This is a genomic window from Mycobacterium sp. PO1 (genome assembly GCF_017312405.1).
Lineage (GTDB): Bacteria > Actinomycetota > Actinomycetes > Mycobacteriales > Mycobacteriaceae > Mycobacterium.
In genome coordinates this window covers 1-43,160 of the sequence record NZ_BLTG01000119.1, presented here as the reverse complement: position 1 = coordinate 43,160, position 43,160 = coordinate 1, and the positions used below count along the sequence as shown (strand labels likewise).

Genomic DNA, 43,160 nt, shown 5'->3' with positions numbered 1-43,160 from the left:
CGGTCCGACCCCTACACGTATGTGGCCACGTGGATGGGGTTCGTCTACGTGGCGTTCGTCATCGACGCCTACAGTCGCCGGATCGTGGGCTGGCGGGCGGCCCGGTCAATGACCACCGACCTGGTCCTCGACGCCGTCGAACACGCGTTCTTCACCCGCACCCAGGACGGCACCAGCCTGCGCGGGCTGATCGCACATTCGGACGCGGGCAGCCAGTACACCTCGGTGGCCTTCACCCAACGCCTCATCGATGAAGGTGTGGATCCCTCGGTCGGCTCGGTCGGCGATGCCCTGGACAACGCGTGGGCCGAGACCACCGTCGGATCGTTCAAGAACGAGGTCATCCGCCGCCAGGGCCCGTGGCGGGACGTCAACCAGGTCGAACTGGCCACCGCCGAATGGGTGATGTGGTTCAACACCGAGCGCCCGCACGAGTACCTCGACGACTTCACCCCCGAGGCCGTCGAGAAGCTCCACTACGATCACAAACGCACCCCACCAAAGGCAGGGTGATTCAACGAATGCAGCCTCCGGACTCGCCGGGAGGGGTCACACATTGAGAAGCTGGCGCCGATACAGCGCTTGATCCCTCCGCCGAAGGGCACCCAGCCGTAGGGGTTCGGACGCGCCCCGACGAAACGCTCAGGATCGAACGTGTCTGGGTCGGGGTAAGTCTCCGGGTCACGGTTGATGGCATCGAGCAGCAGGACGATGCGTGTTCCGGCCGCCAGCGTGTAGTCGCCCAATCGATACTTCTCGGCGGTCATCCTGCCGGTAATCGGCGCGGGCGGCCGCAGGCGAAGGGTCTCGTTGATCACCGCCTCGGTGTAATCGGTATGTCCGGCGCCGATCTCGGCGCGTACGCGCCGCTGCACGTCGGGGTGATGCGCCAGCAGGTCCACCAGCCACGCCAGTGTGGTGGCCGTCGTCTCGTGTCCGGCGAGCATGAGCGTGATGACATCAGCGCGGATTTCGTTGTCCGACAGCCGATCGCCATCTTCTCCGCGTGCATCGACCAACATGCTCAGCACGTCGGTGGCGCCACCTCGCTCTGCGGTCTCGCGTCGACGGGCGATGAGTGGCAGCACAATCTGGTCGATCCTGCGATTGACGTCCCTCAGCGTGCCCCAGGAACGCAGTGCGCCGAGCCGGCGTGCCGCGTAGCGAACCGGAGTCTCGGTGGACAGTGCCAAGTCCAGCAGGTCCGCGAACGGCTTTCCGAGCCGTTCGATGTCTTCGGCGGCATGCACCCCGAAGATCACCTGCACGATCACGTCGAGTGTCAGGTCGCGACCGGCATCGAGCATCCGGACGGGTGAATCCGACGGCCAGGACGCCATCGCCGAGTGAGTAGCGGCCTTGATGGCCGGGACGTAGCTCCGCAGGGTGTCTCCGTGCAGCGGCGGGGTGAGCAGCTTGCGCCGCCGCAGATGTTCCGGTTCCTCCAGCACGAACATCGACCGCCGACCGTAGATCGCGGCGGCTGGTCCTACCCCTTCACCACCCAGCAGCACATCGGGTTTGGCGGTGAACACCTGTTTGGCGAGGGCGGGGTCTGCGACGGCGACGACGCGGCCGTAGCCGAGGACCGGCAGCGCGATCACCGGGCCGTAGCTCTGCACCAGTCGGCGTACCAGTGGCTGACCGCCGACGCCGTACGCCGCGGCATAGAGGCCGCCGAACAACGGGTACATCAACGGAGGAGAGGGCAAACTCGGTGGACGCACGAGTGCCACCATGGCATGCCGCCGCCGGCTCACGGTGAAGTTCGGTGCAAGAGGAGTGCGGCGAGATCGAGTGAGCGTGACGGCTTGAGCAAGCCGGCCTGATGGGTGCGCCGCCGGCTCGCGGTGACGTTCACCGCACGCAACGCATGCGGCGAGATCAGGACAGCGTGATGGCCCCGACGCCGCCGGCGTACACAGCGAGCATCAGGACCGTTTCGAAGCCGACGTTGCCCACCCCATGCTTCTGGCGGCGGGGCAGACCCAGAATCAGCGTCGACACCAGCACGATCGACAACAACACCCAGGCCATCTCCGCAGGCCCGACCGCTGAAGAGATTGTGCCGTCGCGGTATACGGCATCCAACACCACCAAGATCAGCAGGTCGTAGGAGCTGCCGCCGAGGCTGTCGCCGACCGCCAACGACAGCGACCCGCGGCGCACAGCGGTGACGGCGACGACCAGTTCGGGCAGCGGAGGCCCAAACACCAGCCTCAGCGGTAGACCAGATCGATGCGACGGAAGGCGCCCAGCTCGTGATCGTCCCGGAAACCGTTGTGGTCGCGCCGGCATCTCTCGTCGGCTTCCTCGGCGTAGCGCACGATGTCGTCGACGAAAAGATCAGGGATCCCCATGGCATCGACAATGTCCGGTTCGACGTCGTGGTCCAGCAGACCGGCCTCGTCGGAGAGCGCGTGCGCCTGGGCGAGCACCTCCCCGCAGATCCGGGCGTACTCACACCACTTCTTGAACGACAGATCGTCGAGATCGATGTCGTCGCGGAACCACGACCGCTCCCGCACCAGGAAGCTGATACCGCGGTGCTTGATGCTGCCGTAGAACACGTCCCCGCTGACCAACTGCACGCGCTGGCCGTGCACGACGCGGTCGGCGTTACCGTCGACGACGTGCTCGGAGTGCGGCACCAGGCCGTCCAGCGCAGAACGACGGGCCTGTTTGAACTCCAGCAGCAGATCGTCGGAGGCGTCGGCGTGGGGCCCCTCGATCATCACGTAATAGCGCACAAGCCCCAGCGACGCTGTGCCCTGGCCGCGTCGCTCGGCGACGTCTTTGACGCGCATCGTCCCAGCGCGTGGCGGCACCACCAGCCCGGATTCGGCGACGTAACGGTCGATCAGTTCCTGGAATTCGTCGCGGCGGCTGGTGATGGGCACCAACTTCTTGCTGGCGCGAAAGCCGGTCTTGTTCTCGTTGTAGTACTTCTTGGTCAGCCACTTGGCCCGGCCGCCGGAGGTGGCGTCGTCGAACAGATCGGCGATGAGCTCCGGCGCGTTGTCGCGGCGGAGGTCGGCAGATTCCTCGGTGTTGTCGGCGGCGTAGACGTTGACCTTGTCGGCGTAGCCACGCACGAACGACCGTGCGATCTTGCGGCGCTTGCCGCTGCCGTAGTCGCCGATCTCCTCGGCCGCGATCAGGAAGCCTGTCGCCCCGCGTTTGAGGTCCCAGGTGAAGGGAGCGTAGAACACCTCGTCGTAGTCATTGATGCCGAAGATCGGGACGTTGTCGGCGTTGGGCATGACGCCGAAGTTCTCCGGATGGACATCGCCGGCGGCCAGCACCGTCGGCATCCACGAATCGTCACCGGCCATGTCCCGGTAGAAGAGCAGTGCGGTGCCGCGGAAGAAGGAGAACCGCGACGACGCGAGCTTGTCGAACTTGCCGAACGCTTCCTCGTTGTGCCGGGCGATGCGCAGCTGGTGGTCCTCGCGGATCGTCTGGCGGACGTGGGTGCGCCGGTCGTTTCCGGTCAGCATGCGCGGCAGAGGCACCATCTGACCCTCGGCCCGCGCCTGCGCGAGGACGCGAAAAGCCTCCATCTGCGAGGCGATGCGCGGCTTACCATCCCGGCTGGACGTGTCCTCGGACCGAGCCGAGACGCGCCCCCCGGCGTCCGTCTCCTCTGCGCCATCGTCGGCGCCGTCGCGCCTGTCTTCGTCGCGACCGTCGGAGTTCCGGTGCGCCGCCGGGCTTGCCAACGCCTCGAGAACCTCAGCCTTGGTGGCTTTGGCCGGCAGATCGAGCCCCAGTGCCTTCGCGGCGTGGTGGAGCTCGTCCCGAGTCGCGGCTTTGTCATCCATGCTGCTAGCGGTCTATCCACTGACCAGCGCATTCAAACCGTGTGGTCGGGGCTGACAGGGCCCACGAGCGCAGGGCCCGAACTCTCAGCAAGTTCATAACCATCGATATTCGAATAGTGATTACTATCTGGATATGGAATCTGATGGGAAAATGCGCAGACTGACCCGCGCGGAGGCGAGGGCGCAGACCAGAGAGCGCCTGCTCGACGCCGCAGCAGAGGTGTTTGCGCGCAAGGGCTACGGCGCGGCGTCAGTGGAACTGATCGCCGAGTCGGCCGGCTTCTCCGTGGGCGCGGTCTACTCGAACTTCTCCGGCAAGGAGCAACTGTTCAGCGAGCTGATGTCTCAGCGCGCCGCCGGGCGGGTCGAGGCCATCGTGGCGGCGATGGGCACTGCCCGCGAGCAGGGCGAAGACCCGCTGGCGGTGCTCGGCCGGATGCTGGTCGCGGCAGCGGACAAGGACATCGAGACCGCCGCGTTGCAGACCGAGTTCTGGTTGCACGCGGTGCGCAACCCGCAGACCATGGACATTCTCGCGCGCGGCACCGACCGGACCCTCGCGATGTTGCGTGACGTCCTCGCGCAACTGCTCGAGGACCACGGGGTCGATCGCAGCGTGACGCCGGAATCGTTCGCCGTCGTGGTGCTCGCTCTGTACCAGGGCTTGGTCCGGCAGCGACGCACCGACCCCGGTCGGGTCTCCGAGGATTTGTTCGGCCAGGCGCTGGCCTGGCAGATCGCCGGGATGCCCAAAGCCACCGACCGCGCGAGCCGGAAGTAGGCGAATCGATGGATCATCTGCAGAACATCTCGATGATTTCGGTCTACGCCATCCCGGCTTTCCTGGTGCTGATGGCCGTCGAGTTTGTCGCCTATCGCCGAGAGAGACGCGACGCCGTCGGTGAGCCGAGACGCGACGCCGTCGATGAGCCGAGACGCGACGCCGTCGGTGAGCCGAGACGCGACGCCGTCGGTGAGCCGAGACGCGACGCCGTCGGTGAGGCGAGAAGCGGCCGAAACAAGGCCGGCGTGTCGGCGCGTGATGTCACGACGAGCCTGTCGATCTATGGTATCGGCCGCGTCGTCAAGCCGCTGGACAAATTCATCGAGCTGCCCGTGGTGGCCGTCGCTGCGGCGCTGACACCGGTGACCCTGTCGGCCTCGCAGTGGTGGGTCTGGGCGCTCGCCCTGGTCCTCGCCGACCTGGCCTACTACGCCAAACATCGGATGTCGCACCGTGTTCGACTGTTCTGGACGGGCCACAGCGTGCATCACTCCAGCCAGTACTTCAATTTGTCGACAGCTGTTCGGCTGCCGTGGCTGATCCCCGGCTCATTCCTGATGTCCGTCGTCTATGTGCCCTTGGCGCTGATCGGCATCCCGGTCTGGATGATCTTTCTGGCGCAGTCGATCGTGTTGCTCTACCAGTTCCCGATCCACACCGAGCGCGTCGACCGATTGCCTCGCCTCGTGGAGTTCGTTTTCAACACCCCATCGCATCACCGGGTCCACCATGGCGCCAACAACCCGTACCTGGACAAGAACTACGGCGGCATTCTCATCGTCTGGGACCGGATCTTCGGCAGCTACGCAGACGAGGTCGAGCCGGTACGGTTCGGTCTGACCACGAACATCGACACGTTCAATCCGGTCAAGGTGAACTATCACGAGTTCGCCGCCATGGTGGGCGACGCGTGGCGGGCCGAGACCTGGCGCGGCCGCGTGGGATACCTGCTGAATCCGCCCGGTTGGTCGGAGAAGACGGCGCCGACGACGAAGCCGACGTCGCGCCCGGGCCCCCATGTGCTGGAGGCGGTGGGCTGAGGTGGCGAACTGGACTGAAGCCTGACGCGACGCCGCGACATCGCCGACAATGGATTACGCAGCGCCGACCAAGGAGCGAAACCCATGTCAGCTGTGCTCGTCACCGGCTTCGGACCGTTCGGCAACACACCGGTCAATCCAGCCCAGTTCGTGACCGAAGCCCTCGACGGTCAGGTGATCGCGGGTATTCCGGTGACCGGACGGATCGTGCCGAATGTGTTCTGGGAGTCGATCACCGCGGCGGTCGCCGCTGTCGATGAGGTGGGCGCCGACCTCATCGTGATGCTCGGCGAATACGGCGGTCGGTCGATGATCACCGTCGAACGCGTGGCGCAGAACATCAACGACAGCGCCCGCTACGGCCTGGCCGACAATGCGGGCCGTGTTCTCGACGGTGAGCCGACGGTGCCCGGCGGCCCGGTCGCCTACCTCGCGACTGCGCCGGTGAAGGCGATGGTGCTGGCGATGCGGCGTGCGGGAGTGCCCGCCGACATCTCTGACGCCGCCGGCACCTTCGGCTGCAACCACCTCATGTACGGCATGCTGCACCACCTTGCGACCAGCGGATCGCCGTCCCGGGCCGCCTGGCTGCATCTGCCCGCGCTGCCCGAAGTCGCAGCGTTGGAAAGCAATCTCGGGATGCCCAGCATTTCGGTCGACACGGCGGTCACCGGCGTCGCCGCGGCCATCGAGGCCGCCGTGACACACACCGTCGACGTCGAGCAGCCCGTGGCGTCCCGACTGCTGGTGTGAGCGCCGTCGCGTTTAATCGTCACACAGCGGGAAACGACTGCAGGGGCTGGTGAGCAAACGACGATTGAGGCAGTCGTGAACTTGGTGAATGTCGCCCTCGTGGTGGGCGCAGGCGTGGTGCTGGTACTGGTGCTGTTCTCGGAGCGGCTGAGCTCGTGGAGCCTGCCGGCGCCGCTGCTGGCGGTCGTGATCGGCGCGGCCATCGGTCCACACGCCCTCGACGCCCTTCCCTTCGACCGGCTCGCCGAATACCGCGATCCGCTGCTGACCGAAGGATCGCGCATCGCGCTCGGGGTGGGGCTGGTTGGTGTGGCGTTACGGCTGCCCCACGGGTATTGGAGACAGAACTGGCGCTGGATCGCCGGCATCATCGGCGCCGGCATGGCGGTGATGTGGTTGACGGCGGCCGGTCTGCTGCTCGCGGTGGGACTGCCGTTGACCCTTGCGCTGCTGGTTGGTGCGATGCTGACCCCGACCGATCCGATCACCACCACGCCGGTCGTCACCGGCGTCAACGCCGAAAAATATGTGCCGGACCGGGTTCGCTTCAACCTCTCCGGCGAGAGTGGCGTCAACGACGGCCTCGGCTTCCTGTTCGTGATGTTGCCGCTGCTGCTGTTGACGGTGCAACCCACGGGGCAGGCGTGGACCCAGTGGCTGCTCGAGGTGGTGCTGTGGAAGGTGCTCGGCGCCGCCGTGCTGGCGGCGCTGGCCGGTTGGGTGTTCGGGAAGGCCTACATCGTCTGCCGGGACCGCGGTTACATCGACGACAGCAGCCTGCTCATCACGGCCATCCCGATCGGGCTGTTCATGCTGGGTCTGCTCAAACTCATCGGAACCGACGGCATCCTCGGGGTGTTCATCACTGCGGCGGTGTTCGGTCAGGTGGTGCAGCAGTCGGCCGAGGAGGTGCAGGACACCGTCGCCGACGCGTTGACGCGGCTGCTGATGATCCCGCTGTTCCTGTTGCTGGGGGTGTTCCTGCCGATGAAGGAGTGGGCGGCGCTGAGTCCGGTACTGCTGCTGGGACTGGTGGCAGCGGTCTTCCTGCGCCGCGTGGCGGCGGTGTGGCTGGTCAGCCCCGTATACCGGAGCCTGCACACCCGCCAGGAGCTCGCATTCATGAGCTGGTTCGGACCTATCGGCGTATCAGCGTTGTACTACGCGATGGACGCCTCCAGTCGATTGGGCGATGAGCGGGTCTTCGTCTACGTCTCGTTTGCGATCGCGGTTTCCGTAGTGCTGCACGGTCTGTCGACCGTGCCGCTGAGCAAGTGGCTGGCCAGCCGCAACGAACGCACTACGGAAAGCGCTGCACCGCAACAGTATTGACCGACGAGATCAGCCCTCCCGACCGGAAGTCACCGGGATGCGGTTCAGGTGCGCGGATTCAACTCGGCGGCGCCGAACGACACGTTGAATCGGTCGCACCAGATGCTGACACTGTCCAGACCGTCGACGTCCGCGTCCGACGGCACCGGATAGTTGGCGCTGCCCCGGTTGCCTTTGAGCGATCCGAGATCGACCCAGCGACCGTCGTCGAAAACCCCCGCGTCGTCCAGGCCCGGCGACACCGCAGCGTCGGTCAGCCACACCTTCAGATCGGGTCCGTCGCTGGTGTCGAGATTCTCGATTCGCACCACCAGTGAGTCGTCCGGCAACCGCAGCAGTTGCACCGTGCCGCTGGTGGGGTGTTCCTGGCTGACCAGATCGCCCTGGGCCACCACCTCGGTGACCGCGGCCCCGGTCGCGGTGACCTGCGGGCCGGGAACCTGCCCGGCGGTGGCAGCGGGCGGGGCCTCGTCGACCGTGGTGCTGGTGAACAATTTCCAGGGCTGAAACCAGTACGCGGCGAATCCGGCGACGATGACCACCACGACGAGGCCGGCGATCGTCGCAGGGTGGCGCAGGAAGCGCCGGCGTGAACGAGGAGGGCGGGACGGTTCGGTCACCGGGTGATTATCGAACGCGGCGGGGGCGTCCGTCACCGATCCTGGGAAAATGCTGTCCACAACCTGGATGGCTGGGGCTGGCGGGGGAGATGATGTTTCCGTGACAGTGGGATTGATCTGCGCGATCGAACCGGAGCGTGCGCACCTGGCCCGCGAGCTGAACCAGGCGCGAAGCGACGTGGTCGCGCACGCTCGTTTCGACGCGGGTCTGCTCGACGGCCACGAGGTGGTCTTGGTCGGGGCGGGTATGGGCAAAGTCAACGCCGCCGTCGTCGCGACCTTGCTGGCCGACCGGTTCGGTTGCCGCGCAATCGCGTTCTCCGGGGTCGCCGGCGGGCTGGACCCAGCGCTGGGGATCGGTGACATCGTGATCGGCGACCGGGCCGTCCAGCATGACGCCGGGGTGATCGAACCCGACGGCCTGACGCACTATCAGGCCGGCCACGTGCCGTTCATCAACCCCACCGACTGCTTCGGCCACGACCTCGACCCCGCGCTGCGTGCGCGGGTCCACGACCGCCTCGAGGGTTATGCGCTTCCTGCGATCTCGCGCCGCGCAGGCGGGCGCGACGAGCCACCCCGCATCACCTACGGCACGGTGCTCACCGGCGACCAGTTCCTGCACGACGAATCCGCCCGTCGACGGCTGCACGCCGAACTCGGCGGCTCCGCGGTGGACATGGAGGGCGCCGCGGTCGCCCAGGTGTGCGAAGGGTTCGGTATCCCCTGGCTGCTCGTCCGGGCCCTGTCCGACCTGGCCGGTCGGGAGTCCCGCTTCGACTTCGCCGCGTTCGTCGACGAGGTCGCCGCGGGTTCGGCCGCCATCCTGCGCCGCCTCCTGCCGGTGCTCTGAGCCGATCGCCGCGACGCCGACGGTGTGCGACACTGAGGCGGCCCAGCGCACCGACCCGCGAATCCCGCAGCACGACGGACGGACTCACACTCCACGATGACCGAATCGACGTCGAGGCCCGGTCCCCACGAGTACGACGACTCGATGCGCGGCGCGGTCCTGATCTGCCTGACCGCCGTACTGGCCGGGGTCGTGATCGGCGTCGTCGGAGGCGCGTTCCGCTGGTGCCTGGACCAGGCTGAGCGGCTGCGTCTCGACATGGTCGACTGGGCACACGGGCTGGCCGGACCCAACTGGTTGATCCCGATCGCCGCCGCGGCTCTCGGAGCGACGCTCGCCTCGCTGATCGTGAAGTGGATGCCGCTGGCCGCCGGCAGCGGCATCCAGCACGTCGAGGCCGTCTACTGGGGTGAGGCGCGCCCACCTCTGATCAAGCTCGTGCCCGCGAAGTTCGTCGGAGGCGTGCTCGGCATCGGCTCGGGGTTGGTGCTGGGGCGTGAGGGACCGACGGTGCACATGGGTGCCGCGGTGGGGGCCGAGGCGGCACGGCGGGCCCGCCTGCCCGCTCCGGAGATCAGGATGATGCAGACCGCCCTCGGCGGTGCCGGCCTGGCGGTCGCGTTCAACGCGCCCATCGGCGGCACGCTGTTCACCCTCGAGGAGGTCACCAAGTCGTTCCGCGTCAAAACGGTGCTGGCGACGTTGTGCGCGGCGGCCACCGCGGTGGGCGTGGTGCGCTGGATGCTGGGGAACCGGCCCGACTTCCTGGTCGAACCGATGGCGACCCCGCAGCTGCGCTGGTTGTGGTTGTTCGCGGTGTTCGGGGTGCTGTGCGGGCTTCTCGGAGCGGCGTACAACCGGCTGGTGCTGTGGTTCCTGGATCGCGTCGGCGCGATCCGCCGGGTGCCCGCGCCGGTCAAGGCGGCCGTCATCGGAGCTCTGGTCGGTCTGGCGATGTTCGTCTATCCGCTGGCCGTCGGCGGCGGTGACACTCTCACCGAGATGATCCTCGGCGGGCAGACTTTCGTGCTGCCGGTGGTGATCGGTTATCTCCTCGTGCGGTTCGTCGCCGGCCCGCTGTCCTACTCCGCCGCCGTGCCCGGCGGTCTGTTCGCGCCTCTGCTGGCGCTCGGCGCGCTGTGGGGGGTGCTGTTCGTCGGCGTCGTCGACGCGGTGTGGCCGCATGACCTGACCGGTCTGCAGATCCCGATGGCGCTGGTCGGCATGGCGGCGTTCTTCGGTGCGACAGTGCGCGCCCCGGTGACCGCCATCGTGCTCGTCATCGAGATGACGGCCACGACGGAGGCGGCGATCCCGATGCTGGCCGGCACCGCGGCTGCGGTGCTGACCGCGTACCTGGTCGGTTCTCCGCCGATCTACGACAGCCTGCGCGAGCGGATGCCACCGGAGGAGCCGCTCACCGAGAAAGCCTGAATTGCCACGGCGGCAACGGCTTCGACGCATCCGGTCCCGCGGCGAGGGCATGCGGTTACGGTTGACGGGTCGAACAGCGCCGATCGGAGGTCGGGCGATGGACGAGTTGCGGCCGGACCGGATCATGGCCATCGGTGGCGGATACACGACCGCCAAGGTGTTGCTGTCCGCGGTGGGGCTGCGGCTGTTCACCGTGCTCGGCGACCAGGCGATGACGGTAGGCGAGATCGCGGAACGCCTCGGCCTGGTGCTGCGTCCCGCCACCGACTTCCTCGACACGCTGGTATCGGTGGAGCTGCTCGACCGCGACGGTGACGGTCCCGCCGCCCGGTATCGGAACACCCCCGAGAGCGCCCACTTCCTCGACGAGAACAGCCCCGCGTATCAGGGTGGGTTGCTCAACATCTGGGAAGAGCGCAACTACCGCTACTGGGCCGACCTGACGGAGGCTCTCAAGACGGGCCGGGCGCAAAGCGAGGTCAAGCACTCGGGTCGGCCGTTCTTCGAGACTCTCTACGCCGACCCGCAACGTCTCGAGACCTTCATCGCCGCCATGGACTCGTCCTCGCGGCGCAATTTCGAGGTGCTGGCTGACCGCTTTCCGTTTCATCGTTACGCGCGGCTGTGCGACGTCGGTGGCGCGGACGCGTTGCTCAGCCGCATCGTGGCCACCGCACACCCGCATCTGCGCTGCGTGAGCTTCGACCTGCCTGCCGTCACCGATATCGCCCGCCGCAAAGTCGCCGACAGTGGCCTGGCGGACAGAATCGACACCGTCGCGGGGAGCTTTTTCACCGACCCGGTGCCTGCTGCCGACGTCATCACGATGGGCATGATCCTGCACGACTGGAACCTCGACCAGAAGCGGGCACTGATTGCCAAAGCCTATGCAGCGCTGTCCGACGACGGGGCCTTCGTCGTCGTCGAATCGCTGATCGATGACGCGCGACGCACCAACACATTCGGCCTGACGATGTCGCTGAACATGCTCATCGAGTTCGGCGATGCGTTCGACTACACAGCCGCCGAATTCCGGCAGTGGTGCACCGCGGCAGGATTTCGGTCGTTTGAGACCATCCCCCTGGACGGGCCGTCGAGCGCCGCGGTCGCCTACAAGACGCGCTAGTTCTCGTCGGGGATGTCGCGGTAGGTCTGGTTGCGTGCGGGGCCCTCGGGGTCTTCGTCCTGGCGATCCAGTTTGTCCTGCTCCTCGCGCTGGCCCTCGGTGGCCTGGGTGGCGTCTTTCGGCGTTTCCGGCGGGTCGTTGATCTGCTCCACGCCTGCAGTGTTGTCAAATCGGGCGCACGTGAAACGTGCCACCCTCACACCTGCAGAACGCGCGCTGTGATAACCAGGCAACACGGGGCAACACGGACGTATAAGAGGCGTTGCTGATCGGCAATACGGCCAGGGAATACCTGAGGGACCACTCCCCGGAAGGTGTCCTGATGTCCTATCTGAGTCCCTCGGACTTCGTCGGCAAGATGATCGATGCCGGCGCAGCCAAAGCCACGATGTCCACCCGAGACACCCTGATCCGCGCGTACATGGCCGGGGCGATCCTGGCGCTGGCCGCCGCGTTCGCCGTGACCATCACGGTGCAGACCGGCAACGCTCTGGTCGGTGCGGTGCTGTTCCCGGTCGGGTTCTGTCTGCTCTATCTACTCGGCTTCGACCTGCTCACCGGCGTCTTCACGCTGGTGCCGCTGGCATTGCTGGACAAGCGCCGCGGCGTCACGGTCCGCTCGATGCTGCGTAACTGGGGTTGGGTTTTCGTGGGCAATTTCCTCGGCGCGATCACCGTGGCCGTCATGATGGCGATCGTCTTCACCTATGGGTTCAGCGTCGACCCGAACGAGGTCGGCCAGCGGATCGGCGAGATCGGCCACAGCCGAACCGTCGGCTACGCCGAACACGGCGCGGCGGGCATGCTCACCCTCTTCATCCGCGGCATTCTGTGCAACTGGATGGTGTCCACCGGGGTCGTCGCGGCCATGATGTCGACGAGTGTGTCGGGCAAGGTGATCGCGATGTGGATGCCCATCATGCTGTTCTTCTACATGGGTTTCGAGCACTCGATCGTCAACATGTTCCTGTTCCCGTCGGGGTTGATGCTCGGTGGTGACTTCTCCATCGGCGACTACCTGATCTGGAACGAAATCCCCACTGTGGTCGGCAATCTGGTGGGCGGTCTGGCCTTCGTCGGTCTGACGCTGTTCGCCACCCACGCCCGGACCGGCAAGCCGAGGCTATTCGTTCCCGACGGCCTCGACGCCACGCCCAAGGAACGCGAAGGAGCGAACGCATGACCCCGATCATGGCCAAGTCGGAAGCTGCTGAACTGATCATCGCAGCTCGTATACGTAAGAAGCTGAGCTGGGCCGACATCGCCGGTGAGATCGATGCGCCGCTGGTGTGGTGCGTCGCGGCCCTGCTGGGCCAGCACCCCATGCCGGCCGGGCAGGCCGAACGGGTCTGTGCCCTGCTGGATCTCGACTCCGCGGTCGCGGAGAGCCTGCAGAGCCAGCCGTCCCGCGGTATCGATCCGGCCCTGCTGGCCGACCCGACCATCTACCGCTTCCAGGAGGCGCTGGCGGTCTACGGCCCGGCGCTCAAGGAGCTCATCCACGAGGAGTTCGGTGACGGCATCATGAGTGCCATCAACTTCAAGGTCGACATCGCCCGTCGCGAACATCCCGACGGAGACCGCGTGGTGGTCACCTTCGACGGCAAGTTCCTGGATTACCGGTGGTGAGGCCGCGATGAGCGAGATTGCCCGCGAGGCGGCCGAATCGTTGTGGACCGGGCTCGGCCGACGCGATTTCGTCCGCGCGGTCGCGGCCCTCAGCGCCGGCGCCGGCGTGGCCGGCGTGGCGTCGGCCTGCTCGTCAGGTGGTTCGACGTCGACACCGTCGGCCACGTCCTCCAGCTTCACCATCCTGCAGCCCGGGCAGGGCGAGCCCAGCGGTGATCACTACCTGCAGTCCACACCGGATCAGGTGTTGTGGGGTTACGTGCCGAATGTGCACACCGCGCCGGCGATGCAGATGGCGTCGGGTGAGACGGTCACCATCGACACCGTCAGTCACGAAGGTGTCCTCGAAGACCAGGGCCGCGACCCGGTCGAGTTCTTCGGCGCTCACGGCGTCGCCGACTCCGACGTGCTCGCTGATGCGATCGGTGTCGCCGCGGACTACACCCGCACACCCCGGAACTTCGACAAGGACGGGCCTCATGTGGTCACCGGACCCGTGTTCGTGGAGGGGGCGCAACCCGGCGACGTGCTCAAGATCGAGATCCTGGAGGCGATCCCGCGGGTCCCCTACGGTGTCGTGTCGAGCCGGCACGGCAAGGGTGCGCTGGCCCGCCAGTCCGACGGTGGCGCGCCGGAAGGGATAGCCCTGAGCGAGGTGATGCCGCCGGTCGGAACCGACGGTCGGTCCAACTCGAATCCGGCGCTCTACGGGAATGTTTCGACCTTCACCACGGTCGTCGACGGCCACGGCGTCATGAAGTACGGCGACGCGCAGGTTCGCTTCCCGCTCAATCCCTTCATGGGGATGATGGGGGTGGCGTTCTCCCAGGATCCCGACCCGACTTCGGCGACCGCGCATTCTGTGCCGCCGACTGTCGGTGGCGGCAACATCGACATCCGACTCCTCGGTGAAGGTGCGACGTTCTACCTGCCGGTGTTCGCCGAAGGCGCGCTGTTCTATGTCGGCGATCCGCACATGGCGATGGGTGACGGCGAGGTCGCCCTCACCGCGATGGAGGGCTCGTTGCGCGGCAGCTACCGGCTGTCGGTCTGCAAGCCGGGCTCCGGTGATGCCCCGTCGGTGGCCTACCGGTACCCGTTCGCCGAGACTGCGGAAGCCTGGGTGCCGATCGGGTTGTCCGATCCTGACGGAGCGTTGAACGGCAACGGCACGGATCTCGACGTGGCCATGCGGCGCGCGGTCGTCAACGCCCTCGACTTCCTGGAAACCGATCGCGGCATGGACCGCCCGACCGCATACGCGTACCTGTCTGCCGCCGCAGACTTCTCGGTGTCACAGGTCGTCGACAAGACTGTCGGCGTCCACGGGCAGGTGTACAAGTCACACTTCGCGTGAAGCCGGACTCTCAGTCGTCGGTCACGGTCAGCACGACGTCGATGTTGCCCCGGGTGGCGTTGGAGTAGGGGCACACCTGGTGGGCTTTCTCGGCCAGCGCCTGGGCGGTGTCGTGGTCGACGTTCGGCAGTGTGATCTCCAGCTCGACGGCCAGTACGAAGCCGCCGGTGTCGTTGCTGCCCAACGACACCCGGGAGCCGACGGTGGAGTCGGAGACATCGGCGCCGTCCTGTCTGGCGACCAGTCGCAGCGCGGAATGGAAGCACGCCGCGTAACCGACGGCGAACAACTGCTCGGGGTTCGTCCCGGTGCCTGCGCCGCCCATCTCCTTCGGGATGCTCAGTGCTACATCGACTTTGCCGTCCGACGTGCGCCCGTGGCCGTCGCGTCCCTCGCCGGTGGCCAGCGCCTCGGCGGTGTACAGGGTTTTCATCAGTGCGCTCCTTCGCTCGGGGGGGTGCTGTTCTGATGGGCGAGAATCGCCGTGGTCAACCGCTTCAGGGCGTCTTTGAGTCCCATCGCGTCCTCCATCGACATGTCGATGGAGGCGAACATCTGCTCCGGGATGCAGACGGCCCGCTCGCGTAGCCGGCTACCGGTAGGGGTCAGCGCGATGTCGACGCGTCGCTCGTCGGCCATCGATCGCTGCCGGGTGATGTAACCCGTGGCTTCGAGACGCTTCAGAAGCGGGGACAGCGTTCCCGAATCCAGGCTCAACCGCTCGCAGAGTTGGCCCACGCTGCTCGGACCGTCCTCCCACAGCGCGAGCATGACCAGGTACTGCGGATAGGTGATGCCGAGGTCGGCGAGCAGAGGCCGGTATGCCGCCGTCATCGTCCGCGACGCGGTGTACAGGGCAAAGCACATCTGGTCGTCGATGCGAAGAGAGGCCACGACCCGTGTTTACCACGATTTGGTTGTGCGCAACCTTACGTAATTGTCAGATACGGACGACCGAGCGGATGGCGATCTCCTCCGTCTCGCACAACCGGCAGGTCAGGCTTCGAACCTTGAGTCGCACGTTGGCCATCCGCAACGCACGCTGGCACATCGGGTACGGGCATCCGCAGGAAAGAGTGACCCAGAAGGTCGCCGGATGGGCGAGTGGGCCGCAGAACCTGTGGCAGCTGCACAGGATTTCCGGGTCGAAGTCCAGGTCAGCCAGCGAAGGCTCGAGCAAAGTGGTCACGGCCCCTAAGGCTAAAGTGAAGGTCGAGACTCATGCGGGAGGCGCGCGCGGCCGATGCGCCCGCGGTCAGCCGCCGATGCGCCCGCGGTGGGCGGCCGATGCGCCCGCGGTGGGCGGCCGATGCGCCCGCGGTGAGCCGCCGATGATGCGCGCGCGGTGGGCCGGCGCCCGTCGAGCGCCGGGCCACACGCTCAGAACGCGCCGATTGCTACAGCCGGATCCAACGTCCCAGGAACCAGAACCCCCACCCGTCGCCGTTCCCGGCGGGCAGCGGATGGACCTGCTGGCCGTTGTAGTTGAACGGCTGGTGGTCCGCACGCCCCTGGTCCATGCCGCGGTTCTGCCATCCACCCTGACCGGGGCTGCCAGAACCACCCGGTCCAGGCGCGCCCTGGCACGCAGGTGTGTTCGGCGCGCCGCACGGCTGCCCGGGGGCCGCGGCGGCGCTGCCGAGTCCGAGTCCCAACAGTCCGGCGAGCGCGAAACCGCCCACCAAGGTCGACGCTTTCGCCGCGAGGCCGGTGACGTTCATGTGTTCTCCTTGTCCGTTGATGTGCGCGGGCGAATCCCCGCGCTGCAGACGGTAGGAAGCCCTGATGGGCCCAGCGTGTGGCGAAGGTGGGTGCCCGCTATGAGTCGGATAACGGCCGGGCAACGGACTGCACAGGAGTTCGCCGGCTGCCTCATCGTGCCGTCGACGTGAGCGGCCGCTGATTCATGAAGCCTGCGCGATCAGCCATGACGCCTGCGCGATCAGCAGCGCGTCCCTCGGGCGAACTCGATGGTCGAGTCGGCGTCACCTGAAGAACGTCGCGGCGCTCAACCCTGGCAGTTCAGCGACACGGTGACCTTCGGTTTGGGCAGGACGGTGAACACGTTGATGTCGTCGTCGTCGAACGGGATGAGTTGGGCCGGACGCCCGGAATTGCGCACACCGGTGACTGTGCAGGCGTCCAGCGGTGCGCTTCCCACGCGGGTGATGCGCACGTCGAACCCCTGGGCTTCCAGTCCGTTGATGGTGGTGGCCGCCGAACCGGGCTGAGCGGTCGCCGGAGTGGCCAAGGCCAGCAGGGCGCCGGCCGGCAGGATCGTGGCGGCGATGAACTTCTTCATGACAGAACTCCTTGCATCGGTGGGCCACTGGCGTGACCACGGGTTATGTGACTGGACCCATGGTCTCGACCGGGCCGGGCCGGTGCTTGGAGGTTGTCTGGAGATTGGATGGAGATCGCGGGACGATGCGCTCGCCCTCAGTTGCCGGAGGCGCTCGCCGTCAGCTGCCGACGACGGCGGTGAACTCGGGGCAGTAGGCGGACACCGCGCTGAGCATCACCTGGGTGGCCTCGGCGCTGGTGAGACTCTCGCCGACCATCGAGTTCACGACCACCGAACGGATCTCGGTCGGTGCGATGCCGTTGGCGTTGCCCTCAGAGACGATGTCGCAGATGTTGTTGCCGGCGGCCACGGCCTCGTCGGGCGTCGCGAACTCGATGCCCAGGCCGGCCAGGGTCGACAGGAACTCGGCGTCGCCGTCGGCGGCCTGCGCGACCGGCGAACCGAACACGACGGTCGTCACCGCGATCGCCGCGGTCGCACTCGACAAACGGGCGAAGCGGGCGTGCATGTGGCCTCCCTGTGCAGTGTCTGTGGGGATGCTATCCGTCGCGCTACCACGAATCCGGGAACGGCGCGCCGCCCAAGTGGCCCACGTCCCCTGACGCGGTGGTGGCAGCCCACGCTATTGCGGTAGCCTTCTGGGCATTCAGGCCGGGCGACGACTTCGTCCGCCGAGCGCTCACGCGTGATCGGCGTCTCCGATAACCTGGAGGCGGTTGGGTGCCAGGTTTAGACGTCAAGCCTCACTAGATCGTCTTGATCACTCGTCACGTCCGGAGCCTGCCCCTCCGGATGCACACCCAGAGATGAGGCTTGCCACGTGCAGCAATTCAGCCAACGCCAAGTCGGCGACGCCGACTCCACCGTCGTCGTCACCGCGACCGGTGCCGTGGACATGTTGACCGCACCGCAGCTCCAGGACGTCATCGACACCGCCGCCGCGAGGAAGCCCGCGGGACTGATTGTCGACATGACCGATGTCGAATTCCTCGCCTCTGCCGGGATGCAGGTTCTGATGGTCACCCACAACCGCCTCGGCGAGAACACCCGATTCGCGGTCGTCGCCGATGGCCCGGCGACCAGCCGACCGCTCAAGATCACCGGGATCGCCGACTACATCGAAGTGTTCTCGTCACTGGATGTCGCCCTGACGAGCTTCTCCGAATAATTCGGCGACCCTGGCAGGTTTGAGTTTCGTTTCGTCGGGGAACGTCCACTTCGGCTGATTGACGGTGTGGAGCGGAGCGCCGACGTGGACAACGTGAAGTTCGATCGAGACACAGTGGGCGTGCGCGTCATGGAGCGCCGAACAGCCTGGCGCGGTTGAGGCGTGGTGGGACGGCGATGACAGTCACCTCCATCCGCAGCAGGACCGCCGACCGGCGCCAGTTCTCGGTCGGTTCGACGGCGCTGCAGGTCGGTTCCCGCACCCGAGGGCGGGGTCGCACCACGCACACCACGGTGTCGGTGTCGGGCGAGATCGACACGGTCAACGCCGCAGAATTCGCCGCGACGGTTCGTGACGCCGCCTGCGGCTGCTCCGGCCTGGTTCTCGACCTCACCGAGGTGGGTTTCATGGCCGTCGACGGGATGTCGGCTCTGCACGCCATCAACGCGCATCTGCTCCGCGGCGGAGTCGAATGGTGCGTCGTGGCCAGCCCGGCGGTCGCCCGCGTGCTCGGGCTGTGTGATCCAGAGGGGCTGATTCCCTCGGCGCACATCGCGTCGCTACGAGGGGCGGAGATCGCCTAGGTCCGTCCTCCCGCGTGGATGTCAGCTAATCGGGGGACGAACTCGTGCGTACCCCGGGGCGGGCGCCGTGACGCGTCGGCGTCAGGTGGAGCGTCCGGCGCTGACGACTGCGGCATGTCGCCTTGTGATTTGGCGCTCAGTTTTTGCGCGAAAGCTAAGAATCTGTGATCCGACGTTTGACAGACCGGCCCATCAGAGGCGAAGCGCGCTATTCTTCCCGCGCTGTTCACGTCGTGTTTCGCCATTGCTAGCGAAATATAACGAGCCGATAACGAAGAAATTTCTAAGCGTGGCCTGAGAAGGGTGGCTATTTCGGGGCCGGACCGCGAATTGGCCCGATTGGCGTGTCGGTTTCGGTGGCTACACTCGGTGCAGGTCGCGCCCGATCCGGGCGTAACGACAGGGAATCTAGGGCCGGCGTTGGGTCAGCCGGTGGAGGTACCACGACACATGGCAAACATTTTGATGCCCAAGGGGCACATGGTGCTCGATGGCAGATCTGCGTCAGGTGTGACTGGCGCGGTGCTGGGGGCTGCTGGGCAGAATCCCGCCGTTCGGGAGCGCGAGATCACAATCGGCCGCGGCCCCATCGGCGATCTCGCCGTGGGAACTGCCGGGGCTCTGGTGACCAACCCCGGTGACGACACCGTGTCGATCCTTGATCCGGCGACGCTGTCCTTCGCCACGCACCTGGTGGCCGGGGAACCGGTCGCCGCGGTCGCATCCGAAGCCCAGGCATTCGTGGCGACGACGTCGGAGGATGAGGACCGGTTGTCGGTGATCGACCTCTCCACCGGCACCGTCACGGCCACGTTCCCACTCGCCGGCCCGGCAACCGCACTCGCCGTCGGCCCGGACGGCCAGCGTGTGTACGCCGGCCAGGACGACGAAGGACGTGTCGCGGTCGCGGTGATCGATACCGGCGCCGAGCGTGTCAGCACCATCGAGCTCGGCAGCGGTCCGGGCGCCGGCATCGACGCGCTGCGTGTCGATCCCACCGGCAAGCGGTTGGTCGCCGGCGTCACCGACGAGCGTGGCAGCCAGCTGATCATCGTCGACGCCGAGACGGCACGGGTGCGCCGGGTCGTGCCGGTCGGTTCGCCGATCCGCGACATCGCCCACGTCGGCAGCGCGGTCTACGTGTTGACCTCCGACCGCGCGGTGGGAGGTGCCGTGCAGGTCATCGACCTGTCCACCTACACCGTCACCGACACGGTGACGCTGGGCGGAGCCCCCACTCAGCTGGCCATGAGCCCCGACCTGGCGCGCGCCTACATCGTCGACTACGACCGCGTGACGGTCCTGTGCACGCTGCGCCTCGAGATCGTCGAGTCGTTGACGCTCGCCGGGCGGCCGTCCTGCGTGGCGTTGGCCGCCGACGGTTCTCGGCTCTATGCGGCTGATTACGCCGGCGGGGTGAGCGTCTTCGCGGTGTCCTCGACCATCGAGGAGCTGTACACGCAGTTCGTGGCGACCGACCCGATCATCGTGCGCGCCCCGCGTGCCCGCGAACTCCAGCCCGCCCCAGCCTGACCCGTCCCGCCTGGGACCTCGCGCGATGTTCGCGTGCGGTCAGCGCCACTGGTATCGGGTTTTCGGACGGCCGGCTCTCCCGTAGTCGGTAGCGCGCGACATCGTTCCCTCGTCGGCGAGGCGCTCGAGGTAGCGCCACGCCGTCACGCGCGACACCCCGACACGTTTGGCCACCTCGTCGGCAGTGATCCCGCCGTCGCCGCTGTCGCGGACAGCGCGCGCGATGTCGTCGTTCGTCGACGCCGCACCCGATCTCGGCGCGGTCGACCGGTCCGAGCTCACGCGTAATTCGGCCAGCGCACGGTCGACTTCGGCCTGGCTGGCCGCGTCGGTGCCCGCCGGCAGCGCCTCCCGGTAGCGCTGGTACCGCTCGAGGCGATCCCGGAAAGCGGCGAATGTGAACGGCTTGAGCAGGTAGGCCAGCGCCCCGTGTCCCACCGCCGCCCGCACCATCTCGAGGTCGCGCTCCGAAGTGATCGCGATGATGTCCGGCGCCGGCCGCAGCCCGGATAACGCTGAAGCCAGCGCGATTCCGCTTGCGTCGGGAAGTCCGAGGTCGAGCAGCACCAGATCGATGGCGCGCGCGTCCGCGGCGGCCTCGCTGGCTGCGCGCATCGCGTCACGCGCCGTGTGCGCCACCGCGTGCACCGAAAAGCCTTCCAGGCGGCCCAGGTATGACCGGTGCGCCTCCGCGATCAACTCCTCGTCCTCGACGATCAGCACCGAGATCATCAGCGGGGCACCGTCACTGTCACCACCGAGCCGTACGTCACGTCGGCGCTCAGCGTTCCGCCGTGACGGTTGACCACCTGGGCCACCAGCGCCAGACCGAGCCCGTGCCGGTCAGCGTCCTCACCCACCTTCGTCGAATAGCCGCGCGTCATCGCCTGGGCAAAGGTGTTGACATCCATACCTTCTCCGCTGTCAGCCACCCTGATCAGCAGTCGGTGTGCATCCTGGTGGACGGTCACCTCCACCCACGGCTCGGCCCGGTCGCAGGCATCCATGGCGTTGTCGATCAGGTTGCCCAACACCGTGACCATCTCCTGTCCCGTCAGCAGCAGTTCGTCGGCCTCGGCCGGAAGCTGCGTGTCCTCGGTGACGGTGAACTCGATGCCCCGCTCATCGGCCTGAGCCGCCTTGCCCAGCAACAACGCCACCAACGCCGGCTCACTCACCGCCTCGGACAGTCGGTCGACGAGACGCTGGGACAGTTCCAACTCGTCGGTGGCGAAGGTGACGGCCTCATCCGGGCGTCCCATCTCGACCATCGTCACGACGGTGTGCAGCTTGTTGGCCGCCTCGTGTGCCTGCGATCGCAGCGAGTCGGTCAACACCTTCAACGAGTTGAGTTCGCCCAGCGCTCCCTGCAATTCGGTGCGGTCGCGAATCGTCACCACTTCGGCGTGACTCGACTCCGGGTGGCGGGGCAGCCGCACAGGGGACCGGTTCACCACCAGCACGCGCTCGTCGGTCACGTGGATCTCATCGCGAGCACCCGGGTTGAACGATCGCAGGAACTCGGGCAGGTCCTCCCGTCGCACGGCTCCCGACGGGAGCGCCAGCAGGCGCCGGGCCTCGTCGTTGACCAAGGCCACCCCGTCTGCGTCGAGCACGATCAGCCCCTCGGACACCGAGTGCAGGATCGCGTCGTGGTGTTCGTACATCACGCGCAGCTCATCGGGACGCAATCCGTGGGTCTGCCGGAGCAGTCGACGCCGGATCGCCCACAGGCCGATGGCCGAGACCGCAACGGCGCCAAGGACAACGGCGGCGATGCCGGGCCACTGTGCCCGCCAGCGGTCGGCCAGGCTCTGCTGCAGGATTCCCGCCGAGACCAGGCCGACGATGTCGCCGGCCGTATTTCGTACCGGGGCGACCGCGCGGATCGACGGCCCCAACGTGCCGGTGTAGACCTCGGTGAACGTCTCACCGCGCAGAGCCGGCGCGATGGTCCCGATGTAGTCACCACCGATCTGGTCGGGATCGGTGTGGGTGAAACGGGTGCGGTCCGGCGCCATGATCGTGATGAAGGCGATGTCGGTGTGGGTGCGGACCGCTTCGGTCACCGGTTGGAGCACCTCGGTGGCGCGGCCGGACTCGATCGCTTCGGCCGTCGACGGCGCGTCGGCCAGCGCGGTGGCGATGCCGAGCACCTGCTGACGCGCAGCGGCGTCACCGTCGCCGCGGGCGTCGATCAGCGCCAGCGCGCTGCCGGCCACCACGATCAGCGCGATCACCACGACCTGCAGCGCGATCGCCTGTCCCGCCAACGACCGTGGCCACCCACGGCGGCCCGAGGTGAGCGGTGTCGGTGCCATCGTCCGCACCGCCTTCCACCGTGAACGAAATGAACTAAAACGTGACCTGGCTCACGCCCTGGCCGACCATCCTTGCAGACCCCATTGTCGACCCGAGCCCGGAGGACACCATCATGACGACCACGACAGATCGGCCGACGGTGCCGCAGCCGGCGCAGCCACCCAAACGACGCGACAGGACGCACTGGCTCTACATCGCCGTCATCGTCGCCGTGCTGGCCGGGGTCGGGGTCGGGATCATGGCCCCCGAGATCGGCAAGAGCGTCGGCGTGCTCGGCACCATGTTCGTCGCGCTGATCAAGATGATGATCGCGCCGGTGATCTTCTGCACGATCGTGTTGGGCATCGGCTCGGTCCGCAAGGCCGCCACGGTCGGCAAGGTCGGCGGGCTGGCATTCGTCTACTTCCTGGTGATGTCCACCTTCGCGCTGGGCATCGGGCTGGTCGTCGGCAACCTCCTGCACCCGGGTGCGGGTATGAACCTGACAGAGAACGCCGGCAAGGGAGCCGAACTCGCCGACAAGGCGCACGAAGCGGGCGGGCTGATGGAGTTCGTCCAGGGCATCATCCCGACGTCGTTGTTCTCGTCACTGACCGAAGGCAGCGTGCTGCAGGCGTTGTTCGTCGCGCTGCTGGTCGGCTTCGCGTTGCAAGGCCTGGGCGCCGCGGGCCAGCCGATCCTGCGCGGGATCGAACACCTCCAGAAGTTGGTGTTCAAGGTGTTGGTGATGATCCTGTGGCTGGCCCCCATCGGCGCGTTCGGCGCGATCGCCAACGTGGTCGGGCAGACCGGCTGGGCCGCGGTCGGTCAGCTGATGGCACTGATGCTGGGCTTCTACCTGACCTGCGTGATCTTCGTGTTCGGCGTGCTCGGCTCGCTGCTGCGCGTGGTGTCCGGGGTGTCGATCTTCAAGCTGGTGCGCTACCTGGCCCGCGAATACCTGCTCATCGTGTCCACGTCGTCGTCGGAATCCGCGCTGCCGCGGCTCATCGCGAAGATGGAGCATCTCGGCGTGAACCGCTCCACCGTCGGCGTCGTCGTGCCCACCGGCTACTCGTTCAACCTCGACGGCACGGCGATCTACCTGACCATGGCGTCGTTGTTCATCGCCGGCGCGCTCGGCGACCCGCTGACCGTCGGTGAGCAGATCGGTCTGCTGGTGTTCATGATCGTGGCGTCCAAGGGCGCGGCAGGGGTGACAGGCGCCGGCCTGGCGACGCTGGCCGGGGGACTGCAGGCCCACCGACCCGACCTGCTCGACGGCGTCGGGCTGATCGTCGGGATCGACCGATTCATGTCCGAGGCACGTGCGCTGACCAACTTCTCGGGCAATGCGGTGGCGACCCTGCTGGTCGGTTCCTGGACCAAGACTGTCGACACGGCCAAGGTGGATGCCGTGCTGGCGGGCCGTGATCCGTTCGACGAGATCACCATGCTCGACGACTCCCACGCCACCCAGACCTCGCACGTCGACGAGCCGGCGCAGGCGAAAGTCCCTGCGGCGGTGTAGGGCGCGCGAAGGGAAGGCCCGGCCGGCCCCGACGGCCGGGCCTTTTCGCGCGTTCGCGCGATTGCGCGTCGCCGGCCTTCGGGTGCCGCGACAGTACGCATTGTGATCGAACGGGTCCGAAATCCGTCACAATGCGTACTGTCGCAAAGGCACCCCCTGCATCAGCGTGCGCAGTCCAGCGAAACCGAGATGGACTGGTGCACGACGACATCGACGACCTCACCGTCGTCACGACCGCCATGGCCGCCGGCGCCGCCGGCGCCGCCGATCACCACTGCGGGCACGGTGATCTGCTGCGGGTTGCGCAACCCGGTCACCACACAGTCCTGGATCGGTGCGTTGCCGATGCGGTCGACAGTGACCGTGTAACCCGCCAACTCGAGTTGCTCGATGACGTCGAGCGGATTGCGCGGGTCGGCGGCGGCCAAACCGGCGGCAGCACTCACCAGTGCCGCCACCGCGGCTGCGACGATTCCCAGCGTGCGCATCGTCGAACCTCCACGGAACTCCGAAGGATCCCGACCTGCCGGTTACATCGCTGACGCAGGGTCCGCCGTTTCAGCGCTCCGCGCGCTGGTAGGCGGTGACGACCGCGGCCCCACCCAGCCCGATGTTGTGCTGCAGCGCGGCGGTGACGTCGTCGACCTGGCGCTTGTCCGCGGTGCCGCGCAACTGCCAGGTCAGTTCGCTGCACTGCGCCAGCCCGGTGGCGCCCAGCGGGTGTCCCTTGGAGATCAGGCCGCCTGACGGGTTGACCACCCACCGTCCGCCGTAGGTGGTCTGCTCGTCGTCGATCAACTTGGGTGCTTCCCCCGGTCCGCACAGCCCGAGCGCCTCGTAGAGCAGCAGTTCGTTGGCCGAGAAGCAGTCGTGCAGTTCGATGACCTGGAAGTCCTCCGGGCCGAGGCCCGACTGCTGGTACACCTTCTGCGCGGCCTGCACGTTCATGTCGTAGCCGATGATGTTGGCCGCGCTGCCGTCGAAGGTGGACGCGAAATCGGTGGTCATCGCCTGCCCCACGATCTCGACGGCCTGACCGGACAGCTCGTGACGCGCGACGAACTCCTCACTGGCGAGCACCACCGCAGCCGACCCGTCGGAGGTCGGCGAGCACTGCAGCTTGGTCAGCGGGTCGGAGATCATCTTGGCGCCGAGGATGTCGTCGAGGCTGTACTCGTCCTGGAATTGCGCGTACGGATTGTTGACCGAATGCTTGTGGTTCTTGAATCCGATCTTGGCGAAATGTTCGGCGGTGGTGCCGTACTTGCGCATGTGCTCACGGCCCGCGGCTCCGAACATCCACGGCGCCACCGGAAACTGCATCTCGTCGATGTCATTGAGCGCCAGGATGTGTCGCTTCATCGGCGACTCGCGGTCGTCGGCCCCGCCGCCCAGCGAACCCGGCTGCATCTTCTCGAAGCCCAACGCCAGCACGCAGTCGGTCAGCCCGCCGCGGATCGCCTGGGCGCCCAGGTACAGCGCGGTCGACCCCGTCGAGCAGTTGTTGTTCACGTTGACGATCGGGATGCCGGTCATGCCGAGTTCGTAGAGCGCACGCTGGCCGCACGTGGAATCCCCGGCGACGTAGCCGACGTAGCCCTGCTCGACCTCGGTGTAGTCGATGCCGGCGTCGGCCAGCGCCTTGCTGCCGGACTCCTGGGCCATCTGGGGGTAGTCCCACCCCTCTTTCCGCCCAGGCTTCTCGAACTTCGTCATCCCGACACCCACCACGAACACGCGGTTCATGAGCGTCCTCCCTTCGCGGCGTTGCGTTCTCGAAGGGAACTTAGCGCGCTCAGCCGAATTCGATCCACCACTCGTGCAGTTCGGCGAGGTCGGGCCCCTGCGCGTCGACCAGCAGCAGTGCCTCGTCGTTGGTCCACACCAGGTCCGGGTTGCCGTTGTAGGTGCCGCAGGCGACCTTGCCGGCCACGTCGTCAGGGGTGTCGGTGTAGTGCCAGGTCGTCGGCGATTCGAGACCGCTGCCCGGGCATTCGAGCAGTTCCTCGTTGACGCCGATCGCCTGGTCGAACCCGGCGTCGAGGGTCGCCCGATCGCCGAACAGCGAATACCGCGTGCTTGCCGGCCCGCCCGGCGAGTTCGACGGCCCGCAGTCGACCGTGGCGAGAGCGGTGCCCGCCGGCGACACCGGCTCGCAGTTCGACGCGTCGTGTCCCGCCGACAGCAGTCCCATCAGTTGCGCGTTGAGCGACTCGTCGGGCGACGGCGCGGCAGTGGTGGTTCTCGGTCGCCGGGTCGGCTCGCGCGCCGAGGTGGTCGGTGCGGCGGTGGGCGACGTGGTGGCCGCGGTGCCCGACCCCGAGTCATCCGAACGCATGACCAGCCAGATTCCGACCCCGGCCAGGACGAGCAGGCCCACGACGGCCGCGGCGATCAGCGCGATGATGGGGCCCTTGTTCTGCCCCCCGCCGGGCGGCGGACCTTGCTGGGGCCAGCCCGGGGGCGGCCCCTGCGGTGGCGGATAAGCCGGGTTGCCGCCGTAGTGCGCACCACCCGGCGGCGGATAGGACGCACCGGGATACTGCGGTGCGCCCGGCGGGGCATACGACGGACCCGGGGGAGGGTACGCCGAGCTCGGCTGCGGGGTCGGCGGCGACCAGCCCTGCCCGGGCGTGGCGCCCTGGTCCTCGGGTTGGCGCCGGTCGTTCCGGGAGCCGCCGGGGGGTCCCTGGTTCGGGTCGCTCATCGAGGTTCCCTCCGGTGTGTGGTGCCAGCCCCGTCACCTTAATGCGCAGTTGCCCGTTTCGCGTGCTCCTGGACGAGTATCGGTGTAGACCACTAGTAGAACGTGTTCTAGTTTTGCGGCTACGAGGAGGATGACATGGCGTTGCGGGTCGTGCAGTGGGCCACCGGCGGAGTCGGCGTCGCCGCGATCAGAGGCGTCATCGAGCACCCCGAGCTGGAGTTGGTCGGCTGCTGGGTGCACTCGCCGGACAAGGCGGGGCGCGACGTCGGGGAGATCGCCGGCGTCGACCCGGTGGGGGTGGCCGCCACCGACAGCGTCGAGGAGATCCTCGCCCTCGGCGCCGACGCCGTGGTCTACACGCCCCTGCTGCCCAACCCCGACGAGGTGGCCGCCCTGCTGCGTTCGGGCAAGAACGTGGTCAGCCCCGTCGGCTGGTTCTATCCGTCGGACAAGGAGGCGGCGCCGTTGCGCGCCGCGGCGCTGGAGGGCAACGCGACGCTGCACGGCACCGGCATCGCCCCGGGCGGAATCAGCGAGAAGTTCCCGCTGATGCTGTCCGCGATGTCGACCGGTGTGACGTTCGTCCGGGCCGAGGAATTCTCCGACCTGCGCACGTACGAGGCGCCGGATGTGCTGCGCTACGTGATGGGCTTCGGCGACACCCCGGAGAAGGCGCTCACCGGCCCCATGCAGAAGTTGCTCGACGGCGGATTCATCCAGTCGGTGCGCATGATCGTCGACAAGATCGGGTTCGCCGCCGACCCGGTGGTGCGTTCCTCGCAGGAAGTCGCGGTGGCCACCGCGCCGATCGACTCTCCGATGGGCGTCATCGAGCCCGGTCAGGTCGCGGCCCGCAAGTTCCACTGGGAGGCGCTGGTCGGCGACGACGTCGTCGTGCGTGTGACGGTCAACTGGCTCATGGGGGAACGGGATCTCTACCCCGCCTGGGACTTCGGTCCCGAAGGTCAGCGCTACGAGATGGAGGTCCGCGGCGACCCGAGCTTCACCGTGTCGGTCAAGGGCTTCCAGTCGGAGTTCGGTGACGAGGGCCCGGAGTCCGGAATCGTGGCGACCGCCGCGCACTGCGTGAACTCCGTGCCCGCGGTGTGCGCCGCCGCGCCGGGCATCGCCACCTATCTGGACCTGCCGTTGCTCGGCGGCAGAGCCGCTCCCCGGCTCGGCTGATCTAGCATCGCTGCCATGCCCGCACCCCAGGTCATGGAGCACTCGCGCGCGATTCCCGTCGACGTCGCGACAGCCTTCGATCGCACCTTGCCGATAGCACTGCCGACGCTGTTCCGCCGCTGGTACGGGCCGATCGCGCCGATCAAGGCGATCCGCGATCAGACCGGGGAGTGGGACAACGTCGGACAGACCCGCACGGTCGTGCAGGTCGGCGGCGGCAGCATGCGCGAAGAACTCACGCTGCTCGATCCGCCCAACCGGTTCGGCTACACGCTTTCCGGGATCACCGGTCCGCTGGCACCACTGGTCGACCACATCGAGGGCCAGTGGCGTTTCGCTCCCGTCGGCACCGGCACCCGGGTGACCTGGCACTGGGTGGTCCACCCGAAGACGCGCGCCGCGACGGCCCTGATGCCGGCGTTCGCCGCGCTGTGGCGCGGCTATGCCCGGCAGGCTCTCGAGCAGCTCTCCGAGGAACTGCTGGGCTGAAGCGTCCGACCTTCGGCCGTGGTCGACACAACGAGAGGATTGCCGTGGCGCAGAGCAGCCTGACCACCTTCGACCGTGCCTTGGTCCTCGCCGGCGGAGGTCTGGCCGGCATCGCCTGGGAGACAGGGGTGTTGCAGGGCATCTGTGACGAGCGGTCCGATGCGGGAGAGGCGCTGCTTGCCAGTGATGTGCTGCTCGGAACCTCGGCGGGTTCGACGGTCGCCGCCCAGCTCAGCAGCGGCCTGAGCCTCGAGGAGCTCTTCGACCGGCAGACCTCCGACGCCGGTGGTGCGCACGAGCTCCATCCCGGTGTCTCGGTGGAGTCCATCACCGAGCTGTTCATGAGCGCCATGCTGGCTCCGGACACCACCGCTGTACAGAAGCTGCAGAGGATCGGCGCGATCGCCGCGCAGACCGATACCGTGGCCGAGTCGGTGCGCCGCGAGGTCATCGCCCACCGGCTGCCCTCGCACCATTGGCCGTCACGCGTCCTGCGGGTCACCGGAATCGACGTCGACACCGGCGAACTCGTGGTGTTCGACAACGAATCCGGGGTGGATCTCGTCGATGCCGTGGCGGCGAGCTGTGCGGTGCCCGGCGTCTGGCCGACGGTGACGATCGGTGATCGCCGGTTCATGGACGGCGGCGTCGGCAGCACCGTGAACATGGTCGCCGCGCGCGACTGCGCCGCGGCCGTCGCGCTCGTGCCGTCGGGCATCGATTCGCCGTCCCCGTGGGGCGGCGGTGCGATCGACGAGATCGATGCCTTTCCCGGTGCGGCACTGGCGATCTTCGCCGACGCCGACTCGGCGCAGGCCTTCGGCCCCAACCCTCTCGACCCGGCCTGCCGGGCACCGTCGGCGCGGGCCGGCCGCGGGCAGGGGCGCCGAGAGGCGGAGCGAGTGGCCGAGTTCCTCGGCGTGTGACGTGCCGGTCATCACCCGCCGTAGGCGAGACAGGTTGTGCAGCAGCGCTCTATGATCCGCTCATCGACCGACACGACCTTGGGGGAACGTGAAGCTCAGCACTGTCACCGCCGTATCGGCCATCTGCTTCGGGTGCACACTCGGGCTTTCCGCTCCGGCGTGGTCGGATGGCCCGGTATTCAACGGCACCTTCCGTTTCGTCTCCGATGACGGTTCGACCTCCACCTGGGTGGTGACTCCCTGTGGGACGGGATGCGCGCATGTCGTCAGCGACACAGGCTATGTGAACGTTGACGCGCAGTTGGTGGATGGGCAGTGGCGGTTCACCTACACCCATCCCGCTGCCTGGGACTGCGAAGACGGCACCGACGCGCCCGGGACCCGGCACGTGACCTTGGACGCCGCCACGCTGCGCGGCACCGTGGCCCAGGGCCCGGACATGGTGTGCGGGGAGACCGATGTGGTCGAAGAGGCTTACGGCTTCGCGCTGAACCAGATCGGCTAAGTCGCCGGCTCACCGGCGTCGAGGCTGTTCAGCGCCACGCTGGCGAGTTCCTGGCCGATCTCGATGACCTCGTCGGCGCGGTGGAAATCCAAGCTGCGGCATACGGTTCGCGGCACCTCGATCAGCAGATCGGGCGGGTAGGCCGCCAGCGTGTGGCGGGCCAGCGCGGCCTGCGCGATGTCGATGGTGCGGTTCATCACCTCGAAACCGCCCAGTCGCGGCACCACCGGCAGGCTCGTGGCGGCCACGGTCTCGGCGTCGTCGGGATCGTCGGCGTCGACGAAGCGGCCCAGTACCGAACGGCCGGTGGGCGTGTCGAGCAGGCTGCGCGCGGTCTTGGTGTCCAACAGCGACGACGTGCTGCGCCACATCCGGTTCAGCCAGTCGGTGGAAGGCCTTGTCTCCCGTTCGCCTCGTGAGACCTCCGGGTCGTCACCGCCCAGGCTCACCGCGATCGTCGCGTCGGCCGGGGCCGCGGCGATCGGCGCCATCGGGATCGGGTCGAGAATCCCGCCGTCGGCGAGCAGCCGGCCGTCGAGGACATGTGGTGTGATCACGCCGGGGATGGCGATCGATGCCCGGATCGCGTCGTCGACCGGTCCGCGTTGCATCCACACCGACTTTCCCGTGATCAAGTCGGTGGCCACCGAGGTGAACGGGATCGGCAGCTCTTCGATCGTCACCTCGCCGAGGATTTCCCGCACCGCCTCGAGGATCTTCTCGGCCCGCAGCACACCCGCCGCCGCGATCGACGGATCCAGCAGTCGCAGCACCGCTCGCTGTGTCAACGAGCTTGCCCACACCGCGTATTCGTCGAGTTTGCCGGCCGCCTCCAAGCCGCCGACCAGTGCACCCATCGACGAGCCGGCGATGCCGACGATCTCGTGGCCCCGCTCGTGCAGCTCGTTGATCACGCCGATGTGGGCGTAACCGCGTGCACCGCCGGAGCCCAACGCCAATGCCACCCGCATGGGATTCATTGTGCGCGGCCCAGCCGGGCTAGCCGCACATCCTGTCGGCGGCCGCCTCGACTGCGACGATCACCGCGGATTGCTGGCCGGCAGACAATTCCGACCACGGTGCGCCGAATGTCGCCGGACCCGCGTTCTGGGTGCTCTGCACCATCGCCAGATAGGGCTCGATCTGGGCCTGCAGGTCATCGCCGCGCTGCTCCATCCAGGTGCGTGCGGCCATACATGCCTGGAAGTAGTCATCCTCGGTGGATTCCGCCGGTGCGCCGACCGCCGTCGTCACCCCACCTGGGGATATCGCGACCTCGCCGGGCGGCGGCGGGGCCGGTGTGGCCTGCTCGGTGGTCGTCCCCGGCGGTGACGATGTCGGGGAATCCGGCACCGGGGACGTCGTTTCCGGACCGCTGTCCGGAGAACAGCCGCTCACCGATATCACGGTTACCGCGACAGCGCCCACGGCGAACTGGGGGTACCTGCGCATGCCGTCAATCTATGCAACACTGGTCGGCGTGAACGACGTGGCCTGGTGGATGGAGTGTTGTCGGCTCTGATGCCGACCCCGATTCCCCTCGTCCCGTTCCTGGAGTTCCCCCATGTCTGCCACCTCCGTTCTGCCCACCCGTCTGCGGTTGGCCGATCTGCTGCACACCACCGACCGGTTCGCCGACGAGGTTCTGCGCGGTCGCTACGACCATCTCTTCCCGGCCGACGGCCTGCCTCGTGACGAGCGCTGGTTCGTCCGGTTGCACGGCGACGACGAACTGGATGTCTGGCTGATCAGCTGGGTTCCCCAGCGCTCGACCGAGCTGCACGACCACGGCGGGTCACTGGGCGCACTCACGGTGCTGTCCGGTGCGTTGCGCGAAACCCGCTGGGACGGAGAAGGGTTGCGGGAGCGCTTGTTGGTCGCCGGCGATCAGGCCGGCTTTCCGCTCGGCTGGGTGCACGATGTCGAAGACGATGCGGAGGGGCGAGCGACTCTCAGTGTGCACGCCTATTCGCCGCCGTTGACGGTGATGTCCTACTACGACCTCACCGATCAGGACACGTTGCGGCGCACCCGGACCACGCTGACCGATGCGCCGGAGGACAGCTAGATGACCAGCCGGATCGATGCGGTGCTCGACGCCGCGCGGACCCGATTGACCAGGATGCCGGCCGAGGAGGTGCCCGCCGCCCTGGCCCGCGGCGCAGTGCTGGTGGACATCCGCCCCGCCGCTCAGCGTGCCGCCGAAGGCGAGGTGGCTGCCGCGCTGGTCGTCGAACGCAACGTCCTGGAATGGCGCTGCGACCCGACCAGCGACGCGCGACTGCCCCAGGCGGTCGGTGACGACGTCGAATGGGTGGTGCTGTGTTCTGAGGGCTACACCTCCAGCCTGGCCGCCGCCGCGTTGAAGGATCTCGGCCTGCACCGGGCCACCGATGTGATCGGCGGCTACCACGCCCTCAAAAGGGTTGTGGTCTAGGAGTTCTCGCCGCTGTGCATGAGCGGGCGCAGGCGTTCGGTCTTCTCCGGCGTCCAGCCCGGCGGCTGTAGCACCGCCGCCCAGCCGTTGACCACGTCGCGGACGTACACGTGGCCGTGCCCATCGGGGACGTTGACCGCCACCGCCATGTCGGCGGACACCTGCAGGAACGTGACTACCGGCATCCAGTCCATTCGCGGCGACACGTCGTAGCCACGCCGCTCCTTGAGCCAGTCCGGTTCGCGGAACAACAGATCCGGCGTCCACCAGGCGATGGGATCGGAGGCGTGCTGCAGGTAGACCACCCGCGGTTCACCCCACGGGTCGGCGGGCCGGCCCAGATTGTCGGGACGTGCCACGAACCGCGCGTTGTAACCCTTGTCGTAGATCGGTAGCCACATCGGTGAGCCGGGGTCGCGGTTGGCGGTGAGGTCGGTCCAGATGGTGTTGTTGAACGTCGGCCCCGAGAACAACGCCCCGTCGGTCCGGGCGACCAGGTTGTCCAGGCTCAGGAACGGCGCTTCGCCGCCGAAGGAACCCAGGCTCTCGCCGAACACCACCAGCCTGGGCCGGTCCGCCTCGGGCCTGGCGCGGACGAGTTCGTCCACCGCCTCGAACAGGGCCTGACCGGCCTGGCGGGCGTTCTCCTTGTCGACGAGGAACGAGATCCAGCTCGGCAGGAACGAATACTGCATCGACACGATCGCGGTGTCGCCGTTGAACATGTACTCCAGCGCCGAGGCCTCGGCCTCGTTGATCCAGCCGGTGCCGGTGGTGGTGGCCACGGCGACAACCTCGCGGTCCAGCCCACCGGTGCGCAACAACTCCTGGGCGGCGATCTGCGCGGTCTCGCGGATGTCGTCGCCGGCGTCCTTGCCTGCGTAAGCGCGGATCGGCTCGGTCGCGGGCGCACCGTTGAACTCGGTCAGCTCCGCCACCGTCGGCCCGCCGGCGACGAAGATCCGCCCCTGGTGCCCCAGCGACGCCCACGACACCAGCGACTCGGGGCCGCCGGACCGCAACGTCGTCGTCGGGGTCGGAGAGTTGGGCGAGTCCTCGTCGTTGACCGCGGCGAAGGTGCTGTTGAGCCAGTCCATCGCGACGCGGGCGACCACACCGTTGAGCAGAGCCACGGTCAGGGCGAGGACCAGGCCGACGGCCACCACCCCCGAAACCCGCCGCGGCGCCACCCGTTCGAGCTGGCGGACGAGAAACAGCACGAGCTTGCGGATCAGCTGGCCGAGCTCCACGAGCACGAACATGACGATCAGCGCCAGCACCGCGGCCTGCGGATAGTTGTACTAACGCAGATGCGGAACGCCCATCAGGTCACGTACATCGTTCTGCCAGACCTGGAAGAAGAACTCCATCCCCACCAGGCTGGCGAGGCCGGCCACCAGCAGCGCCAGCCAGGCCCAGTGCGGGGCCGGGGGGCTGCTGTCCTTGCCCCGCATGTAGCGGACCAGCCACACGCCGAACACCCCGAGCAGGTAGCCCGCGGCGCCGGCGCCACCGCTGACGAGGCCCTGGAACAGCGGGCCGCGCGGCAGCAGGGACGGGGTCAGCGACAACCAGACGAACACCAGGCCGACCGCGCTGCCGGTGAACGTGTAGTGGCGCTGCCACCACGGCAGCGTGCGCTGCTCGTCGGAGGTCGACGGCTCGGACTCGGGATGGCCGGCCGTGGCTGACGGCGTCGCTGTGGCGACCGGGGACGGCTCGTTGTCAGACCCCGTCGCGGGCTGCTGCTGCGGCCTCTGCTCCGTCCCTGGTTCGCTCACGAGGGCACTTTAACGGTGTGTGAAGTTCGCGGCGCGTTTCTCGGTGAACGCGGCCATCCCTTCGGTCTGATCGTCGGTGGCGAACGCCGAGTGGAACAGGCGGCGTTCGTAGAGAAGGCCCTCGGACAGCGTGGTCTCGAAGGAGCGGTCGACCGCCTCCTTGGCCATCCGCGCCGCCGACAGCGACATCCCGGCGATGGTGGCCGCCACCTTGTTGGCCTCGTCGAGCAGGGCGTCGGCGGGCACCACCCGAGACACCAGCCCGGCGCGCTCGGCTTCCTCGGCGTCCATGTTGCGCCCGGTCAGAATCAGATCCATCGCCTTGGCCTTGCCGATCGCGCGGGTCAACCGCTGCGAGCCGCCCATGCCGGGGAGCACTCCCAGCTTGATCTCCGGCTGCCCGAACTTCGCGGTGTCCGCGGCGATCAGGATGTCGCACATCATGGCCAGCTCGCAGCCGCCGCCCAGCGCGTAGCCGGCGACCGCGGCGATCGTCGGGGTCCGGGTGGCGGCGAACCTGCCCCAGGCGGCGAAGAAATCCGCGGCGAACACGTCGGCGAACGACAGCTCGGCCATCTCCTTGATGTCGGCACCTGCGGCGAAGGCCTTCTCGTTGCCGGTCAGGATGATGGCGCCGACGCCGGGGTCGGCGTCGAGTTCGGCTGCGGCGCCGGTCACTTCATTCATCACCTGGGTGTTGAGGGCGTTGAGCGCCTTGGGCCGGTTCAAGGTGATGGTGGCGACTCGGTCGGTGCGGGTGACCAGGATGGTCTCGAAAGATGTCATGGCGTCCTTTCAGGGGTCAGTCGAAGCTCAGGTCTGGGTCTGCCGGGGCGAAGTACGCGTCGACGTCGGCAGTGGTGACCCCCTCGGACGACCGAGGTGACCATTTCGGGTTGCGATCTTTGTCGATCAACTGTGCACGGATACCCTCGACCAGGTCGTGGGATCGCAGCGATGCGCAGGAGGTGCGGAACTCCTGGCGCAGCACGTCTTCCAGACTGGTGAGCCTGCCCGCCCTGCGGACGGCCTCCAGCGTGACGGCCAGCGCGACGGGGGAGCGCGACGAGATCAGCTCGGCGGCTTTGGCGGCCGGCTCGCCGCCTCGGTCGCCCAATGCCGCCAGGATGTCGGAGACGGTGTCGGCGGCGTAGCACTCGTCGATCCAGTCCCGCTGGGCGAGAAGGGGGCTGGGGGGCGGCTCCTGTGCATGAGCGGCGACCGCGGCCGCTGGGCCGTCGGCGGTGGCCGTGGCGAGGAATGCCTCGAGTAGGTCGTGGGGAACGAAATGATCGGCGAAGCCCATGGCGATGGCGTCGGCGCCGGTGAACGGGGCGCCGCTGAGTGCCGCATGCAGCCCGAGCAGGCCGGGGGTGCGCGCCAGCAGATAGGTGCCGCCGACGTCGGGGATGAAGCCGATGCCCACCTCGGGCATCGCCATCTTCGTGGTGTCGGTCGCGATCCGGACGCTGCCGTGGGCGCTGATGCCGACGCCACCGCCCATCGTGATCCCGTCCATGATCGCCACATACGGCTTCGGGTAGCGCCCGATCTGGGCGTTGACCAGATATTCGTCGTGCCAGAACTGGCGGGCTTCGGTGCCGTCGCCCCTGGCGCTGTGGTAGATCGCCACCACGTCGCCGCCGGCGCACAGACCGCGTTCGCCGGCGCCGTCGACGATCACGCACGCCACGTCGTCGTCGTCCTGCCACGCCGTCAACGCCGCCCCGATCTGGGTGACCATCGGATGGGTCAGCGAGTTGATCGCCTTGGGCCGGTTGAGCGTGATGCGCCCGACCGAACCGTCGACCTTTACTAGGACATCCTCGTTTTCGTCCACGCCATGCAATCTAGATCGTCTGCCGCCTCAGGTCAGGCCCGGGTAAGGTTTCCTGGGAAGAACCTGGGAAGGGATCGCGCGGTCTTCGGTCGCGGCGGGAACCTACCGGGAAACTCGATCGTTGAGTGTTCGTCACGACTCGGATTCACAGGAAAGGAACCGACGGTGCGCGAGAGCAGCAACCCGGTATTCCGTTCGCTGCCCCAGGGGCGGCAGGGCGGATACGCGCAGTTCGGTACCGGAGCCGCCGGCTACGGTGCCCAAGCGGTACAGGCTGACCCCTACACGACCCAGCAGTACCCCGACCAGCGGCAGACCGGTGTCTCCCGCCCGCTGACCATCGACGACGTCGTCACCAAGACCGGCATGACGCTGGCCGTGCTGAGCGCCGTCGCGGTCGTCTCCTACTTCCTGGTGTCCCAGAACCTGGGGCTGGCCATGCCGTTCACGCTGGTCGGCGCCTTCGGCGGACTTGCGCTGGTGCTGGTGGCCACCTTCGGCCGCAAGCAGGACAACCCGGCCATCGTGCTGAGCTACGCGGCCCTCGAAGGTCTGTTCGTCGGCGCGATCTCGTTCGTGTTCGCCAACATGATCTCCACCGGCGGACCGGGCATGATCGCCCAGGCGATCGTCGGCACCATCGGCGTGTTCTTCGGCATGCTCGTCGTCTACAAGACCGGCGCCATCCGGGTCACGCCGAAGTTCACCCGCTTCATCGTGGCGGCCATGTTCGGTGCGCTGGCTTTGATGCTGCTCAACCTCGTGCTCGCGCTCTTCGGCGTCGGTGGCGGTGAAGGCTTCGGCCTGCGCAGCGGCGGCCCGCTGGCGATCATCTTCTCGCTGGTGGTCATCGGCATCGCCGCGTTCTCGTTCCTGATCGACTTCGACGCCGCCGACCAGATGGTCCGCGCCGGCGCGCCGGAGAAGGCGGCGTGGGGCATCGCGCTGGGTCTGACCGTCACCCTGGTCTGGCTCTACGTCGAGATCCTGCGCCTGCTGAGTTACTTCAACCAGGACTAGCAGCCTGTGCGCGAAGGGCCGCCCACCACGGTGGGCGGCCCTTTTCGTTGCGCTGTGGGCGTTATGGCGTTGAGACTGCGTGTGGCGCGGTGGTCACTCGCACTTTCCCGCTCTCACTGCAGTCTCAACGCCAGAAGGCCTCAGGACAGGCGCTCGACCACCATGGCCATGCCCTGGCCGCCACCGACGCACATCGTCTCGATGCCGAAGGTCTTGTCGTGGTAGGCGAGGTTGTTCAGCAGCGTCGCGGTGATGCGTGCCCCGGTCATGCCGAACGGGTGTCCCAGCGCGATCGCACCACCGGAGACGTTGAGCTTGTCCTCGTCCATGCCGAGTTCGCGGGCCGAGCCGAGCACCTGGACTGCGAACGCCTCGTTGATCTCGTACAGGTCGATGTCGCTGATCGACATCTTCGCGTTGGCCAGCGCCTTCTTGACGGCCTCGATGGGGCCGAGCCCCATGATCTCCGGCGACAGGCCGGTGACGCCCGTGGAGACGATGCGCGCCAGCGGCGTCAGGCCGAGCTCCTTGGCCTTGGTGTCGCTCATGATGATCACCGCGGCCGCACCGTCGTTCAGCGGGCAGGCATTGCCGGCGGTGATCGTGCCGTTGGGCCGGAACACCGGCTTGAGCTGGCTGATCTTCTCGTAGGTGGTTCCGGCGCGGGGCCCGTCGTCGGTGCTGACGACGGTGCCGTCGGGCAGCGTCACCGGGGCGATCTCGCGGGCGAAGAAGCCGCTGTTGATCGCTTCCTCGGCGCGGTTCTGCGACCGCACACCCCAGTGGTCCTGGTCCTCGCGGCTGATGCCGGTGAATGCGGCGACGTTCTCAGCCGTCTGTCCCATCGCGATGTACACGTCGGGCAGCGCACCGTCCTCGCGGGGGTCGTGCCACTCCGTGGCGCCGGCGGCGGCCTGCTCGGTGCGGGCGACCGCGTCGTCGAACATCGGGTTCCTGGTGTCCGGCGCCCCGTCGGCCATGCCCTTGGCGAACCGTGACACCGTCTCCACGCCGGCGGAGATGAAGGCGTCGCCCTCGCCGGCCTTGATGGCGTGGAAGGCCATCCGGGTGGTCTGCAGCGACGACGAGCAGTACCGGTTGACCGTCGTGCCCGGCAGGAAGTCGTAGCCGAGTTCGACAGCGACGGCGCGGGCGATGTTGTACCCGGACTCCCCGGCGGGCTGGCCGCAGCCCATCATCAGGTCGTCGATGTCGCGCGGATCCAGCGCGGGCACCTTGTCCAGGGCCGCGCGGACCATCTGCGCGGCGAGGTCGTCGGGGCGCATCGAGACGAGCGAGCCCTTGTTGGCCCGACCGATCGGGGATCGGGTGGCGGCGACGATGACGGCTTCGGGCATGAGGGCTCCTAGAACTCGGGGACTGGGATCGGGAACGGATTCACAACGTGTGACCGAACCTAGCCCGCGCTCACCACGATCGGAGCGGGCACCCCGGTGGAACGCCGCCACAACCGGCTCAGCGCCGTGACCCGTGACAGCAGCGAACCGGAGTCGGCGGTGCGGGATTCCAGGGCTTCCTCGGGCGGCTCACCGCACACGAACTCACCCAGCTGATGGCACAGGGCCGGCAGCAGCTGCTTGGCCGCCAGGGCGTAGCCCGCCGCCGAGGGATGGAACATGTCCGACGAGAACAACACCTCAGGCGCCTGATAGAAGTGCGGGGCGAGCAGATCGGAGAACGGCACCGCCACCCCGCCGGCGGCCCGCACCGCGCCGGCCTGGGCGCGGGCCAACCGCAGGCCGCGGCTGCGCGCCACCCAGCGCAGCGGCTGCGGGATGGCCTTGATGACGCCGAAGTCGGGGCACGTTCCGACCACGACGACCGCCCCGCTGTCACGCAACCGGCGCACCGCACGGCCCACGCGGCGCGCCGACGGGCTGATGCCGTTGGGCTTGGTGATGTCGTTGGCGCCGATCATGATCACCGCCGCATCGGGCGGCGGGCCGGCGACGAACATCGCGTCGATCTGTCCGGACAGTCCCTTCGACGTGGCGCCGACGATCGCTTTGGTGCTCAGCCGTATGCGCAGTCCCGACTCCTCGGCCAGGCCCCGCGCCAGCAGCACACCGGGCACCTCGTCAGCGGTGGTGCACCCGTAGCCGGTGGCGGTGGAGTCGCCGAAGATCATCAGATGCAGGTCGAAGGGCACGCCGCGATGCCAGCGATCGACCGGGCCGCCGCCGGGGCGGTAGACGCCGTCCGCCCGCGGCGGGATGTCCCACGATTTCGGGATGACCTGTCGGGCCTGGTCGGCCTGCCCGCTGAGCAGATTGCGGGCCCCGAGATACGCCGAACCCGTCGAAGCCAGGGTTGCCGCGGCCGCCAGCGCGATGGCTGAGCGGCGCGGCCTGCGATTGCCTGCGCGAGGAGCATTACCGGTGCTACCCACACCGCAAGTTTAGGGCCCGATGCCGCCGAACACCGGCGGCGAAAGCGGATGGCCGATCACAGTGCGGTATCGACTCCGGTGTCAAAGGCGTTTAAACGATTGTGATACTGGTTACAAATGGCAAGCTAAGTAAAGAGCTAGTCTGAGTAACCCGGCTTATCCCGGCACTACAACGTTGTAGGAGTTGGTCGCGATGACGGCACCGAGTAAGGTCCCCAGCTCCGCGCGGGTGGGTATCGGACCAGCTAGAGCACTTAAAGCCCGCCGCTACCCGGTCAGTGACGCTGCCCCGGTCGAGGTCGTCGAGGACGGGCCGAGCATCGCCGGTCGCCTGATGAGCCTGGCGGCGATGATGACCATCAAGCCCACCTTGATGGTCGGCAGCTACGCTCCCCGGCTGCCCTGGCCGTGGGGTTTGGTTGATTTCGCCGCCCGCATCATGCGCCCGCCGGCCGGCACGGTGCGCGCCACCATCGGCCTGCCGCACTGCACCGCGCAGCTGGTCCGCGCGTCCGGGGTGCTGCCCGCCGACGGCAAGCGCAGCGTCATCTTGTACATGCACGGTGGTGCGTTCCTGACCTGCGGGGTGAACACGCACGGCCGGCTGGTGGCGGCGTTGTCGAAGTTCGCCGACAGCCCCGTCCTGGTGGTCAATTACCGGATGATCCCGAACCATTCGGTGGGGACGGCGCTCGACGACTGCTTCGACGCCTACCGGTGGTTGCGGGAAACGGGCTACGAGCCTGATCAGATCGTGCTGGCCGGCGACTCCGCCGGTGGTTATCTGTCGTTGGCGCTGGCCGAACGGCTCCTGGCCGAAGGTATCGACGTCGACGATTGCGGCTACGAGCCGGAGTCCCCGGCTGCAGTCGTCACGATGTCCCCACTGTTCGAGATCGACAACGAGGCCCGCGCCGACCATCCCAACGTGCGCAGCGACGCCATGTTCCCGCACAAGGCGTTCCATGCGCTGGTCGAGCTGATCGAAGAGGCGGCCTCCAAGCGCATCGTCGACGGCGCGCCCGAGCAGATCTACGAGCCGCTCGACCACATCGAACCGGGCTTACCGCGCACGCTCATCCACGTGTCGGGATCGGAGGTGTTGCTCAGCGACGCGCGCAAAGCGGCGCGTCTGCTCGCCGCGGCGGGTGTCCCCGTCGAGATCCGGATCTGGCCAGGTCAGATGCATGTATTCCAATTGGGCGCGCCGGCGGTGTCGGAAGCAACCCGCTCGATCCGGCAGATCGGCGAGTACATCCGTGAGGCCACCTGGTAGCTGCGGAGCCGGCCTGGGACGATAGAGCCATGCGCATCGCCCGGCACATCAGTGAGCTCATCGGCCACACCCCGCTCGTGCAGTTGAACTCGGTCGTCACACCGGGGGCGGGCACCGTGGCGGCCAAGATCGAGTACCTCAACCCGGGCGGCAGTTCCAAGGACCGCATCGCGATCAAGATGATCGACGCCGCCGAGGCCAGCGGGGAGTTGCGGCCGGGCGGCACCATCGTCGAGCCCACCTCGGGCAACACGGGAGTCGGTCTGGCGCTCGTCGCCCAACAGCGCGGCTACAAGTGCATCTTCGTGTGCCCGGACAAGGTCAGCGGTGACAAGCAGAACGTGCTTCGCGCCTACGGGGCCGACGTCGTGGTGTGCCCCACCGCGGTACCGCCGGATCACCCCGACAGCTACTACAGCGTGTCCAACCGGCTGGTGGAGGAGATCGAGGGGGCCTGGAAGCCCGACCAGTACTCCAACCCGATGGGCCCGGCCAGCCACTACGAGACCACCGGCCCCGAGATCTGGGAGGACACCGACGGGAAGGTCACCCACTTCGTCGCCGGCGTGGGCACGGGAGGGACGATCACCGGTGCCGGGCGCTATCTCAAGGAGGTGTCCGGCGGTCGGGTGAAGGTCATCGGCGTGGATCCGGAGGGTTCGGTGTACTCCGGCGGCACCGGGCGGCCCTACCTGGTCGAAGGTGTCGGCGAGGATTTCTGGCCCTCGGCCTACGACCCGTCGGTCCCCGACGAGATCATCGCGGTGTCCGACGCGGACTCGTTCGACATGACACGGCGCCTGGCCCGGGAAGAAGCGCTGCTGGTCGGCGGCTCGTGCGGGATGGCCGTGGTGGCCGCCGTCCAGGTCGCCGAGCGGGCCGGGCCGGACTCGCTGGTGGTGGTGCTGCTGCCCGATGGCGGGCGGGGCTACATGTCGAAGATCTTCAGCGACGAGTGGATGTCGTCGTACGGCTTCCTGCGCAGCCGCCTGGACGGCACCGTGGAAGAGTCCACCGTCGGGGACGTGCTGCGGCGCAAGTCCGGCGCGCTGCCCGATCTGGTGCACACCCATCCGTCTGAGACGGTGCGTGACGCGATCGGAATCCTGCGCGAGTACGGCGTGTCGCAGATGCCTGTCGTCGGCGCCGAGCCGCCGGTGATGGCCGGGGAGGTCGCCGGCAGCGTCTCCGAGCGGGAGCTGCTCTCGGCCGTGTTCGAAGGCCGCGCCAAGCTCGCCGACGCCGTGGCCGAGCACATGAGCCCACCGCTGCCGTTGGTCGGCGCAGGTGAACTGGTCAGTAACGCCGCCAAGACGCTGCGGGACTGCGATGCGGTGATGGTGGTCGAGGACGGAAAGCCGGTGGGCGTCCTGACCCGGCACGACCTGCTGGGATTCCTGTCCGACGGCAACGTGCGCCGTTGACCCGATAGGACAACCGGCGCCGGATGGCAATAGCCGCGCTGGCCCGTGCGTTCTCCTGATCGGCTCGCGGCCGTGAAACGCCGGTTCTAAGGTTTTTCTCAGGTAGTGTGAGCAGGCTCGTTCCCGTACGGAAGGCGTCGATGACCGCTCCGCCGCCGCCACCCGGCGGTCTCCGGCCCGTGCCGGCGTCGGTTGGCTTCGTGACCACGCCCGGCATGCCGGCGGGTTCCTCTGCCGACTCGTTCATCCCCTGGCGGACCCGCGTGTGCGCCTGGCTGCTCGACTACCTGCCCGTCTCTCTGCTGATCGGTATCGGCTGGGGGGTGCTGACGGCCACCCGCGAGACGACGTGCGTCGCCGACATCTCCGAATACGATCTCGGCGAGTTCTGCAGGGCCGATGCGTCGACCGTCGGCAGAGTTTCGGCGCTTGCGGTGTTTCCCGTGCTGGCGCTGGCCTATCTGATCTGGAACCTCGGCTACCGGCAGGGTGTCACCGGTTGCAGCATCGGCAAGTCGATCATGGGTTTCCAGCTGATCGGCGAGAAGGACGGCCGGCCAATTGGTTTCGCCATGTCGCTGCTCCGGGAGTTCGGTCACCTGCTCCTGCTTGCGGCATGCGGACTGCTCTGGTTCGTCGCAGTGCTGTATCCCCTGTGGGATGCTAAGCGCCAGACCGTGGCGGACAAGATCATGTCAACTGTGTGTGTACCGCTTCCCACCGCCCACTGAGCGAAGGAGATCCGATGTCGGACAACCCATCACAGCCCGGCGGATACCCGCCCGAAGGGGCGTCGCAGCCGCCGCAGGGCGGTTACCCCCCGCCGCCGTCGGGTTCTCAGCCGCCGCAGGGCGGCTATCCGCCGCCCCCTCCGGGCGGTTACCCGCCTCCACCTTCGGGTTCCCAGCCACCGCAGGGCGGTTACCCGCCTCCGCCGCCGGGATCGCAGCCCACCCAGGGCGGATACCCGCCGCCCCCTCCGGGGG

General features: G+C 67.7%; 48 protein-coding genes and 1 pseudogene. 26 read left to right on the top strand and 23 right to left on the bottom strand.

The window, feature by feature from the left end; translation table 11 throughout:
* On the top strand, positions 1-513 hold a 513-nt coding region (locus J3476_RS26665), incomplete at its 5' end, for an IS3 family transposase (RefSeq protein WP_207069290.1).
* On the opposite strand, the gene J3476_RS26660 is transcribed toward J3476_RS26665, so the two are convergent.
* From J3476_RS26660 to J3476_RS26650, 3 genes are all read right to left on the bottom strand, one after another.
* The gene (locus tag J3476_RS26660) at positions 483-1,694 is read right to left on the bottom strand and encodes a cytochrome P450 (RefSeq protein ID WP_373889131.1); all 1,212 of its coding nucleotides are present in this window, start codon (positions 1,692-1,694) and stop codon (positions 483-485) included. The genes J3476_RS26665 and J3476_RS26660 overlap by 31 nt on opposite strands.
* A 190-nt stretch (positions 1,695-1,884) precedes the next feature.
* Positions 1,885-2,214 carry a hypothetical protein gene (locus J3476_RS26655; RefSeq protein ID WP_207069288.1) on the bottom strand — a complete coding sequence of 110 codons (330 nt, stop codon included), beginning with the start codon at positions 2,212-2,214 and terminating at the stop codon, positions 1,885-1,887.
* A gap of 5 nt (positions 2,215-2,219) precedes the next feature.
* A complete protein-coding gene (locus J3476_RS26650; protein WP_286183824.1) occupies positions 2,220-3,824 on the bottom strand; it encodes a DUF2252 domain-containing protein in 1,605 nt (534 codons plus the stop codon).
* Positions 3,825-3,957: 133 nt separating this feature from the next.
* On the opposite strand from J3476_RS26650, the gene J3476_RS26645 reads away from it, so the two are divergent.
* The 4 genes from J3476_RS26645 to J3476_RS26630 all read left to right on the top strand — a co-directional run bounded on the left by J3476_RS26645 (position 3,958) and on the right by J3476_RS26630 (position 7,733).
* Entirely contained in the window at positions 3,958-4,605 is a 648-nt protein-coding gene (locus J3476_RS26645) for a TetR/AcrR family transcriptional regulator (protein ID WP_207069287.1), read from the top strand.
* An 8-nt stretch (positions 4,606-4,613) separates the two neighbouring features.
* Entirely contained in the window at positions 4,614-5,648 is a 1,035-nt protein-coding gene (locus J3476_RS26640) for a sterol desaturase family protein (protein ID WP_286183823.1), read from the top strand.
* Between the two features lie 84 nt (positions 5,649-5,732).
* Complete coding sequence (pcp, locus tag J3476_RS26635) at positions 5,733-6,401, top strand: pyroglutamyl-peptidase I (RefSeq protein ID WP_207069286.1); 669 nt, start codon at positions 5,733-5,735, stop codon at positions 6,399-6,401.
* Between the two features lie 75 nt (positions 6,402-6,476).
* On the top strand, positions 6,477-7,733 hold the full coding sequence (locus tag J3476_RS26630) for a cation:proton antiporter (protein WP_207069285.1): 1,257 nt from the start codon (positions 6,477-6,479) through the stop codon (positions 7,731-7,733).
* 44 nt (positions 7,734-7,777) lie between these two features.
* On the opposite strand, the gene J3476_RS26625 is transcribed toward J3476_RS26630, so the two are convergent.
* The gene (locus J3476_RS26625) at positions 7,778-8,353 is read right to left on the bottom strand and encodes a DM13 domain-containing protein (RefSeq protein WP_286183822.1); all 576 of its coding nucleotides are present in this window, start codon (positions 8,351-8,353) and stop codon (positions 7,778-7,780) included.
* A 67-nt stretch (positions 8,354-8,420) separates the two neighbouring features.
* Here J3476_RS26625 and J3476_RS26620 point away from each other — a divergent pair, with 67 nt between their 5' ends.
* The 3 genes from J3476_RS26620 (at position 8,421) to J3476_RS26610 (ending at position 11,766) form a co-directional block, all read left to right on the top strand.
* Positions 8,421-9,206, top strand: coding sequence for a 5'-methylthioadenosine/adenosylhomocysteine nucleosidase (locus tag J3476_RS26620; RefSeq protein WP_286183821.1), 786 nt, complete (start codon positions 8,421-8,423; stop codon positions 9,204-9,206).
* Between the two features lie 144 nt (positions 9,207-9,350).
* Positions 9,351-10,640: a ClC family H(+)/Cl(-) exchange transporter gene (locus tag J3476_RS26615; protein WP_373889130.1), complete on the top strand. Its 1,290-nt coding sequence runs from the start codon at positions 9,351-9,353 to the stop codon at positions 10,638-10,640.
* Positions 10,641-10,737: 97 nt separating this feature from the next.
* A complete protein-coding gene (locus J3476_RS26610) occupies positions 10,738-11,766 on the top strand; it encodes a methyltransferase (protein ID WP_207069282.1) in 1,029 nt (342 codons plus the stop codon).
* Here J3476_RS26610 and J3476_RS26605 read toward each other — a convergent pair.
* On the bottom strand, positions 11,763-11,918 hold the full coding sequence (locus J3476_RS26605; protein ID WP_207069281.1) for a hypothetical protein: 156 nt from the start codon (positions 11,916-11,918) through the stop codon (positions 11,763-11,765). The two genes, J3476_RS26610 and J3476_RS26605, sit on opposite strands and share 4 nt — an antisense overlap.
* A gap of 170 nt (positions 11,919-12,088) precedes the next feature.
* On the opposite strand from J3476_RS26605, the gene J3476_RS26600 reads away from it, so the two are divergent.
* Genes J3476_RS26600 through J3476_RS26590 form a run of 3 tightly spaced genes read left to right on the top strand, consistent with a single transcriptional unit; the run spans position 12,089 to position 14,752 of the window.
* On the top strand, positions 12,089-12,949 hold the full coding sequence (locus tag J3476_RS26600) for a formate/nitrite transporter family protein (RefSeq protein WP_207069280.1): 861 nt from the start codon (positions 12,089-12,091) through the stop codon (positions 12,947-12,949).
* On the top strand, positions 12,946-13,395 hold the full coding sequence (gene cynS / locus J3476_RS26595; protein WP_207069279.1) for a cyanase: 450 nt from the start codon (positions 12,946-12,948) through the stop codon (positions 13,393-13,395). The genes J3476_RS26600 and cynS overlap by 4 nt, the downstream gene beginning before the upstream one ends.
* Before the next feature lie 7 nt (positions 13,396-13,402).
* The gene (locus J3476_RS26590) at positions 13,403-14,752 is read left to right on the top strand and encodes an acetamidase/formamidase family protein (RefSeq protein WP_207069278.1); all 1,350 of its coding nucleotides are present in this window, start codon (positions 13,403-13,405) and stop codon (positions 14,750-14,752) included.
* A 10-nt stretch (positions 14,753-14,762) separates the two neighbouring features.
* On the opposite strand, the gene J3476_RS26585 is transcribed toward J3476_RS26590, so the two are convergent.
* The 6 genes from J3476_RS26585 to J3476_RS26560 form a co-directional block, all read right to left on the bottom strand.
* Positions 14,763-15,185 (bottom strand): organic hydroperoxide resistance protein, encoded by a 423-nt coding sequence (locus tag J3476_RS26585; RefSeq protein ID WP_207069277.1) that lies wholly within the window; start codon positions 15,183-15,185, stop codon positions 14,763-14,765.
* Positions 15,185-15,646 (bottom strand): MarR family winged helix-turn-helix transcriptional regulator, encoded by a 462-nt coding sequence (locus J3476_RS26580; protein WP_207069276.1) that lies wholly within the window; start codon positions 15,644-15,646, stop codon positions 15,185-15,187. The genes J3476_RS26585 and J3476_RS26580 overlap by 1 nt, the downstream gene beginning before the upstream one ends.
* Before the next feature lie 46 nt (positions 15,647-15,692).
* Entirely contained in the window at positions 15,693-15,941 is a 249-nt protein-coding gene (locus tag J3476_RS26575; protein WP_207069275.1) for a hypothetical protein, read from the bottom strand.
* Positions 15,942-16,149: 208 nt separating this feature from the next.
* Entirely contained in the window at positions 16,150-16,473 is a 324-nt protein-coding gene (locus J3476_RS26570; RefSeq protein ID WP_207069274.1) for a hypothetical protein, read from the bottom strand.
* A gap of 287 nt (positions 16,474-16,760) precedes the next feature.
* Positions 16,761-17,054, bottom strand: a complete 294-nt coding sequence (locus tag J3476_RS26565) for a hypothetical protein (RefSeq protein WP_207069273.1) — start codon at positions 17,052-17,054, stop codon at positions 16,761-16,763.
* Between the two features lie 160 nt (positions 17,055-17,214).
* Positions 17,215-17,565 (bottom strand): DUF732 domain-containing protein, encoded by a 351-nt coding sequence (locus J3476_RS26560; protein ID WP_207069272.1) that lies wholly within the window; start codon positions 17,563-17,565, stop codon positions 17,215-17,217.
* 312 nt (positions 17,566-17,877) lie between these two features.
* On the opposite strand from J3476_RS26560, the gene J3476_RS26555 reads away from it, so the two are divergent.
* The 3 genes from J3476_RS26555 (at position 17,878) to J3476_RS26545 (ending at position 20,342) form a co-directional block, all read left to right on the top strand.
* Positions 17,878-18,225 (top strand): STAS domain-containing protein, encoded by a 348-nt coding sequence (locus J3476_RS26555; protein WP_207069271.1) that lies wholly within the window; start codon positions 17,878-17,880, stop codon positions 18,223-18,225.
* Between the two features lie 176 nt (positions 18,226-18,401).
* Positions 18,402-18,809, top strand: coding sequence for an STAS domain-containing protein (locus J3476_RS26550; RefSeq protein WP_207069270.1), 408 nt, complete (start codon positions 18,402-18,404; stop codon positions 18,807-18,809).
* A 450-nt stretch (positions 18,810-19,259) separates the two neighbouring features.
* A complete protein-coding gene (locus J3476_RS26545) occupies positions 19,260-20,342 on the top strand; it encodes a hypothetical protein (protein WP_207069269.1) in 1,083 nt (360 codons plus the stop codon).
* 39 nt (positions 20,343-20,381) lie between these two features.
* On the opposite strand, the gene J3476_RS26540 is transcribed toward J3476_RS26545, so the two are convergent.
* On the bottom strand, positions 20,382-21,074 hold the full coding sequence (locus tag J3476_RS26540) for a response regulator (RefSeq protein WP_207069268.1): 693 nt from the start codon (positions 21,072-21,074) through the stop codon (positions 20,382-20,384).
* On the bottom strand, positions 21,074-22,663 hold the full coding sequence (locus J3476_RS26535) for an ATP-binding protein (protein ID WP_207069267.1): 1,590 nt from the start codon (positions 22,661-22,663) through the stop codon (positions 21,074-21,076). Before J3476_RS26535 ends, J3476_RS26540 begins: the two co-directional genes overlap by 1 nt.
* 113 nt (positions 22,664-22,776) lie before the next feature.
* On the opposite strand from J3476_RS26535, the gene J3476_RS26530 reads away from it, so the two are divergent.
* Positions 22,777-24,174: a cation:dicarboxylate symporter family transporter gene (locus J3476_RS26530; RefSeq protein WP_207069266.1), complete on the top strand. Its 1,398-nt coding sequence runs from the start codon at positions 22,777-22,779 to the stop codon at positions 24,172-24,174.
* Positions 24,175-24,335: 161 nt separating this feature from the next.
* Here J3476_RS26530 and J3476_RS26525 read toward each other — a convergent pair whose 3' ends face one another.
* The 3 genes from J3476_RS26525 to J3476_RS26515 all read right to left on the bottom strand — a co-directional run bounded on the left by J3476_RS26525 (position 24,336) and on the right by J3476_RS26515 (position 26,881).
* Positions 24,336-24,662 (bottom strand): hypothetical protein, encoded by a 327-nt coding sequence (locus J3476_RS26525; RefSeq protein WP_207069265.1) that lies wholly within the window; start codon positions 24,660-24,662, stop codon positions 24,336-24,338.
* A gap of 70 nt (positions 24,663-24,732) precedes the next feature.
* Positions 24,733-25,920, bottom strand: coding sequence for a lipid-transfer protein (locus tag J3476_RS26520; RefSeq protein WP_207069264.1), 1,188 nt, complete (start codon positions 25,918-25,920; stop codon positions 24,733-24,735).
* Between the two features lie 49 nt (positions 25,921-25,969).
* Complete coding sequence (locus J3476_RS26515) at positions 25,970-26,881, bottom strand: hypothetical protein (RefSeq protein WP_286183819.1); 912 nt, start codon at positions 26,879-26,881, stop codon at positions 25,970-25,972.
* Between the two features lie 135 nt (positions 26,882-27,016).
* On the opposite strand from J3476_RS26515, the gene J3476_RS26510 reads away from it, so the two are divergent.
* The 4 genes from J3476_RS26510 (at position 27,017) to J3476_RS26495 (ending at position 29,986) form a co-directional block, all read left to right on the top strand.
* Entirely contained in the window at positions 27,017-28,066 is a 1,050-nt protein-coding gene (locus J3476_RS26510) for a dihydrodipicolinate reductase (protein WP_207069263.1), read from the top strand.
* Positions 28,067-28,081: 15 nt separating this feature from the next.
* Positions 28,082-28,555, top strand: a complete 474-nt coding sequence (locus J3476_RS26505) for an SRPBCC family protein (protein WP_207069262.1) — start codon at positions 28,082-28,084, stop codon at positions 28,553-28,555.
* A 44-nt stretch (positions 28,556-28,599) separates the two neighbouring features.
* Positions 28,600-29,481 carry a patatin-like phospholipase family protein gene (locus J3476_RS26500; RefSeq protein ID WP_373889127.1) on the top strand — a complete coding sequence of 294 codons (882 nt, stop codon included), beginning with the start codon at positions 28,600-28,602 and terminating at the stop codon, positions 29,479-29,481.
* 88 nt (positions 29,482-29,569) lie between these two features.
* Positions 29,570-29,986: a hypothetical protein gene (locus J3476_RS26495; protein WP_207069261.1), complete on the top strand. Its 417-nt coding sequence runs from the start codon at positions 29,570-29,572 to the stop codon at positions 29,984-29,986.
* Here the strand turns inward: J3476_RS26495 and J3476_RS26490 are convergent.
* On the bottom strand, positions 29,983-30,957 hold the full coding sequence (locus J3476_RS26490; RefSeq protein WP_207069260.1) for a patatin-like phospholipase family protein: 975 nt from the start codon (positions 30,955-30,957) through the stop codon (positions 29,983-29,985). The two genes, J3476_RS26495 and J3476_RS26490, sit on opposite strands and share 4 nt — an antisense overlap.
* Positions 30,958-30,985: 28 nt before the next feature.
* Positions 30,986-31,438, bottom strand: a complete 453-nt coding sequence (lpqV, locus tag J3476_RS26485; RefSeq protein ID WP_207069259.1) for a lipoprotein LpqV — start codon at positions 31,436-31,438, stop codon at positions 30,986-30,988.
* 112 nt (positions 31,439-31,550) lie between these two features.
* On the opposite strand from lpqV, the gene J3476_RS26480 reads away from it, so the two are divergent.
* Positions 31,551-32,054: a cysteine dioxygenase family protein gene (locus J3476_RS26480; protein WP_207069258.1), complete on the top strand. Its 504-nt coding sequence runs from the start codon at positions 31,551-31,553 to the stop codon at positions 32,052-32,054.
* Positions 32,055-32,423, top strand: coding sequence for a rhodanese-like domain-containing protein (locus J3476_RS26475; protein ID WP_207069257.1), 369 nt, complete (start codon positions 32,055-32,057; stop codon positions 32,421-32,423).
* Here the strand turns inward: J3476_RS26475 and J3476_RS26470 are convergent.
* The 3 genes and pseudogenes from J3476_RS26470 to J3476_RS26460 all read right to left on the bottom strand — a co-directional run bounded on the left by J3476_RS26470 (position 32,420) and on the right by J3476_RS26460 (position 36,044).
* Positions 32,420-34,204, bottom strand: a pseudogene (locus tag J3476_RS26470) (alpha/beta hydrolase). The gene J3476_RS26475 and the pseudogene J3476_RS26470 sit on opposite strands and share 4 nt — an antisense overlap.
* A gap of 9 nt (positions 34,205-34,213) precedes the next feature.
* On the bottom strand, positions 34,214-34,990 hold the full coding sequence (locus J3476_RS26465) for an enoyl-CoA hydratase (RefSeq protein ID WP_207069256.1): 777 nt from the start codon (positions 34,988-34,990) through the stop codon (positions 34,214-34,216).
* Between the two features lie 16 nt (positions 34,991-35,006).
* Positions 35,007-36,044: an enoyl-CoA hydratase/isomerase family protein gene (locus tag J3476_RS26460; protein ID WP_207069255.1), complete on the bottom strand. Its 1,038-nt coding sequence runs from the start codon at positions 36,042-36,044 to the stop codon at positions 35,007-35,009.
* Positions 36,045-36,209: 165 nt separating this feature from the next.
* Between J3476_RS26460 and J3476_RS26455 the strand changes: the two genes are divergently transcribed.
* Complete coding sequence (locus J3476_RS26455) at positions 36,210-37,064, top strand: Bax inhibitor-1/YccA family protein (RefSeq protein ID WP_152518351.1); 855 nt, start codon at positions 36,210-36,212, stop codon at positions 37,062-37,064.
* A 140-nt stretch (positions 37,065-37,204) separates the two neighbouring features.
* Here J3476_RS26455 and J3476_RS26450 read toward each other — a convergent pair whose 3' ends face one another.
* Positions 37,205-38,422 carry an acetyl-CoA C-acetyltransferase gene (locus J3476_RS26450; protein ID WP_207069254.1) on the bottom strand — a complete coding sequence of 406 codons (1,218 nt, stop codon included), beginning with the start codon at positions 38,420-38,422 and terminating at the stop codon, positions 37,205-37,207.
* Positions 38,423-38,481: 59 nt separating this feature from the next.
* Entirely contained in the window at positions 38,482-39,474 is a 993-nt protein-coding gene (locus J3476_RS26445; protein WP_207069253.1) for an SGNH/GDSL hydrolase family protein, read from the bottom strand.
* Positions 39,475-39,667: 193 nt separating this feature from the next.
* On the opposite strand from J3476_RS26445, the gene J3476_RS26440 reads away from it, so the two are divergent.
* The 4 genes from J3476_RS26440 to J3476_RS26425 all read left to right on the top strand — a co-directional run.
* Positions 39,668-40,750, top strand: coding sequence for an alpha/beta hydrolase (locus J3476_RS26440; protein WP_207069252.1), 1,083 nt, complete (start codon positions 39,668-39,670; stop codon positions 40,748-40,750).
* Between the two features lie 29 nt (positions 40,751-40,779).
* A complete protein-coding gene (locus J3476_RS26435; protein ID WP_207069251.1) occupies positions 40,780-42,174 on the top strand; it encodes a cystathionine beta-synthase in 1,395 nt (464 codons plus the stop codon).
* Between the two features lie 140 nt (positions 42,175-42,314).
* Positions 42,315-42,905, top strand: coding sequence for an RDD family protein (locus J3476_RS26430; RefSeq protein WP_207069250.1), 591 nt, complete (start codon positions 42,315-42,317; stop codon positions 42,903-42,905).
* Positions 42,906-42,919: 14 nt separating this feature from the next.
* A partial coding sequence (locus J3476_RS26425) for a hypothetical protein (protein WP_207069249.1) occupies positions 42,920-43,160 on the top strand: 241 nt, incomplete at its 3' end.

Bases quoted from the DNA above. Each gene is read 5' to 3' on its own strand.
- J3476_RS26645 (WP_207069287.1), top strand. From the start codon at position 3,958: ATGGAATCTGATGGGAAAATGCGCAGACTGACCCGCGCGGAGGCGAGG.
- J3476_RS26640 (WP_286183823.1), top strand. From the start codon at position 4,614: ATGGATCATCTGCAGAACATCTCGATGATTTCGGTCTACGCCATCCCG.
- J3476_RS26590 (WP_207069278.1), top strand. From the start codon at position 13,403: ATGAGCGAGATTGCCCGCGAGGCGGCCGAATCGTTGTGGACCGGGCTC.
- J3476_RS26660 (WP_373889131.1), bottom strand. From the start codon at position 1,694: ATGTACCCGTTGTTCGGCGGCCTCTATGCCGCGGCGTACGGCGTCGGC.
- J3476_RS26550 (WP_207069270.1), top strand. From the start codon at position 18,402: ATGACAGTCACCTCCATCCGCAGCAGGACCGCCGACCGGCGCCAGTTC.
- J3476_RS26600 (WP_207069280.1), top strand. From the start codon at position 12,089: ATGTCCTATCTGAGTCCCTCGGACTTCGTCGGCAAGATGATCGATGCC.
- J3476_RS26510 (WP_207069263.1), top strand. From the start codon at position 27,017: ATGGCGTTGCGGGTCGTGCAGTGGGCCACCGGCGGAGTCGGCGTCGCC.
- J3476_RS26610 (WP_207069282.1), top strand. From the start codon at position 10,738: ATGGACGAGTTGCGGCCGGACCGGATCATGGCCATCGGTGGCGGATAC.
- J3476_RS26450 (WP_207069254.1), bottom strand. From the start codon at position 38,422: ATGCCCGAAGCCGTCATCGTCGCCGCCACCCGATCCCCGATCGGTCGG.
- J3476_RS26540 (WP_207069268.1), bottom strand. From the start codon at position 21,074: ATGATCTCGGTGCTGATCGTCGAGGACGAGGAGTTGATCGCGGAGGCG.
- J3476_RS26535 (WP_207069267.1), bottom strand. From the start codon at position 22,663: ATGGCACCGACACCGCTCACCTCGGGCCGCCGTGGGTGGCCACGGTCG.
- J3476_RS26585 (WP_207069277.1), bottom strand. From the start codon at position 15,185: ATGAAAACCCTGTACACCGCCGAGGCGCTGGCCACCGGCGAGGGACGC.
- pcp (WP_207069286.1), top strand. From the start codon at position 5,733: ATGTCAGCTGTGCTCGTCACCGGCTTCGGACCGTTCGGCAACACACCG.
- J3476_RS26505 (WP_207069262.1), top strand. From the start codon at position 28,082: ATGCCCGCACCCCAGGTCATGGAGCACTCGCGCGCGATTCCCGTCGAC.
- J3476_RS26650 (WP_286183824.1), bottom strand. From the start codon at position 3,824: ATGGATGACAAAGCCGCGACTCGGGACGAGCTCCACCACGCCGCGAAG.
- J3476_RS26615 (WP_373889130.1), top strand. From the start codon at position 9,351: ATGCGCGGCGCGGTCCTGATCTGCCTGACCGCCGTACTGGCCGGGGTC.
- J3476_RS26440 (WP_207069252.1), top strand. From the start codon at position 39,668: ATGACGGCACCGAGTAAGGTCCCCAGCTCCGCGCGGGTGGGTATCGGA.
- J3476_RS26525 (WP_207069265.1), bottom strand. From the start codon at position 24,662: ATGCGCACGCTGGGAATCGTCGCAGCCGCGGTGGCGGCACTGGTGAGT.
- J3476_RS26530 (WP_207069266.1), top strand. From the start codon at position 22,777: ATGACGACCACGACAGATCGGCCGACGGTGCCGCAGCCGGCGCAGCCA.
- J3476_RS26430 (WP_207069250.1), top strand. From the start codon at position 42,315: ATGACCGCTCCGCCGCCGCCACCCGGCGGTCTCCGGCCCGTGCCGGCG.
- lpqV (WP_207069259.1), bottom strand. From the start codon at position 31,438: ATGCGCAGGTACCCCCAGTTCGCCGTGGGCGCTGTCGCGGTAACCGTG.
- J3476_RS26545 (WP_207069269.1), top strand. From the start codon at position 19,260: ATGGCAAACATTTTGATGCCCAAGGGGCACATGGTGCTCGATGGCAGA.
- J3476_RS26435 (WP_207069251.1), top strand. From the start codon at position 40,780: ATGCGCATCGCCCGGCACATCAGTGAGCTCATCGGCCACACCCCGCTC.
- J3476_RS26515 (WP_286183819.1), bottom strand. From the start codon at position 26,881: ATGAGCGACCCGAACCAGGGACCCCCCGGCGGCTCCCGGAACGACCGG.
- J3476_RS26475 (WP_207069257.1), top strand. From the start codon at position 32,055: ATGACCAGCCGGATCGATGCGGTGCTCGACGCCGCGCGGACCCGATTG.
- cynS (WP_207069279.1), top strand. From the start codon at position 12,946: ATGACCCCGATCATGGCCAAGTCGGAAGCTGCTGAACTGATCATCGCA.
- J3476_RS26565 (WP_207069273.1), bottom strand. From the start codon at position 17,054: ATGAAGAAGTTCATCGCCGCCACGATCCTGCCGGCCGGCGCCCTGCTG.
- J3476_RS26570 (WP_207069274.1), bottom strand. From the start codon at position 16,473: ATGAACGTCACCGGCCTCGCGGCGAAAGCGTCGACCTTGGTGGGCGGT.
- J3476_RS26620 (WP_286183821.1), top strand. From the start codon at position 8,421: ATGGCTGGGGCTGGCGGGGGAGATGATGTTTCCGTGACAGTGGGATTG.
- J3476_RS26520 (WP_207069264.1), bottom strand. From the start codon at position 25,920: ATGAACCGCGTGTTCGTGGTGGGTGTCGGGATGACGAAGTTCGAGAAG.
- J3476_RS26490 (WP_207069260.1), bottom strand. From the start codon at position 30,957: ATGCGGGTGGCATTGGCGTTGGGCTCCGGCGGTGCACGCGGTTACGCC.
- J3476_RS26480 (WP_207069258.1), top strand. From the start codon at position 31,551: ATGTCTGCCACCTCCGTTCTGCCCACCCGTCTGCGGTTGGCCGATCTG.
- J3476_RS26465 (WP_207069256.1), bottom strand. From the start codon at position 34,990: ATGACATCTTTCGAGACCATCCTGGTCACCCGCACCGACCGAGTCGCC.
- J3476_RS26560 (WP_207069272.1), bottom strand. From the start codon at position 17,565: ATGCACGCCCGCTTCGCCCGTTTGTCGAGTGCGACCGCGGCGATCGCG.